Annotated in this window: 44 protein-coding genes (2 of these 44 cut by a window edge); 26 read left to right on the top strand and 18 right to left on the bottom strand. The window is 68.4% G+C overall.

Annotated features, from left to right (window positions below; all coding sequences use genetic code 11):
• Positions 1 to 382 carry the end of a TauD/TfdA dioxygenase family protein gene (locus AB4Z27_RS09030; RefSeq protein ID WP_092297033.1) on the top strand. The gene continues 539 nt to the left of window position 1, outside the view, so the window shows 382 of its 921 coding nt (coding positions 540-921); its start codon lies beyond the left edge, outside the window; the stop codon is at positions 380 to 382.
• 75 nt (positions 383 to 457) lie between these two features.
• On the opposite strand, the gene AB4Z27_RS09025 is transcribed toward AB4Z27_RS09030, so the two are convergent.
• The 3 genes from AB4Z27_RS09025 to AB4Z27_RS09015 are packed head-to-tail and all read right to left on the bottom strand — an operon-like array spanning position 458 to position 3,688.
• Positions 458 to 1,288, bottom strand: a complete 831-nt coding sequence (locus tag AB4Z27_RS09025) for an SDR family NAD(P)-dependent oxidoreductase (RefSeq protein ID WP_441644295.1) — start codon at positions 1,286 to 1,288, stop codon at positions 458 to 460.
• A 36-nt stretch (positions 1,289 to 1,324) separates the two neighbouring features.
• Entirely contained in the window at positions 1,325 to 2,512 is a 1,188-nt protein-coding gene (locus tag AB4Z27_RS09020) for a lipid-transfer protein (protein WP_092297037.1), read from the bottom strand.
• A 36-nt stretch (positions 2,513 to 2,548) separates the two neighbouring features.
• Positions 2,549 to 3,688 (bottom strand): acyl-CoA dehydrogenase family protein, encoded by a 1,140-nt coding sequence (locus tag AB4Z27_RS09015; protein ID WP_441644294.1) that lies wholly within the window; start codon positions 3,686 to 3,688, stop codon positions 2,549 to 2,551.
• A gap of 250 nt (positions 3,689 to 3,938) precedes the next feature.
• On the opposite strand from AB4Z27_RS09015, the gene AB4Z27_RS09010 reads away from it, so the two are divergent.
• The 8 genes from AB4Z27_RS09010 to AB4Z27_RS08975 all read left to right on the top strand — a co-directional run bounded on the left by AB4Z27_RS09010 (position 3,939) and on the right by AB4Z27_RS08975 (position 13,967).
• On the top strand, positions 3,939 to 5,075 hold the full coding sequence (locus AB4Z27_RS09010; protein WP_441644293.1) for an acyl-CoA dehydrogenase family protein: 1,137 nt from the start codon (positions 3,939 to 3,941) through the stop codon (positions 5,073 to 5,075).
• A gap of 30 nt (positions 5,076 to 5,105) precedes the next feature.
• Positions 5,106 to 6,299, top strand: a complete 1,194-nt coding sequence (locus tag AB4Z27_RS09005; RefSeq protein WP_441644292.1) for a lipid-transfer protein — start codon at positions 5,106 to 5,108, stop codon at positions 6,297 to 6,299.
• Positions 6,300 to 6,327: 28 nt separating this feature from the next.
• Positions 6,328 to 6,771, top strand: coding sequence for a MaoC family dehydratase N-terminal domain-containing protein (locus AB4Z27_RS09000; protein ID WP_441644291.1), 444 nt, complete (start codon positions 6,328 to 6,330; stop codon positions 6,769 to 6,771).
• Between the two features lie 13 nt (positions 6,772 to 6,784).
• The gene (locus AB4Z27_RS08995) at positions 6,785 to 7,204 is read left to right on the top strand and encodes a MaoC family dehydratase (protein ID WP_092297051.1); all 420 of its coding nucleotides are present in this window, start codon (positions 6,785 to 6,787) and stop codon (positions 7,202 to 7,204) included.
• 48 nt (positions 7,205 to 7,252) lie between these two features.
• Complete coding sequence (locus AB4Z27_RS08990; protein ID WP_441592874.1) at positions 7,253 to 8,086, top strand: SDR family NAD(P)-dependent oxidoreductase; 834 nt, start codon at positions 7,253 to 7,255, stop codon at positions 8,084 to 8,086.
• Between the two features lie 84 nt (positions 8,087 to 8,170).
• A complete protein-coding gene (locus AB4Z27_RS08985; protein WP_092297057.1) occupies positions 8,171 to 9,724 on the top strand; it encodes a long-chain-fatty-acid--CoA ligase in 1,554 nt (517 codons plus the stop codon).
• A gap of 6 nt (positions 9,725 to 9,730) precedes the next feature.
• The gene (locus AB4Z27_RS08980; RefSeq protein ID WP_441644290.1) at positions 9,731 to 12,490 is read left to right on the top strand and encodes a LuxR C-terminal-related transcriptional regulator; all 2,760 of its coding nucleotides are present in this window, start codon (positions 9,731 to 9,733) and stop codon (positions 12,488 to 12,490) included.
• A 55-nt stretch (positions 12,491 to 12,545) separates the two neighbouring features.
• A complete protein-coding gene (locus AB4Z27_RS08975; RefSeq protein ID WP_441644289.1) occupies positions 12,546 to 13,967 on the top strand; it encodes an aldehyde dehydrogenase family protein in 1,422 nt (473 codons plus the stop codon).
• Positions 13,968 to 14,214: 247 nt separating this feature from the next.
• Here the strand turns inward: AB4Z27_RS08975 and AB4Z27_RS08970 are convergent, their stop codons facing one another.
• Positions 14,215 to 14,418, bottom strand: coding sequence for a cold-shock protein (locus tag AB4Z27_RS08970; RefSeq protein ID WP_039009350.1), 204 nt, complete (start codon positions 14,416 to 14,418; stop codon positions 14,215 to 14,217).
• Between the two features lie 851 nt (positions 14,419 to 15,269).
• On the opposite strand from AB4Z27_RS08970, the gene AB4Z27_RS08965 reads away from it, so the two are divergent.
• From AB4Z27_RS08965 to AB4Z27_RS08925, 9 genes are all read left to right on the top strand, one after another.
• On the top strand, positions 15,270 to 18,158 hold the full coding sequence (locus AB4Z27_RS08965) for a bifunctional glycoside hydrolase 114/ polysaccharide deacetylase family protein (protein WP_441644304.1): 2,889 nt from the start codon (positions 15,270 to 15,272) through the stop codon (positions 18,156 to 18,158).
• A complete protein-coding gene (locus AB4Z27_RS08960; protein WP_441592877.1) occupies positions 18,121 to 22,263 on the top strand; it encodes a tetratricopeptide repeat protein in 4,143 nt (1,380 codons plus the stop codon). The genes AB4Z27_RS08965 and AB4Z27_RS08960 overlap by 38 nt, the downstream gene beginning before the upstream one ends.
• Before the next feature lie 42 nt (positions 22,264 to 22,305).
• Entirely contained in the window at positions 22,306 to 22,863 is a 558-nt protein-coding gene (locus AB4Z27_RS08955) for a penicillin-binding protein activator LpoB (RefSeq protein WP_092297071.1), read from the top strand.
• Positions 22,864 to 22,903: 40 nt separating this feature from the next.
• Positions 22,904 to 24,406, top strand: coding sequence for a PelD GGDEF domain-containing protein (locus AB4Z27_RS08950; protein ID WP_441644288.1), 1,503 nt, complete (start codon positions 22,904 to 22,906; stop codon positions 24,404 to 24,406).
• A gap of 3 nt (positions 24,407 to 24,409) precedes the next feature.
• Positions 24,410 to 25,396: a lipopolysaccharide N-acetylglucosaminyl transferase gene (locus AB4Z27_RS08945; protein ID WP_092297074.1), complete on the top strand. Its 987-nt coding sequence runs from the start codon at positions 24,410 to 24,412 to the stop codon at positions 25,394 to 25,396.
• Positions 25,393 to 26,988 (top strand): GT4 family glycosyltransferase PelF, encoded by a 1,596-nt coding sequence (gene pelF, locus AB4Z27_RS08940; RefSeq protein ID WP_441644287.1) that lies wholly within the window; start codon positions 25,393 to 25,395, stop codon positions 26,986 to 26,988. The genes AB4Z27_RS08945 and pelF overlap by 4 nt, the downstream gene beginning before the upstream one ends.
• 1 nt (position 26,989) lies before the next feature.
• The gene (gene pelG, locus AB4Z27_RS08935) at positions 26,990 to 28,360 is read left to right on the top strand and encodes an exopolysaccharide Pel transporter PelG (protein WP_441592879.1); all 1,371 of its coding nucleotides are present in this window, start codon (positions 26,990 to 26,992) and stop codon (positions 28,358 to 28,360) included.
• A gap of 266 nt (positions 28,361 to 28,626) precedes the next feature.
• Entirely contained in the window at positions 28,627 to 29,343 is a 717-nt protein-coding gene (locus tag AB4Z27_RS08930; RefSeq protein ID WP_092297083.1) for a response regulator transcription factor, read from the top strand.
• Between the two features lie 13 nt (positions 29,344 to 29,356).
• Complete coding sequence (locus tag AB4Z27_RS08925) at positions 29,357 to 30,487, top strand: sensor histidine kinase (RefSeq protein WP_441644286.1); 1,131 nt, start codon at positions 29,357 to 29,359, stop codon at positions 30,485 to 30,487.
• Between the two features lie 125 nt (positions 30,488 to 30,612).
• Here AB4Z27_RS08925 and AB4Z27_RS08920 read toward each other — a convergent pair whose 3' ends face one another.
• Both AB4Z27_RS08920 and AB4Z27_RS08915 read right to left on the bottom strand, forming a co-directional pair.
• Positions 30,613 to 31,482, bottom strand: coding sequence for an MlaA family lipoprotein (locus AB4Z27_RS08920; RefSeq protein ID WP_441644303.1), 870 nt, complete (start codon positions 31,480 to 31,482; stop codon positions 30,613 to 30,615).
• 167 nt (positions 31,483 to 31,649) lie between these two features.
• A complete protein-coding gene (locus tag AB4Z27_RS08915; protein ID WP_441644285.1) occupies positions 31,650 to 34,376 on the bottom strand; it encodes an MMPL family transporter in 2,727 nt (908 codons plus the stop codon).
• A gap of 168 nt (positions 34,377 to 34,544) precedes the next feature.
• Between AB4Z27_RS08915 and AB4Z27_RS08910 the strand changes: the two genes are divergently transcribed.
• Positions 34,545 to 35,186 (top strand): MlaC/ttg2D family ABC transporter substrate-binding protein, encoded by a 642-nt coding sequence (locus AB4Z27_RS08910; protein ID WP_092297096.1) that lies wholly within the window; start codon positions 34,545 to 34,547, stop codon positions 35,184 to 35,186.
• A 46-nt stretch (positions 35,187 to 35,232) separates the two neighbouring features.
• On the opposite strand, the gene AB4Z27_RS08905 is transcribed toward AB4Z27_RS08910, so the two are convergent.
• Genes AB4Z27_RS08905 through ispH form a run of 4 tightly spaced genes read right to left on the bottom strand, consistent with a single transcriptional unit; the run spans position 35,233 to position 38,484 of the window.
• Entirely contained in the window at positions 35,233 to 35,673 is a 441-nt protein-coding gene (locus AB4Z27_RS08905) for a DNA-binding protein (protein WP_441644284.1), read from the bottom strand.
• Positions 35,639 to 36,244 carry a nucleotidyltransferase domain-containing protein gene (locus tag AB4Z27_RS08900; protein ID WP_441644283.1) on the bottom strand — a complete coding sequence of 202 codons (606 nt, stop codon included), beginning with the start codon at positions 36,242 to 36,244 and terminating at the stop codon, positions 35,639 to 35,641. The genes AB4Z27_RS08905 and AB4Z27_RS08900 overlap by 35 nt, the downstream gene beginning before the upstream one ends.
• A 47-nt stretch (positions 36,245 to 36,291) precedes the next feature.
• Positions 36,292 to 37,452, bottom strand: a complete 1,161-nt coding sequence (gene hpnH / locus AB4Z27_RS08895) for an adenosyl-hopene transferase HpnH (RefSeq protein WP_441644282.1) — start codon at positions 37,450 to 37,452, stop codon at positions 36,292 to 36,294.
• 33 nt (positions 37,453 to 37,485) lie between these two features.
• Complete coding sequence (gene ispH, locus AB4Z27_RS08890) at positions 37,486 to 38,484, bottom strand: 4-hydroxy-3-methylbut-2-enyl diphosphate reductase (RefSeq protein WP_092297108.1); 999 nt, start codon at positions 38,482 to 38,484, stop codon at positions 37,486 to 37,488.
• 212 nt (positions 38,485 to 38,696) lie between these two features.
• Here ispH and hpnA point away from each other — a divergent pair, with 212 nt between their 5' ends.
• A complete protein-coding gene (gene hpnA / locus AB4Z27_RS08885) occupies positions 38,697 to 39,689 on the top strand; it encodes a hopanoid-associated sugar epimerase (protein ID WP_441644302.1) in 993 nt (330 codons plus the stop codon).
• Between the two features lie 30 nt (positions 39,690 to 39,719).
• On the opposite strand, the gene AB4Z27_RS08880 is transcribed toward hpnA, so the two are convergent.
• The 4 genes from AB4Z27_RS08880 to AB4Z27_RS08865 all read right to left on the bottom strand — a co-directional run bounded on the left by AB4Z27_RS08880 (position 39,720) and on the right by AB4Z27_RS08865 (position 42,717).
• Positions 39,720 to 40,862, bottom strand: coding sequence for a glycosyltransferase (locus AB4Z27_RS08880; RefSeq protein WP_441644301.1), 1,143 nt, complete (start codon positions 40,860 to 40,862; stop codon positions 39,720 to 39,722).
• 20 nt (positions 40,863 to 40,882) lie between these two features.
• On the bottom strand, positions 40,883 to 41,791 hold the full coding sequence (locus AB4Z27_RS08875; protein ID WP_211943569.1) for a ferritin-like domain-containing protein: 909 nt from the start codon (positions 41,789 to 41,791) through the stop codon (positions 40,883 to 40,885).
• Positions 41,792 to 42,027: 236 nt separating this feature from the next.
• Entirely contained in the window at positions 42,028 to 42,294 is a 267-nt protein-coding gene (locus AB4Z27_RS08870) for a hypothetical protein (RefSeq protein WP_092297117.1), read from the bottom strand.
• Positions 42,295 to 42,447: 153 nt separating this feature from the next.
• Positions 42,448 to 42,717: a hypothetical protein gene (locus AB4Z27_RS08865; protein ID WP_092297120.1), complete on the bottom strand. Its 270-nt coding sequence runs from the start codon at positions 42,715 to 42,717 to the stop codon at positions 42,448 to 42,450.
• A 200-nt stretch (positions 42,718 to 42,917) separates the two neighbouring features.
• On the opposite strand from AB4Z27_RS08865, the gene AB4Z27_RS08860 reads away from it, so the two are divergent.
• Positions 42,918 to 44,030: an AGE family epimerase/isomerase gene (locus tag AB4Z27_RS08860; protein ID WP_441644281.1), complete on the top strand. Its 1,113-nt coding sequence runs from the start codon at positions 42,918 to 42,920 to the stop codon at positions 44,028 to 44,030.
• A gap of 28 nt (positions 44,031 to 44,058) precedes the next feature.
• On the opposite strand, the gene AB4Z27_RS08855 is transcribed toward AB4Z27_RS08860, so the two are convergent.
• The gene (locus AB4Z27_RS08855; protein ID WP_441644280.1) at positions 44,059 to 44,916 is read right to left on the bottom strand and encodes a LysR family transcriptional regulator; all 858 of its coding nucleotides are present in this window, start codon (positions 44,914 to 44,916) and stop codon (positions 44,059 to 44,061) included.
• A gap of 129 nt (positions 44,917 to 45,045) precedes the next feature.
• Here AB4Z27_RS08855 and mdtD point away from each other — a divergent pair, with 129 nt between their 5' ends.
• Positions 45,046 to 46,452, top strand: coding sequence for a multidrug transporter subunit MdtD (gene mdtD, locus AB4Z27_RS08850; RefSeq protein ID WP_441644279.1), 1,407 nt, complete (start codon positions 45,046 to 45,048; stop codon positions 46,450 to 46,452).
• 21 nt (positions 46,453 to 46,473) lie between these two features.
• Here the strand turns inward: mdtD and AB4Z27_RS08845 are convergent, their stop codons facing one another.
• From AB4Z27_RS08845 to AB4Z27_RS08835, 3 genes are all read right to left on the bottom strand, one after another.
• Positions 46,474 to 46,845, bottom strand: a complete 372-nt coding sequence (locus AB4Z27_RS08845) for a hypothetical protein (protein WP_177219960.1) — start codon at positions 46,843 to 46,845, stop codon at positions 46,474 to 46,476.
• The gene (locus tag AB4Z27_RS08840; RefSeq protein WP_092297131.1) at positions 46,842 to 47,513 is read right to left on the bottom strand and encodes an alpha/beta hydrolase; all 672 of its coding nucleotides are present in this window, start codon (positions 47,511 to 47,513) and stop codon (positions 46,842 to 46,844) included. The genes AB4Z27_RS08845 and AB4Z27_RS08840 overlap by 4 nt, the downstream gene beginning before the upstream one ends.
• Positions 47,514 to 47,631: 118 nt before the next feature.
• Complete coding sequence (locus AB4Z27_RS08835; RefSeq protein WP_092297134.1) at positions 47,632 to 47,943, bottom strand: hypothetical protein; 312 nt, start codon at positions 47,941 to 47,943, stop codon at positions 47,632 to 47,634.
• A 483-nt stretch (positions 47,944 to 48,426) separates the two neighbouring features.
• On the opposite strand from AB4Z27_RS08835, the gene AB4Z27_RS08830 reads away from it, so the two are divergent.
• From AB4Z27_RS08830 to AB4Z27_RS08815, 4 genes are all read left to right on the top strand, one after another.
• Entirely contained in the window at positions 48,427 to 52,536 is a 4,110-nt protein-coding gene (locus AB4Z27_RS08830) for a cobaltochelatase subunit CobN (RefSeq protein ID WP_441644278.1), read from the top strand.
• Positions 52,537 to 52,648: 112 nt separating this feature from the next.
• Positions 52,649 to 56,464 (top strand): cobaltochelatase subunit CobN, encoded by a 3,816-nt coding sequence (cobN, locus tag AB4Z27_RS08825; protein ID WP_441644277.1) that lies wholly within the window; start codon positions 52,649 to 52,651, stop codon positions 56,462 to 56,464.
• The gene (locus tag AB4Z27_RS08820; protein ID WP_441592889.1) at positions 56,461 to 57,498 is read left to right on the top strand and encodes an ATP-binding protein; all 1,038 of its coding nucleotides are present in this window, start codon (positions 56,461 to 56,463) and stop codon (positions 57,496 to 57,498) included. The genes cobN and AB4Z27_RS08820 overlap by 4 nt, the downstream gene beginning before the upstream one ends.
• A gap of 62 nt (positions 57,499 to 57,560) precedes the next feature.
• Positions 57,561 to 57,671 carry the start of a vWA domain-containing protein gene (locus tag AB4Z27_RS08815; RefSeq protein ID WP_092297147.1) on the top strand. Its footprint extends 501 nt past the window's final position, so 111 of the gene's 612 nt are visible here — the first part of the coding sequence; the start codon lies at positions 57,561 to 57,563; its stop codon lies beyond the right edge, outside the window.

The raw sequence follows: 57,671 nt of genomic DNA, 5'->3' as shown, positions 1-57,671 counted from the left end.
CTTCGGCCAGGCCCTCTCYGACGCCAAGGTCGAGGAACTGCGCAAGCTGTATCCGCCGATGGTGCATCCGGTGGTGCGCACCCATCCGGAGACTGGCGAGAAGATCCTGTTTGTCAATGAAGGCTTCACCACCCATTTCGACAACTTCAGCAAGGTGCAGCCGTACCGCATCGGCTCTGATTTCCGTCCCGCAGAGCTGGACCTGCTGCAATACCTGTTCCGCCAGGCCGCCGCGCCCGAGTATCAGGTGCGCCTGAAGTGGGAGCCGGACACCATCGCGCTGTGGGACAACCGCTCCACGCAGCACTATGCGGTGCAGGACTACTTCCCGGCGCCGCGCCATATGAACCGCGCCACCATCATCGGCGACCGCCCGGTCTGAGCGCGCGGGGCAGGGAATGAAAAACGGGGCGCATGCCGCAGTGGCATGCGCCCCGTTCTCATTGGAGCGTGGGGATCAGAACCCGCCGCGCCCACCGCCGCAGATGATGGTCTGGCCGGTGACGTAGTCGGACTCGGGGATGCAGAACATGAAGACCGAACCGGCGGCTTCCTCGGGCGTGCCCGGGCGGCCCAGTGCGATTTCCTTGCTGGCCTGCACGATGCGGTCCGGGTTCACGCCGACCTTGATGTCGCGCCCTTCGATGCTGACGGTCTTCTCTTCGGCGGTCGGCTCGGTCAGGCGCGTGGCGATGAAGCCGAACGCCACGCAATTCACGTTGACCTTCATGCGGCCCCACTCGCGGGCCAACGTCTTGGTCATGCCCATCACGCCGGCCTTGGCGGCCGAGTAGTTGACCTGGCCGGCGTTGCCCTGCGTGCCGGAGGTCGACGAGATATTGACCACCTTGCGGAACACCTCGCGGCCGTCCGCCGCCTCGGCCTTGCTGGCCTCGCGGAAGTACGGCTGGGCGGCGCGCAGCAGGTTGAAGGGCGCCTTGAGGTGGCAGTCAAGAATCGCGTCCCACTGCTCGTCGCTCATCTTCTGGATCACGTTGTCCCAGGTGTAGCCGGCGTTGTTGACGATGATGTCGATGCCGCCGAACGATTCCAGCGTGGCCTTGACGAGGCGGTCGCCGAAGTCCGGCGCCGTGACGTTGCACGGAAAGGCCAACGCMTGGCCGCCGGCGGCGCGGATCTCCGCCACGACTTCGTTGGCCGGGGCGGCGTCGAGGTCGTTGACGACCACGCTGGCGCCCTCATTGGCGAATTTCAGCGCGATGCAGCGGCCGATGCCGCGTCCCGCACCGGTGACGATGGCGACCTTGCCTTCCAGTTTCCTGCTCATGGTGTGACTCCTCTTGTCTCTTGTAGATGGGTAGCGTCAGTTCTTGCCGTACAGCGTGACCACGCACGCGCCGCCAAGACCGAGGTTGTGTTGCAGGGCCAGGCGCGCGCCTTCCACCTGGCGCTTGTCGGCCGTGCCGCGTAGCTGATGGGTCAGTTCGTAGCACTGGGCCAGCCCGGTGGCGCCGAGCGGGTGCCCCTTCGAGAGCAGGCCGCCGGACGGGTTGGTCACGACCTTGCCGCCATAGGTGTTGTCGCCGTCCATCACGAACTTCTCGCCCTCGCCGGTGGGGCAGAAGCCGAGCGCCTCGTAGCTCAGCAGCTCGTTCTGGGCGAAGCAGTCGTGCAACTCGCATACGTCGATGTCCTGCGGGCCGATGCCGGCACGCTCGTACACCTGCTTGGCGGCGGCGCGGGCCATATGGCCGCCGACGTAGCTGATCATCGAGGGCGGATCGAACGATTCCACCGGGTCCGTCGTCATCGACTGGGCCACGATGACCACATCCGAACGCAGGTTGTGCTTGCGGGCAAAGCGCTCCGAGACGATCAGCGCGGCGGCGGCGCCGCACGTCGGCGGGCAGGCCATCAGGCGGGTCATCACGCCGGGCCACATCACCTTGTCGTTCATCACGTCTTCGGTGGTCAGCACGTTGCGGAACAGCGCCAGGGGGTTGTTGGCGGCGTGGCGGCTGGCCTTGGCGCGGATGGCGGCAAAGGTCTCCATGCGCGTGCCGTAGCGCTGCATGTGCTCGCGGCCCGCGCCGCCGAAGCTGCGCAGGGCCTGGGGAATGTCCGTGACGTCCTCGGTCAGCTTCTTCAGGATCGGCTGGAAACGCGCGCGCGTGGGCGGGCGGTCGTCCCAGTGGGACTTCAGCGCGCCGGCCTGCATCTGCTCGAAGCCGAGCGCCAGCACGCAGTCGGCATCGCCCAGCGCCACGGCCTGGCGGGCCAGGTACAGCGCGGTGGAACCCGTCGAGCAGTTGTTGTTGACGTTGACGATGGGAATGCCGGTCAGGCCCACCTCGTACAGCGCGGTCTGGCCGCAGGTGGAGTCGCCGTAGACGTACCCCGCATAAGCCTGCTGGACCAGCTCGTAGCCGATGCCGGCATCGGCCAGCGCGCGGCGCACGGCTTCGGCGCCCATGTCGGTGTAGCTGGCGCTCGCGCCGGGCTTGGCGAACGGGATCATGCCCACGCCGCCGATGATGACTTTCTCGCTCATATCTATCCTCTCTCTATAGGGGGGAGCCGCCCGCCGTTACAGCTTGCGGGCAATCAGGTCGCGCATGACCTCGTTGGCGCCGCCCACCACGCGTGAGACGCGGTAGTCGGTAAAGGCCCGCGCGATGGGGTACTCGAGCATGTAGCCGTAGCCGCCATGGAGCTGGACCATATCGTCCAGACACTTCCACAGCGTCTCGGTGGCGTGCATCTTGGCGATGGCCGCCTCGTTCACGGTCAGCTTGCGGCGCAGGTGCTCGCCGAGGTAGTAGTCGACCATGGTGCGGATGGCCACGGCATGCGCCTTGGCGTCGGCCAGCTTGAAACGGGTGTTCTGGAAGTCCCAGATCGTGCCGCCGAAGGCCTTGCGCTCCTTCACATAGTCCACCGTGATGCCAAGCAGGCGCTCCAGCGCCACGGCGGCGTAGAGCGCGATGATCAGGCGCTCCTGGGCCAGCTCCTGCATCAGGTAGCCGAAGCCCTGGTTCACCTCGCCCAGCAGGTTGCTGGCCGGCACGCGTACGTTGTCGAAGAACAGTTCGGCGGTGTCCGCGGCGGGCTGGCCCACCTTGTGGAGCTTGCGGCCCCGGCGGAAGCCCTCGCGGTTGGTCTCCACCATGATCAGGCTGACACCCTTGGCGCCGGCCGCCGGATCGGTCTTGCAGATCACCATGATCATGTCGGCGCTCGTGCCGTTCGAGATGAACGTCTTGCTGCCGTTGATGACCCACTCGTCCCCATTCCGGACTGCCGTGGTGCGGCAGGCCTTGACGTCGGAGCCGCCGCCGGGCTCGGTGATCGCCACGGCGAGGATGGTCTTGCCGGCGCAGATGTCGGGCAGCCAGCGCTGCTTCTGTTCCTCGGTGCCCAGCCGCGCGATGTAGGGCGCGACGATGTCCGAGTGCAGGGAAAACCCCGAACCCGAGATCCCGGCGCGGTGCGTTTCCTCGAGCACGACCGCCGAGTGGCCGAAATCGCCGCCGCCGCCGCCGTATTCGGTGGGGATGGCCACGCAGAGCAGTCCTTCGCGGCCGGCCTTCAGCCAGCTCTCGCGGTCCACGCGGCCGTCCGCGTCCCACTGCGCCTGGCGCGGGGCGCATTCGCGCTCGAAGAAGCGCCGCGCGCTCTCACGGAGCATTTCGTGGTCTTCACGGAAAACGGTACGGGTTACTTCCACGGCACACCTCCTCTTCTGGTTATGGTCGGCGCGGCGTTGGGGGCACGCGCGGCCTGACGGAGATGATGGAGGGGGGGAAGGGGGGTGCGGCCTCCCCGGTTTGGGGAGGGGCGCGGCGCCGGGAGGCAGGGCGGTGGCGACTACCCGATTCGGGGAGGGGTGGTGCGCAATGCGGCCCCGCATCATTTCGCTCACCGCAGGCAGCCCGGGAGCCGCCAGGCGCTTGTCAATTCCGAACAGGAGAGTCTTCGTGGAAGTCGTTCGTAATGTTTATCGTGAAGATCACGAGCAGTTCCGCACCACCGTGCGCCGTTTCCTCGAGCGTGAATGTCTGCCGCGTCAGGAATCCTGGCTGGCCGACGGCATCGTCGACCGCGAGACCTGGCTGAAGGCCGGGCGCGAAGGCTTGCTGGGCACGTCCCTGCCGGAAGAGTATGGCGGTGGCGGTGGCGACTTCGGCCACGCGGCGATCATCGCCGAGGAAATGGCCGACGTGGGCGTCAGCGTGAGCTTCGGCCTGCATTCGGACATCGTCGCGCCCTACATCGCGCGGCTGGGCACGGAGGAGCAGAAGCAGCGCTGGCTGCCCGGCGTCTGCGCCGGCGAGACCATTCTCGCCGTGGCGATCACCGAGCCCGGCGGCGGCTCCGACGTCAAGGCCTGCCGCACCACGGCGGTCCGGGACGGCGACGAGTGGGTCATCAACGGCAGCAAGACCTTCATCTCCAACGGCTTTATCTCGGACATGGTGATGGTGATCTGCAAGACCGATCCCGCCGCCGGCGCCAAGGGCGTGAGCCTGATCATGGTGGAGACCAACCGCGAGGGCTTCCGCCGGGGCCGCAAGCTCCACAAGGTGGGCATGCACTCGCAGGACACCGCCGAGCTGTTCTTCGACAACGTGCGCGTGCCGGCCAGCAACCTGCTGGGCGAGGTCAACAAGGGCTTCGGCTACCTGATGCACGACCTGGCGCAGGAGCGCTTCATCATCGCCGTGGGCGCCGCCTCCAAGCTGGAGCGTCTGCTCGCCCAGACCGTCGAGTATGTGAAGGATCGCAAGGCCTTCGGCGGCACGATCTGGGACTTCCAGAACACCAAGTTCAAGCTCGCCGATATCAAGGCGAATGCCGTGGCGCTGCGCACGATGGTGGACTACTWCCTCGGCGAGCACATGCGCCGGGGCCTCTCGGGCGAGGAAGCCGCGATCGCCAAGCTGTACTCGACGGAGGTGCTGTGGAAGTGCATCGACGACATGGTGCAGCTGCACGGCGGCTACGGCTACATGCTTGAGTACCCGATCGCCCGGGCGTTCGTGGACATGCGCATCGCCCGCGTCTATGGCGGATCCAATGAAGTCATGCGTGARCTCATCACGCGCAAGATGTAAGCACAACAAGACCAGCGAGGAGACAAGGCAATGTCAAAGCATGCAGTGGTTGCCGGGGTCGGCATGATCCCGTTCAAGAAGCCGGGCCAGAGCGAGTCGTACAGCGTGATGGGTGCCACGGCGGCGAAGCTGGCGCTCGAGGATGCGGGCCTGCCGTACGACAAGATCCRGCAGGCCTTCGTCGGCTACGTCTATGGCGATTCCACCTGCGGCCARGCCGCGCTGTACAAGGTGGGCGTGACGGGCATTCCCATCGTCAACGTCAACAACAACTGCTCGACCGGCTCCAGCGCGCTGTTCCTGGCGCGCCAGGCCGTGGAGTCGGGCGCGGTGGAATGCGCGCTGGCGCTGGGCTTCGAATTCATGCAGCCGGGCGCGCTCAAGGGCAAGTGGGATGACCGCGAGGGTCCGCTCGATGGCTTCACCGCGATTGGCGGCCACCTGATCCAGGACGCCGTGGATGCCGGCGTACCGCGCGCGCTGACGCTGTTCGGCGGCGCCGGCCGCGAGCATATGGAGCAGTACGGCACCAAGCTGGAGACCTTCGCCCGAATCCGCGCCAAGGCCAGCCGTCACGCCGCCAACAACCCGCTCGCTGTGTTCCGCGACGTGGTGACGCCGGAAGACGTGATGAACGAGAAGGTGATGTGGCCGGGCGTGATGACGCGCTCGATGGCCTGCCCGCCGACGTGCGGCGCGGCYGCCGCCATCGTCTGTACCGARGCSTTCGCGCGCAAGCACAACCTGCGTACCGACGTGCGCATCCTGGCGCAGTCGATGACCACCGACGTGCCGGACAGCTTCGCGCCGCCGTCGATGATCCGCCTGGTGGGCTTCCACATGGCGCAGAACGCCGCCAAGGCCGTCTACGAGCAGGCTGGCGTGAGCCCGTCCGATATCCAGGTCTGCGAGCTGCACGACTGCTTCGCGCACAACGAGCTGCTGACCTATGAGTCGCTCGGGTTCGCCAAGGTGGGCGAGGCCGAGAAGATGGTGATGGACGGCGACAACACCTACGGCGGCAAGGTCGTCACCAATCCGTCGGGCGGCCTGCTCTCCAAGGGCCATCCGCTGGGCGCGACGGGYCTCGCCCAGTGCTACGAACTGACCAACCAGCTGCGCGGCACGGCCGACAAGCGYCAGGTGGAGAACGTGCAGCTCGCGCTGCAGCACAACCTCGGCCTGGGCGGCGCCTGCGTGGTGACGCTCTACGGCCGCGGCTGAACCGTCCAATCGAAGAGGAGACAAGAACATGGCAGACAAGAGCATGATCGGGCTCGGCCTGGGCAAGGGCTCGATCGAGGTCGAGAAGGGGCGCCTGCGCTTCTTCGCCAAGGCCATCGGCGAGACCGATGCGATCTACACCGACGAAGCCGCCGCGCGGGATGCCGGGCATCCCACGCTGCCGGTGCCGCCGACCTTCCTGATGTGCCTGAACAGCGACGTCTCGGCAGGCGTGGACCGCATGGGCCTCCTGAAGCTGGACCTCGCGCGCATCCTGCACGCCGAGCAGGCGTTCGACTATCACCAGATGGCCTACGCCGGCGACACGCTGCATTTCGAAACCACCGTGACCGATGTGTACGACAAGAAGGACGGCGCGCTGCACTTCGTGGTCAACACGACGCGTGTGACCAACCAACGTGGCGAGCACGTGGCCGACATGCGCGGCACGCTCGTGGAACGCCGTGGCTAAGGAGACAACGACCATGCAAGCCCCCCGTTTCAACGATGTGAAGGTTGGCGACCAACTCCCGCCGCTGGCCCTGCCGGCGATCAACCGCACCACGCTGGCGCTGTACTGCGGCGCCTCCGGCGACCACAACCCGATCCACATCGATCTGGACTTCGCCCGCAAGGCGCGCATGCCGGACGTGTTCGCGCACGGCATGCTCTCCGCCGCCTACCTGGGCCGCCTGCTGACCGGCTGGGTGCCGCAGACGCAGGTGCGCAATGTGGCCATCCGCTTCACCGGCATCACGCACCTGGGCAATCAGCCCACCTGCACCGGCGTGGTGACCGAGAAATTCGAGGCCGATGGCGAGCAGCGCGTGAAGGTGGCGCTGCGCTGCGCCAACCAGTATGGCGAGGACAAGCTGCTGGGCGAAGCCATCGTCGCCCTGAAGTAAGCCGGCTCCCCATCGCACCCCAGACGAATCGATACAGGAAGAACAGACATGAGCAAACTCGCAGGCAAGTCCGCCATCGTCACCGGCTCGGGCCGTGGCATTGGCCGTGAAGTGGCGCTGAAGCTGGCATCCGAAGGTGCCCGCGTGGTGGTGAACGACCTGGATGCCGATCCGGCCGCCGAAGTGGTGGAGCTGATCCGCGCGCAGGGTGGCGAAGCCGTGGCATGCGTCGGCAGCGTCACTGCTCCCGATTTCGCCGACCGCCTGGTCAAGACAGCCGTCGAGCACCACAAGGGCATCGACATCATCATCAACAATGCCGGCTACACCTGGGACAACGTCATCCAGAAGATGACCGATGAGCAGTGGTATGCCATCCTTGACTGCCACCTGACCGCGCCGTTCCGCATCCTGCGCGCCGCCCAGCCGGTGATCAGCGCCGCTGCCAAGGCCGAAGCGGCCGAGGGCCGCGAGGTGTTCCGCAAGATCGTCAATATCTCGTCCGGCGCGGCTGGCGGCAACCCGGGCCAGTCGAACTACTCGGCAGCCAAGGCCGGCATCCTGGGCATGACCAAGACCCTGGCCAAGGAATGGGGCCGCCTCAAGGTCAACGTGAACGCAGTGGCCTTCGGCCTGATCGAAACGCGCCTGACGCAGGCACTGGCCGGCGACCAGAGCAAGACCGTCACCATCGAAGGCCGGGAGATCAAGGTCGGTGTGCAGCAGGCGATGCTCGACGGCGTGAGCCGCATGACGCCGCTGGGCCGCGCCGGCAAGCCGGAAGAAGCGGCTGGCGCCGTGTATCTGTTCTGCACGCCGGAGTCGAACTTCCTGTCCGGGCAGGTCGTCTACTGCGGTGGTGGCCCCGGCGGCAATTTCTAAGCCCGGCTGCACCCGGAAGACCCACAGAGCGGCCCGACAAGAGGCCGCTACCGCCCCTCTCGGTTGGTGACGGAGACACATCGCATGTACATGACACAATCGCTGCACAGATCGCTGCAGCAACGGCCGGACAAGACGGCCGTGCGTTTCCAGGGCCGCAGCCAGACCTATGCCGAACTGGCCGACCGCGTGGCGCGGCTGGCCGGCGCGCTGAAGAAGCTCGGCGTGACCGACGGCGAGCGCGTGGCGATGTTCTCGCTCAATTCGGCCCGCTATATCGAGTACTACATGGCCGTGCCGTGGGCCGGCGCGGCGCTCAATCCGGTGAACACGCGCTGGAGCGCGGCCGAGATCCTGTATTCGTTCAATGACTCGGGCACCGCCGTCCTGATCGTCGACGACCCCTTCACGGTCGTCGCCCGCAAGGTGGCCGCCGAATGCCCGACGTTGCGCCACGTCATCTACGCCGGCGACGGTGAGACGCCCGAGGGCATGCTGAACTACGAGGCACTGGTCGCCGACAGTGAGCCGGTGGAGGACGCCTACCGCCACGGCGACGACCTGGCCGGCATCTTCTACACGGGCGGCACCACGGGCTTCCCGAAGGGCGTGATGCTCAGCCACACGAACCTCGTTTCCTCGGCTTGCAACCAGCCGATGACGGGCACTTTCGACGAAACCATCGTGATGCTGCACGTCATGCCGATGTTCCACCTGGCGTGTTTCGCGGCGATCAACGCCGTCTTCCTGGTCGGTGGCACGCACGTGCCGATGACGGCTTTCGATCCGGGCCAGATGCTGGAGACCATTGCGCGCGACCGCGTGACCTCGGTGCTGCTGGCGCCGACCATGATCCAGATGGGGCTCGACTGGCGCGAACAGAATCCGCAGCGCTCGGCCGATCTCGACCTGTCGTCGCTCGGCCTGATCCGCTACGGCGCTTCGCCGATGACGCCCGCGCTGCTGGCCCGTACCCGGGCCGCGTTCCCGAACGCGCAGTTCGCGCAGGGCTATGGCATGACCGAATTGGCGCCRGTGGCCACGCTGCTCGGCCCCGAGTATCACAGYGAGGCCGCCCTGGCGAGCGGCAAGATGCACTCGGTGGGACGCCCCGCGCCGATGGTGGAAGTGAAGATCGTCGACCAGCAGGGCCGCGAGGTGCCGCGCGGCACGGTGGGGGAGATCGCCGTGCGCGGCCCCAACGTGATGCTCGGCTACTGGAACCAGCCGGAAGCGACCGCGGAGGCCGTGCGCAACGGCTGGATGCATACCGGCGACGGCGGCTACATGGACACGGACGGCTTCGTGTTCCTGGTCGACCGCATGAAGGACATGATCATCAGCGGTGGCGAGAACGTCTATTCCGCCGAGGTGGAGCGCGCGCTGGCGAGCCACCCGGCGGTGGCGCAAGTCGCCGTGATCGGCGTGCCGCACGAGAAGTGGGGCGAGTCCGTGCATGCGGTGGTGGTGCTGAAGGCGGGTGCGGAAGCCACGCTCGAGTCGATCCAGAACCATTGCCGGGAGCTGATCGCGGGGTAYAAGATCCCGCGCAGCGCCGAGTTCGTCGACGGCCTGCCGCTGTCCAGCGTCGGCAAGGTGCTCAAGAACGAGCTGCGCAAACGCCACTGGAAGTCGTAGACGTCGATGGTCGCGTCTCCCTGCATCCTGCCCAAGATCGTGCCGCCGCGCCCCGCAAGCGACGCGATCTCGCGCGATCGGCTGATCGGCCGGCTGCAGGCCGCCAGCGACCGCAAGCTGGTGCTGCTCACGGGCGGCGCCGGCTTCGGCAAGACGACGCTGATGGCGCAGTGGCGCCAGCGGCTCGACAAGGCCGGCGCGCGCGTGGCCTGGCTCACGCTGGCCATGCAGGATGGCGCATTGCCGACGTTCCGCGCCATTCTGGCCGGGGCGCTCGGGCACGCGGGCCTCGCCATCGAGGCTGGCGAAGGCGGGGAGGGTGGGGAGGGCAGCGAGGCGTTGATCGCGTCGCTGCTGGAAGTGCTCGCGCGCACGCCGGCCGACCTGTACCTGATGATCGACGATTTCCATCATGTGCAGGACCCCGCCACGCTGACGCTGGTGCAGGCGTTGACCGACGCCATCCTGCCCGGCCTGCATCTGGTGATCGCCTCGCGCACCGTGCCTGCGTTGCGGCTCGGGCGCCTGCGGGCCATGGAAGAGTTCGTGGAAATCGACGGGGCCGAACTGACGTTCGACTTCGACGAGACGGCGGCTTTCCTGACGGCGCGTGCCGGCGTGCCGGCCAATGCCGAGGTGGCGCGGCAGGTGCACGAGATTACCGAAGGCTGGCCGGTGGGCGTACGGCTGGCGGGCCGCACGCGCGACGCCGCCTGCGATAGCGCCGGCGATATGCCGGCCCGCGTGGGCGACGGCGGCAACCTGGAGGCTTACCTGTCGGAGGAGGTCATCGACGAACTGCCGGCCGAGTTGCTCGACTTCATGCTGCATGTGTCGGTGCTGCGCAGCTTCCAGGCTGACCTCGCGGCATTCGTCACCAGCCGCGACGATGCCGCGACCCTGATCGACCAGATTCTGGGGCGCCACGTGTTCCTGCGGCGCGTGGACCGCCGCGACGATCTGGCGTGGTATCGCTTCCATCCGATGTTCGTCGCCTACCTGGACAAGCGCCGGGCGCAGGCGGGCATCGACCCGAAGCCACTGCACCGCCGCGCGGCGCTCTGGTTYGTGCAGCAGGGGCGGTTCGCCGACGCGATGCGCAGCGCCGCGCTCTGCGACGACCTGGAGCTTGCCACGCARCTGGTCGATGGCGGGCTGCCGCCGGCGCATTCGCTGGCGCACCTCGGCGTGGTGGCGCGCTGGACCGAAAGCGTAGGCGGCAACCGCATGGCGGCCCATCCGCGCCTGTTGCGCATGGGCGCGTGGGCGTCCGCGCTGACCGCGCGCATGGACCTTGCCGAACGCTGGCTCACGCGTCTGGAGACCACGGCGGAAGCCGACGGCCTGGCCGAAGACCCCATCGAGCTGCGCCATCGGCTGCTGCTGCGCGCCGTGCTGGCCACCCATGGCGACGACGAGCCCAGCGCGCGCGCCGCCTTGCAGGGGCTGGATGCGATCCCGGCGCGGTCGCTGCCGGGTGGGCTGGAGGATGTTGAACTGGCGGTGCGCCTGCACTGGCTCTCGGCACAGGGCCACCATCTGGCGGCGCGCTGCCTGTACAGCGCCCCGGCGGCACGCGCCACGCGCACCGGCCGTGGCGAGCTGGCGCTGGTGGCGGCGGCCGCGGCGGCCAACGTGGCGATGCGCGAAGGCAACGCACTCGAGGCGGAGCGCATCGGCGCCGCCGCGCTGCGCCGCGCGCGGACCATCCACGGCAGCGGGGCGCTCTGCGCGACCCTTTGCGCCGGCGTGGTGGCGCAGGCATGGTTCGAACTCGACCGCCTGGACGAGGCGTACGCCGCGCTGGCGGCGTGCCGGGTGCGCCTGCGCGGGGCCTCGGCGGAACTGAAGGTGCGCGCCGCGCGCGTCTTCGGCCGCATCCAGGCCCTGCGCGAGGCCCCGCAGGATGCGCTCGCCTACTTCACGCGCGCGGAGGCGCATTTCCGGGCGACGGGCATGGATCGCGGCGTGGTGGCAATGGTCGCCGAACAGCAGCGGCTGGTGCTGTCYTATGGCGACCGCCGTCACGCGCAGGCCCTGCAGGCGGTGCTCGACGGCTACGCGGCACGGCATCCGGGCGATGGCATTCACGATGTGGAGATTGGCGCGACGGCGGCGTTGGGACGCGCGCGGCTGGCGCTGGCGCAGGACGCTCCGCAGGAGGCGCTGTCCGCGCTGGAGACGCTGCGACGGTTTGCTGCCGTGCGCGGGTGCGAGCGCCTGCAGGCCGTGGCCGACCTGCTACAAGCCCGCGCGCTTGAAGCGCTGGGCCGCAGCGCACAGGCCCAGGCTTGCGCGCAGTCGGCCGTGGCCACGTGCTACCGGCTMGGGCTCCATCGCACCTTGATCGAGGAGGGCGCCGGCCTGCACCCGATGCTGCTGCGCGCCGCCACGCATGGTGGCGCGGCGCTGGTCGACCACGTGCGCGCGCTGCTGGGCGAGTCGGGCGGTGTCTCGGCGCCAGCCATGGCCCCCGCGCCCGTTTCGACCGTTTCGACAGTTTCGACCGCTTTGCCCGCCTCACCCCCGCCGGCACCCGCCGCGCCGGTGCGCACCATCGCCGCCACGCCGGGACTCACCCGGCGCGAACAGGAGGTGCTTGCGCTGCTCGAACAGTCCATGTCGAACAAGCGGATTGCGCTGACGCTGAACATCAGCGTGCAGACGGTCAAGTGGAACCTCAAGAAGATCTTCGTCAAGCTGCAGGTGACCAGCCGCTACGAAGCCATCGTCGCGGCCCGCAAGCTCGCCACCTGCGAGCAGTGAGCCGGGCATCCTCGTTTCAAACACCCGAAGTCCAACCCTCAGGGAGACACAGCGCATGTATCAGCTCGACCATTTCTATATTGGCGGCCAATGGGTGGCGCCAGCGGCGGGCGCCGGCCGCTTCGACATCGTCAATCCGGCCACCGAGGCGGTGATTGGCCACGTGGCCATGGGCGGCGCGGCCGATGTCGATGCCGCCGTGGCGGCGGCCCGGGCGGCCTTCCCGGCCTGGTCGGCCACCACCCGCGAAGCCCGCGTGGACGTGCTGACGCGGCTGATCGCGCTGTACAAGACGCGCATGGACGATATCGCGCTGGCCATCCACCACGAGATTGGCGCGCCGCAATGGCTGTGCAAGGTCAAGCAGGCGCCGCTCGGCCTGCAGATGCTGGAGTCGGCGCTGGCCGCGCTGAAGGAAGCGGACTTTACCCGGCAGCTGGGTGGCACCGAGGTGGTCAGCGAGCCGATTGGCGTGGCCGCGCTGATCACGCCGTGGAACTGGCCGGTGACGACGATCGCCACCAAGGTGGGTTCGGCGCTGGCGGCGGGGTGCACGGTGGTGCTGAAGCCGTCGGAGCTGGCGCCGCTCGATGCGCGGATCTTCGCCGAGATCGTGCACGCAGCCGAGGTGCCGGCGGGGGTCTTCAATATGGTCTATGGCGATGGGCCGRCGGTCGGCGCGGCGCTGTCGCGCCATCATGACGTCGATGTGATCTCGATTACAGGCTCCACGCGGGCCGGGATCGAGGTGGCGGCGGCKGCCGCCGGCACGGTCAAGCGCGTGCTCCAGGAGTTGGGCGGCAAGTCGGCCAACGTGATTCTGGACGATGCGGACCTGCGCGCGGCGGTCTCGGACGGCGTGATCAGCTGCATGATCAACTCCGGCCAGACCTGCGTGGCGCCTACGCGTATGCTGGTGCCGCGCCATCTGCACGAGCAGGTCGTGGCCATCGCGGGGGCCACGGTCGCCGCGCTGAAGGTGGGCGACCCGACGCAGCCCGACAGCAAGGTCGGTTCGATGGCCAAYCGGGCCCAGTTCGAGAAGGTCCAGCGCCTGATCGGCATTGGCATCGAGGAGGGCGGGCAGGTGGTGGCGGGGGGYGTCGGCCGGCCCGAAGGGCTGGCGTCGGGCTATTTCGTGCGGCCGACCGTCTTCGCCAACGTCCGCAACGACGCCACCGTGGCGCGCGAGGAGATCTTCGGCCCGGTGCTGGCGATCATTCCTTATGACTCGGAGGAAGAGGCGATTGCCATCGCCAACGACACCGAATATGGGCTCGCCGCCTATGTCTGGTCGGGCGATCCGGCCCGGGCGCGCCGCGTGGCGGGACGTCTGCAGGCTGGCATGGTGCGGATCAACGGCGCCCAGCCGCACAGCGGCGCGCCATTCGGCGGATACAAGCGGTCTGGCAATGGCCGCGAGTTCGGCAGCTACGGGCTGGCTGAATATATGGAAGTCAAGGCCATCGCGGCCTGACTGGCGCCTGCTCCGGGTCTGGCGCCGGCTGGCGTCGGGCCCGATCTGAGACAGGGGCGCCGAAGATTTCTGTCCCGGCAATGCGCGTAGTCATTCCCGCGACATGGAATATGGGTATGCGAGAACTAAAACAGATGCCCCGGGAAACGTTCCCAAAGCCATACATTATCAAGAGTGCAAAAAGCAGAAAGCCCCGCCAGTGGCGGGGCTTCCCAGGCAAGATATTGCCGGGCGCTTCAGGCGGTTATCAAACTGCCTGAATCTTCGTGGCCTGTTCGCCCTTCTGGCCCATTGCCTTGACGTAGCGGACCTTCTGGCCTTCCTTCAGCGACTTGAAGCCATTGCCTTCAATCGCCGAGAAATGCGCGAACAGGTCGTTGCCGCCTGCGTCCGGGGTGATGAAGCCGAAGCCCTTGGCGTCGTTGAACCACTTAACGGTACCGGTTTCCATATATCTTTCCAACCTTGAATTTCAGATGAGCGTAATCGCCCGACGAGGCATGATCTTCGCAACAGCCCGCGTCGAAAAATTCGTTAGAGGGCAGTGCGCATGCGAGGACCCATTCTGCCGGTTTTTTTTCGCGTGTCAATCGGACTAAGCCCCTAACGGTATTTCGGCATGCAAACAGCAGATATTAGAGTTTTCTACATCGAACRCGGTTTTGTCTGACATCTCAACACCTTGGACGATGGTAAGACAGGGTTATCCGCATACCGAGTATCGATAGTCGGTACGAATTCGCGCGATTCCGTTCCGCCGGGCAGTTCGGTGGCCCCCTTCCCGCCATGGCGCCGAATGCTTCAAACTCCTGTACTCCATATGGACTATGGCGTTTGGCGGAGGATGCCACGACAATTGCCGCCAATAGAAAACAACGTCGTCTGGACACCAGGCGGCGCGCGCCCAAGGCGCAATTTGAACGTAGAACGGGGATTTTCATGTCAATCGAGCCATAGCCTGGCCGACCGGACGTGCATGCGCGCGTCGCCAGGGKCGGCCTGCCTCGGTCCACATCGGCCCATATCCGGGCTGGACGGACTCCCGCCACAATTTTTCACAATCCATTCCCAGCGAATGCCCTAGCATCGCCCCTTGCCCGGCACATTAGGGAAAATCCCGTATCGATGGCCACGGGGACGGGCATCGCGCGGGCAGCGCCGCCAACGGCGCGCCCAAGGCATAACAGAAGAAGCGGATAACAGCCAGTGAAGCAAGTGCAACGTTCAATCCGGGGACTTTTCGGCCATGCCGGCGATGCCAGCCAGGCGCCGTCACGGGCCGCCGCCCCATGGCAACGCGCCATGGCGGTCGTGGCGGTGCTGGCGTCCGCGCTCGGCGTGGTGCTGGCCACGCTGACGCCTTCGACGGCGGTTCAGGCCCAGCCGGCGGCCGATCTGGCCCGGCCGGCCGCGCCCAACGTCGCCTTCCACTACGGCAGCAAGCCCCCCGTGGACGCCCTGCAGGCCTTCGACGTGGCCGTGGTGGAGCCCGACAGCGGCTTCGAYCCGCGCCGCGTCTCCACGCCGCAGACGGCGTGGTTCGCCTACGTGAGCCTGGGCGAGGTGCTGCCCAGCCGGGCCTACTTCCCGGACATCCCCAAGAACTGGCTGGTGGGCAGCAACGACGCCTGGCAGGCCCGCGTGGTCGACCAGGCCGCCGACGGCTGGCCGGCATTCTATGTCGACAAGGTCATCGCCCCGCTGTGGGAGCGCGGCTATCGCGGCTTCTTCCTCGATACGATGGATTCCTATCACCTCGTGGCCAAGACCGACGCCGAGCGCGCCCGGCAGGAAGCCGGCATGGTGCGTGTGATTCAGGCCATCAAGGCCCGCTACCCCGAGGCCCGGCTGTTGTTCAACCGGGGCTTCGAGATCCTGCCGCAGGTGCATAGCCTGGTCTACGGCGTGGTGTTCGAATCGCTGTTCCGGGGCTGGAACCAGGCGCAGGGCCGCTATACSGARGTCAGCCAGCAGGACCGCGACTGGCTGCTGGCGCAGGCCCGCGTCATCCGCGAGCAGTACAAGCTGCCGGTCATTTCCATCGATTACTGCCCGCCGACCGACCGCCGCTGCGCCCGTGACACCGCGCGCCGCATCCGCGCGCTCGGCATCACGCCGTACGTGACCGATTCCGGCTTGCAGACCGTGGGCGTCGGCCAGATCGAGGTCATGCCGCGCCGCGTGCTGGTGGTGCAGGAGAGCGAGCCCGGCGTGGCCATCGACAACACGGAAGGCGTGCGTTTCGTCTCCATGCCGATCAATTACCTGGGCTACCGGGTGGACTTCGCCGAGACGCGCGATCCGTTGCCCGAGATTGGCCCGGACCGCTATGCCGGCGTGGTGGTCTGGTCCAACGGCTATTTCACCCAGCAGCCCGGCCGTTTCCTGGCCTGGGTGGAGAAGCAGATCGCCCAGGGTGTGCCCGTGGTCTTCATGAACGGCTTCGGCGCCCCCGTGGCCGGCTCGCTGGCGCGTACGCTGGGGCTCAAGCCGGTGAAGGGGCGCGTTTCCGGGCCGGTGTCGATTGTGTCGAAGGACCCGATGGTGGGCTTCGAGATGCCGGTCGCCCCGGACCGCACGGAGGCCGTGCCGGTGCAGGTGCAGGACGGCGCCGCCAACACGCGGTCGCTGCTGCGCATGCGATCGGGCACGCTGACCTTCGACGCCGCTGCCATCACGCCATGGGGCGGATACGTCACAGGCCCATACGCGGTGCGCCAGAACGTGGCGACCGACCAGGACCGCTGGACCATCCAGCCGCTCCAGTTCCTGCGCGAGGCGCTGCGCCTGCCGCAGATGCCCGTCCCCGATTCCACGACGGAGAGTGGCCGCCGCCTGCTGACCATCCATATCGATGGCGACGGCTTTGCCTCCAAGGCCGAGATCCCCGGCGGCGGTTTTTCGGGCGAAGTGCTGTTCCGCGAGATCTTCGACAAATACCGCCTGCCGATGACGATGTCCGTGATCGAGGGCGAGGTGGGCAAGTCGGGCATGTACCCGAAGCTGACGGCSGAGCTGGAGCCGATCGCCCGCAAGATCTTCGCCCAGCCCTACGTGGAAGTGGCCAGCCACACCTACTCGCACCCGTTCGAGTGGGGCCGCACCGTGCCCGGTCACGAGAACGACGCCCGGATCCAGGAGGGCGACGAGGCCTATCACCTGGCGATTCCCGGCTACAAGATGGACCTGAACCGCGAGATCGGCGGGTCGATCGACTATATCAACAAGGTGCTGGCGCCCCCGGGCAAGCCGGTGAAGATGGTGCTGTGGCCCGGCGACTGCCAGGCCCCGCCCGAGGCGCTCAAGCTGACCGAGCAGGCCGGCGTGCTGAACATGAATGGTGGCGACACCATGATCACGCGCAGCAACCCGAGCTGGACCGCGATTGCGCCGCTGGGCATCCACAAGGCCGACAACACCTTCCAGGTCTTTGCGACCAACCAGAACGAGAACATCTACACCAACCTGTGGCACGGCCCGTACTACGGCTTCGAGCGCGTGATCGAGACCTACGAGCTGACCGAGAAGCCGTACCGCTTCAAGGCCGTGAACATCTACTACCACAGCTATTCGGGCACCAAGGTGGCGTCGCTGCGGGCGCTGCGCAAGGTCTATGACTACGTGCTCACGCAGCCGCTGCTGCCGATCCATTCCACCGACTATGTGCTCAAGGTCATCGACTGGCAGGGCATGGCCGTGGCGCGCGAGCTGGGCGAGGGCGCGAATGGTGAGAATGGTGAGATGGGCGCGCCGGCCGCCGGGGCCTGGGTGGTGCGGGGCGATGGCAACCTGCGCAACCTGCGCTGGAACGGCACGGGCGTGCCGGACGTGGCCACCGCGCGCGGCGTGACCGGCTCGTCGCCGGCGCCGGGCGGCGGCACCTATGTCCACCTCGATGGCGGCAATGCGCGCTTCCAGATCGTGCCGGCCGCCACGCGCGCCGTGCCCGAGATCCCCGAGGCCAACGGCCTGGTGCGCGACTGGCAGCGCGACGGCCAGGTCACGCGCTTCCGTTTCAGCGGCTACTACAAGCCCTTCTTCCGGCTGGCCAATGCCGGCCAGTGCAGTGTGACGGTCGACGGCAAGCCCGTCGCCGGTGTGCGCGAGCGCAACACGCTGCGTATCGATACCCCCGCGGTGAATGATCCGATCCATGTCCAGCAACAAGTCGAAGTCCGCTGCGCCGGCTGAGCGCGAGCGGCTGTTGCCGCCCGCGCTGGTCCTGACCTTCACCGCCATGGTGGGGGTGGGACTCGCGCTGATGTTCCCGCGTGAAACGCTGCGCGAGCGCCTGCTCGGCCAGGGCCGCACCGTCGACGGCCTGACCGTGGCCTACCTCGAGGCGTGGTCGCGCGTGGCCCCCAACGACACCAGTTTCATGGGTGTGCTGGCGGAGCAGTACGCCCGCAGCGGCCGGCTCGACGACGCCGAGGCCATGCTCGCCCGCATGCAGGCGGTGCAGGGTGCGGACCTGAGTGGCCCGATCCTGCGCACCCGGATCGAGATCTCCCAGCAGCGCGCCTACGCGGCGCTGCCGGAGACGCCCGAGCGCGCGCGGCGGCTGGCGATGATGAACGACCTGCTGAAGGACGCCACCACGCCGGCGCAGATGCGCAAGTGGTCGCTCGCCGATCTGCAGGCGCTGGCCACGCAGTCGCGCCAGATCGGTGCGGCGGACCCGGCCGGCAAGCTGTTCCGCGAACTGGCCGTGCGTGACCCCGGCAACGCGGACTTCTACAACAAGCAGCTCGCCGGCATCGCGCTGGCCGGCGGCAACTATCGCGACTCCGCCCAGGCGCTGTTCGACGCCCAGGCGCGCGCCAAGAACCTGTACGAGCAGCGCACGCTGTTCCTGCAGGCGCTGCAGACGCTGCAATCGGGCAACCTGCTCGACGAGGCGCTGGCGGAAGCCGAGCGCCGGGGCGGCAAGCTGCTCGACGATGCCGAGGTGCTGCGCTACCTGACCAAGCTGGCGCTGGCGGCGGGCAAGCCCGAGGTGGCGGCGAAGTACGTGGAGCGGCTGCTGAAGCTGTCGGCCAACAAGCCGATGGGCGCGACGCTGCTCGCGCAGGCCCATCTGCGCCGTGTCTCCGACACCGAGCCGTGGCTGGCCCGCGAGGTGGTGTTCCTCGACGGCCCGCGCGGCGTGAAGCTGCGCGACAAGCTGGCGGCAGCCGGCGAACTTGGCGTGCGCCACGTGGCGGACACCGGCAATGTCTCGCAGGCYGACGCCCAGGCGGCGGCCAAGGCCGAAGTGGCRGCKGCGGCRGCCGAAGGCAAGGCGTTCAATGCCGACGACTACGATCTCGCCTATCGCGTRTTCCTGGCCGCCGGCAAGCTCGACCAGGCGCAGCGCGTGGCGCAGACCGCCGTGCAGAAGCTGCCGAACGAGCCGGTCTGGCGTGAGCGGCTGGCGCAGGTGGCCGAATGGAACCGCCAGCCGATGATCGCGCTGCAAAGCTGGCTCCAGTACGCCCAGGCCACCAACGACGAGCGCGCGTGGAACAACGTCATGCGGCTGGCCCCGGGCCTGTCCGACGACCGCGCCTATCTGGCGGCGCTGCGGCACCGCGCCGGCGGCGGCGACCTGAAGACCATCGACGAGGTGGTGGCTGCCTACGAGCGGCTGGGCGAGCCCGAGGCCGGCATGGCCTTCCTCGATTCCCTGAGCAGCGGCCCGCACGCCCGCGAGGTGATGGAGCGTAACGCGCAGCTGGCCGAGCGCGCAGGCCGCGACGGCCGTGCCTTCGAGCTGTACGGCCAGCTGCAACAGCGCTTCGGCCCCCGGCCCGAGTACGCGCTCAAGCGCGCCAATATGCTCTACGTGGGTGGCCGGCTGACGCAGGCCATGGACGCGATGCTGCCCGCGCGCGCCAAGGCCGGCCCGCGCGACCTGCTGTACTGGCGCACCTACACGGACCTCGCGCGGCTGACGCAGCGCGACGACCTGCTCGCGGACGGYTACCGCCAGATGATGATCGCGGTCAGCAACACGCACGACGACCATTGCATGACGATGCCGCCCGGCGCCGCGCGCAACGACTGTCTGGCCGAAGTGCGCGATACCGAGGAAGCCGATTTCTCGAACCTGATCCAGTACTACGACAAGACGCCGATCGATGCCGGCCGGATTGCCGAGGCCGGCTGGCGCAAGGGCGGCAAGCGCGAGCAGCTCGAACTGGCYATCTATTACTACACSCGYGCCCATGCCTACGTGCGCGTGGAGCGGCTGTTCGCCAGCCTGACGCCGGAGCAGAAGCGCGACGCCGAAGGATCGGCCACGTTCCTGATGCGCCGCGCCGAATACTGGCGCCTGACCGGCGACCGCGAGCACGCGCTGGCCGACCTGCGCCACGCGGTGGGCCAGCCCGATGCGGACAGCGAGACCTTCGCCGCGCTGCTGTGGGCGCTGGTCGACATGGGCACGGACAGCGAAGTGCGCGCCGTGATGCTGCGCCTGAAGCCCGAGGCCGAGGACGATCCCGGTCTCTGGGGCGCCTACGCCGCCGGCGCCATGCGCTTCCAGGACGGCCGCACGGCGCTGCACTACCTGCACAAGATCCAGATGGGCAAGAGCGCCGATCCGCTCTGGCTGGGCCTGCTGGCCGATGCGTACGAGGCCATCGGCCAGACGCAGATGGCGTGGCGCATCCGCAAGCAGGCGTGGATCGACCTTCACAAAGCGTGGTCGCCTGCCGGGCTGCAGGGTGCCGATGCACCGCAGGCCGGCGAGGAGGACGACGCGGCCACTGACCCCGAAGACGAGGAAAACGCGCAGGGCGCCCCGGCGCGCGCGGACCTGCGCCGCCAGACGGTGGCGCTGGGCCAGGTGTTCGCGTCGGGCGATGTCTCGCGCAGCCTCGTCATCGAAATGCTGCGCCGCGACCGCGCGGAAGTGGCTGCGCGCCGTCAGTCGCCGGGGGATCTGCCGTCGGTCACCGGTGCGTCGAAGCTAGGCGAGGTGCCGGGCCTGCCGCCGCTGGTGGTGGCGCCGCCGGCCGAACTGACCGAGCGCGAGCGCCGTCGCCAGAGCCTGATCTCGGCCGCCAGCCGCGAGGTGGCGCTAGCCTGGGCGATGTCGTCGGAGTCGAACGAGCTGGCCCGCGCGTGGCTGGCGCGGCAGTACGTCAAGACGCTCCAGCGGCCGGCGTACGCCGAAGTGTCGATCGCGCTCGACAACAACGACCTGAACGCGCTGGACCGCATCATGGAGCGCCAGGCGGGCCGCGTGCCCGTGGCGAGCCAGATCGAGGCCAATCGCCAGCTTGACCGCATCTCGGCCGCGCAGACCCAGGCGTTCGAGACCCAGGAGCTGGCCCGCACCGACGACACCCTGCAGGAGACCCTGCAGGATGCGCTGCTGTTCAACGCGCAGGCCATCGAGCCGCGCGTGACCTTCCAGCACCAGAAGCCGCTCGAATACTTCGAATACAGCCTGGGCGCCGGTGCCCGGCTGTGGGACGGCTACGCGGTGGGCCTGCGCGGCGTGTTCCGCGACCAGCGCAGCACCGATCCGACCCAGCTGGCCAACGTGCCGGCGGGCGACCGCCGCGCCGAGCTGACGCTGGACTACCGCGACTCGCAGAAGCGCTGGCTGGTAGGCGTGGGCCGCCGCGACGGCCTGGAGAGCTTCACCACCGCGCGCATGACCGGCCAGTGGAATCTGGAAAGCCGGGTGTCGTTCACGACGCTGGCCGGCTACAACCAGCAGGCCGACGAGTCGTCGCAACTGCGCGTGGGCGGCATGAAGGATGTGCTGGGCGCAGGCGCCACGTGGCGACTGGGCCTGCGCGAGTTCATCAGCGGACGYTTCGAGTACAGCCATTTCTACGGCCAGGACCGCAGCGCGCTGGGCCATGGCCTGCTGTTCGACGTSGAGGCCGGCTACCGCATCCGCACRCAGTATCCGGACTACACGGTRCGCGCCGTGGCCACGCGCGGCATCTACACCCGCAACAGCGGCACGCTCACGCCGGCCCTGCAGCGGCTGATGCCGGCCGATGACGACGAGGCGAACACCGCGTTCTACATGCCGCAGAGCTTCACGCAGACCGGCGTGCTGTTCGGCTTCGGYACCGAYCTGCTCGCCGAATACACGCGCAAGTGGCGGCCGTTCGCGGAGGTGGGGGCGCTGTACGACTCGCGCGCCGGCCACAACTTCCACGGGCAGGCAGGCCTGGCCGGGTCGGTGTTCGGCAACGACCACCTGGCGCTGTATATCTCGCACGACACCGCGGCCCGCACCAGCGGGACGCCGCTGACCGAGGTCGGCCTGCGCTATCGCTGGCTGTACTGACGATTGACGACGAAGGTTTTCAAGGTAAACGAGGGGAATCCCATGAAAAAGACAATGACTGGCAAGGGCCGCATCGGGCGGATGGCAGCATGGATCGGTGCCGTTGGCGCGGCACTGTGGCTGGCGGGTTGCGCGGTGACGGATGTGGGCCGTGCGCCGCAAATGTCGCCCGGCGACACGGTGGCGGTGCTGCCGATTGTCAACTACACCGAGACGCCGCAGGCCGGCCTGCGCGCCGAAGCCATCGCCGAATCGCTGCTGAAGACCGGCGGCATCGCCAACCTGAAGCGCTACCCGGCTTCGCTGAACCCGGAAACGCTGTTCGAGCCGGCCGAGCGCGAGTCGGTGGGCAAGGCGCTGGAATGGGCCCGGGGCGAGCGCGCCCGCTACGCGCTGACCGGCGCGGTGCAGGAATGGCGCTATAAAGTCGGCGTGGATGGCGAACCGGCAGTGGGCATCTCGCTGCAACTGATCGACGTGGCCAGCGGCCAGGTGGTGTGGTCGGCCACGGGCAGCGACAGCGGCTGGAGCCGCGCCTCGCTGTCGGGCACCGCGCAGAAGCTGCTGCGCCGCCTGCTGGCACCGCTGATGCAGGGTTGATCGCGTTTTCGGACGCTGTAGAAAAGGACAGGTGACACGCGTGGGGAATTCTGCGGAAAAAAGGCGCCAGGGGCAGGGGATCGGCCTCGGCGGGCGCTATGCGCGCTGGCTGGCGCCCGCGGTGAGCGGGCCGGCTGCGGTGCTGGAGTTGATCGCCACGATGGTGGTCGCGATGGGGCTGGCCTATCTGGTGCTGCCGCAGAACCCGCTGCTGCTCGGCATGGGCTTTCCCTGGGCGTGGCTGCTGCCGGTGATCCTGGCGCTGCGCTATGGCACGCTGATCGGCGTGGGCTCGGTGCTGATGCTGCTGGGCGGCTGGTTTGTCTTCGAAGCGCTTGGCAGCTACACCAGCGCGTTCCCGCGCATGTTCTTCCTGGGCGGCCTGCTGCTGGTGCTGATCTCGGGCCAGTTCGGCGATGTGTGGGGCACGCGGCTGGCGCGCGCTCGCGCCGTCAACCGCTATCTGGACGAGCGGCTGGCCGCGCTGACCAAGAACCACTACCTGCTGCGCATTTCCCACGCGCGGCTGGAGAACGACCTGCTGGCACGCCCGACCACGCTGCGCGACACGCTCTCGCAGATGCGGGCCGTCGCCATGGGCGACGCGGCCCGGGGTGGGGTGGACCAGCCCGAGACCACGCTGCCCGGCGCGCAGCCGATGCTGCAAGTGGTGGCGCAGGCCTGCCAGATCGAAGGCGCGGCGCTGTTCGCGTGTGATGGCGAGCGCATCTCGCCGCAGGCCGCCGCGAGCATCGGGCCGGCCTTCGAACTGAACCTGGACGACCCGCTGGTGCGCCATTGCCTCGACACGCGCGAGCTGGCCCACCTGCGTTCCTCGGGCCTGCAGCAGGACGCCGAGACCCGCTACGTSGCCGTGGCGCCGGTGCTGGCCGGTTCCGACCGCCTGATCGGCGTGCTGGTGGTGGAGCGCATGCCGTTCCTCTCGCTGACCTATGAAAACCTCCAACTGCTGATGGTGCTGATGGGCTACTACGCCGATGGCGTGGAGCACGGGCAGGCCACGCACGGCATCCAGGCGCTGATGCCGGCGATTCCGTACGCGTTTGCGCTCGACTACGCGCGGCTGTCGCGGCTGCGCCAGGAAACCGGCGTCGAAAGCTCGGTGGTGGCGCTGGTGTTCGACCTCGACGAAGCCCGCGACGCGCTGTTCGAACAGGTGGTGCGCAGCCGCCGGGCGCTGGACGTGGCCTGGCCCGCGCACAGCCCGCGCCAGCGCGCCATGCTGACGCTGATGCCGCTGTCCGACAGCCAGGCCGTCTCGGCCTATCTGGTGCGGATCGAAGACATGCTGCGCGCGCAGTTCGGCACCGATTTCGCCACCTCGCACATCGGCGTGTACTCGCTGACCGTGCCGGCCACCGGCGCCGAAGACGCGCTGGTGCGGCTGTTGCAGCGTTGCCAGATCGATGGCGCCACGGCGACCGATGCCACGGCGCCGCGCTCGGTGGCCCCCGGCGTGGTAGCTGGCGCCGCCGGCAACAACGCTCCGGTGCCGGCTTCGGCCGGCACGCAGGCGGGCTGACGCATGGGCAAGCTGACCTTCGGCGGCACCGCCTTCCAGATCGCCGCGCTGGCGCTGCTGTTTCAGGGCGGCACGGGCCTGCCGCTGCTGCTGGCATTTTTCGCCCTGCAGGCGGCGGCCTCCGGGTTGCTGGGGCTGGCGCTGTGGCGTCTGCTGCCGCGCCGCTTCCGCGCGCCGTTTGCGTGGACCTACGCCTACCTCGCCGCGTTCTGCTTCTTCGTGCCGCTCGGCGGCACGCTGGTCTGCCTCGGCAGCCTGCTGTTCGCGCGGCTGTTCCCGGGCCGGCGCGATGCGTCCGGCATTGCCTCGGTAGCGCTGCCGGCCTTCGTCACCCACCTGATCCAGCGCGTGACGCACGGTGGCGGGGCGCGCCTGCGCGCGCAGCTTGGCAATACSCGCGCGCCGCTGCCGGAGCGCATGAACGCGCTGGTGGCCATGCAGTCCATGCCCACGCGCACGGCCAGCCCGGTGCTGCGCGAACTGCTGGCCGATAGCACGGACGATATCCGCCTGCTCGCCTACGGCATGCTCGACGGCGCCGAGAAACAACTGACGCAACAGATCTTGGCCGAACTGCCGCGCCTGGAAGCCGCCGACACGCCCCAGGCGCGCGGCGAGATCAACAAGCGGCTGGCCGACCTCTACTGGGAACTGATCTACCAGAACCTGGTACAGGGCGATGTCTACCGCTATACCGCCAGCCAGGTGGAGCGCTACGCCAGCGCCGCGCTGGAGACCGACGACACCAACGCCGCGCTCTGGTACATGCGCGGCCGGCTGGCGCTGACGCGCAATGCGCCGGCCGAGGCGCGCGCGTGGCTCACGCGGGCCGAGTCGCTTGGCTTCGCGCGTGAGCGCGTGCTGCCGCTGCTGGCGGAAGCCGCCTACCTGGAACGCGACTACGCCGCCGTGCATCGCCTGATGGCGGCTTTCGACAGTCCTTCGCCGCTCCCACTGGTGCGGCCCCTGTTGCGGTACTGGCAATCATGAGTGAAATRCTGGTCAAGGGAACGTCCGCCGACGTCATGCTGCTGCTGGAAGGCACGTTCCCGTATGTGAGCGGGGGCGTGTCCAGCTGGGTCRACCAGATGATCCGCGCTTTCCCGGACATCCGCTTCGGCATCGTCTTTATCGGCAGCCGCCGGCAGGACTATGGCGAGATGGCCTACGCGCTGCCGGACAACGTCGTGCATCTGGAAACCCATTTCCTGTACGACTTTCCGCCGCCGCCGATGGTGCACGGCAGCGCGGGCGACCCGAAGGCTTTYGAGAAGTCCGACGCGCTGCACGAAATGCTGCGGGAGCCCGGCAAGGAACAGGAGGCGGGGGAGCTGATCCGCGAACTGATGCCGGCGCTGCGCGAGGGCGGGGCGCTGTCGGAAGATGCCTTCCTCTACAGCCGCCGCGCCTGGCAGACGATCACCGAGCAGTATCGGCAGTTCTGCACGGACCCGTCGTTCACGGACTACTTCTGGACCATCCGCATCATGCACAAGCCGCTGTGGCAGCTGGTGCGGATTGCCGACTCGCTGATCCCGGCGAAGATGTACCACACGGTGTCCACCGGCTACGCGGGCTTTCTGGGCGCGATGCTGCGCTACCGCAGCGGGCGGCCGCTGCTGGTGTCCGAGCACGGCATCTATACGAAGGAACGCAAGATCGACCTGTTCCAGAGCGAGTGGATCCGGGACAACCGCAACATATTCGAGCGCGACATCTCCCAGATCAGCTACTTCCGCGAGCTGTGGGTGCGTTTCTTCGAGACGCTGGGCCGGGTCTGCTACGACGCCGGCGAMGAGATCGTGGCGCTGTACGAGGGCAACCGCCGCCGCCAGGTGGCCGATGGCGCGGTGGAAACCCGCACGCGCAATATCCCGAACGGCATTAACCTGCCGCGGCTGTCGGCGCTGCGCACGCAGCGGGCGCCGGGCGTGCCGCCGGTGCTGTGCCTGATCGGCCGCGTGGTGCCGATCAAGGACATCAAGACCTTTATCCGCGCGATGCTGACCGTGGTGCGCGAGTATCCGGACGCCGAAGGCTGGATCGCCGGCCCCGAGGACGAGGATCCCGAGTACGCGCAGGAATGCCGCAGCCTGGCGGAAAGCCTGGGGCTCGGCCAGAAGGTCAAGTTCCTCGGCTTCCAGAAGATCGACGAACTCCTGCCGAAGGTGGGCGTGCTGATCCTCAGCTCGATCTCGGAGGCGCTGCCGCTGGTGGTGCTCGAGGGCTTCGCGGCGGGCGTGCCGTGCGTGACGACTGACGTGGGCTCGTGCCGCGAACTGATCTTCGGCCTGCCGGGCGAGGATGCAGCGCTGGGCGCGGCGGGCGGCGTGGTCCGTATCGCCGATCCGGCCGCACTGGCTGGTGCCGCGCTGGAACTGCTCACCGACCCGCCGCGCTGGCAGGCTGCCCAGGCGGCCGGCATCKCCCGGGTGGAGCGCTACTACACGCAGGAACAGATGGTGGGCAGCTATCGCACGCTGTATGCGTCGCTGATGGACAAGCCCGATCACGCGGGGCGCACGGATGGGGTCGCGCCCGCCGGCAATCCGGCAAAGTGCCCCGTGCACGGAGGACGCTGACATGGCCGGGATTGGTTTCGAACTCCGCAAGATGCTCCGGCGCGACAGCCTGTCCGGCATGCTGAGCGCCTACGCCTACGCCGGCGTGATCAGCTCCGGGCCGTGGGTGCTGTCGATCCTCGGCATCCTGCTGATCGGCCTGCTGAGCATCGGCTTCGTGATTCCGGGGATGCTGATCACGCAATTCCAGGTGTCGGTGACCTACCTGATTGCCTGCAGCCTGATCCTGACCGGGCCGATGCAGCTGTCGTTCACGCGCTTCACCTCCGACCGGCTGTTCGAGCGGCGCGACCACCTCGTGCTGTCGAACTACCACGCGGTGGCGCTGCTCTCCACCGGGCTGGCCGGCGCCATCGGCGTGGGCTGCGCGGTCTGGGCGTTCCCGGAGCAGTCGGTGCTGTACCGGCTGCTGATGATCGCGGGCTTCGTGATCATGAGCAATATCTGGATCGCGGCGATCTTCCTGTCGGGCATGAAGCAGTACAAGGCCATCGTGTGGACGTTCTTCGTCGGCTACACGATCACGGTGCTGGGCGCGCTGGCGCTGCGCTCGCGCGGGCTGGAGGGGCTGTTGGCCGGCTTCGTGGTGGGGCAGCTCTGCCTGCTGGTGGGCATGATCACGCTGATCTACCGCAACTACACCAGCCAGCGCTTCATGTCGTTCGAGGTGTTCCAGAAGCGCTACGCCTATCCGAGCCTGGTGGCCATCGGCCTGTTCTACAACCTCGGCATCTGGATGGACAAGTTCATGTTCTGGTACGCGCCGTCCACGGGCCAGCAGGTGATCGGCCCGCTGCACGCGTCCATCATCTACGACATCCCGGTGTTCCTGGCCTACCTCGCCATCATCCCSGGCATGGCCGTGTTCCTGGTGCGTATCGAGACCGATTTCGTCGAGTACTACGACGCGTTCTACAACGCGGTGCGCGGCGGCAGTTCGCTCGAGCACATCGAGGACATGCGCAACACGATGGTCCAGACCATCCGCCTGGGGCTGTACGAGATCGTGAAGGTGCAGGCCATCGCGGCGCTGCTGCTGTTCGTGGTCGGGCCGTGGGTGCTGCGGCTGCTGGGCATCTCCGAGCTGTACCTGCCGCTGCTCTATGTCGACGTGATCGGCGCGAGCTTGCAGGTGGTGCTGCTCGGCGTGCTCAACATCTACTTCTACCTGGACCGCCGGCGCGAGGTGCTGCTGCTGACCGGGACCTTCGTGGTGCTGAACTTCGTGCTGACCCGACTCACGCTGGAGCTGGGCCCGGCCTGGTATGGCTACGGGTTCGCGGTGTCGCTGCTGATCGTGGTGGCGCTGGCGCTGTACCTGCTGGACCGCAAGCTGGAGCGCCTGGAGTACGAGACCTACATGCTGCAGTAGGGCGGAGCGGGCAGGGGAGGGTTGTTGTAGCTTTTACACGCGGCGGGGCGCTTRMGKGCGCCTCGCYMGCCATCGTTTCAAACGTGCCGGCCCMATGTGGCCCAATGTGGCCCWATGGCTGCGCTTGCCGCGCGCCATCCCCCGCCGTCGCGGCGGCGCCGCAACACTGGTGCATGCCCCCCGAACGGAGCCTCGACGCGCCATCGTGCGTTTGGGTAACATGACGCGGCCGCGCCACACATCGGCGGTAGTCATCAGAGGGATGTATGAGAATTGCCTCCGTGGAGGACGACCCCAGCCAGGCCGCACAGATCCGACAACTGCTCGAGGAGGCCGGCTTTACCTGTACGAGCTTCGCCGCCGGATCGGATTTCCTGCGCGCGCTGCGCGACCAGGTATTCGACCTGCTGGTCATCGACTGGCAACTGCCCGACATGAGCGGCTACGAAGTCGTGAACTGGGTGCGCCAGCATGCCGGCCGGCTGCCGCCCATCCTGTTCCTGACCAGCCGGATCGATGAATCCGACATCGTCGCCGGCCTCGCCGTGGGCGCCGACGACTACCTGGCCAAGCCGGTGCGCCCCGCCGAATTCGTGGCCCGGGTGCGTGCGTTGCTGCGCCGCGCCTATCCGGCGGTGCCTCATGACGATCAACTGCTGCGCCAGGGCCGCTATGTAGTGGATGCGCGCCGTCGATCCATCACGCTGTCGGGCACGCTGGTGGAACTGTCGCCGCGCGAGTTCGATCTCGCGCTGTTCCTGTTCCGCAATATCGGCCGGCTGCTTTCGCGCGAGGTGATCGAGCAGGCCGTCTGGGGCCGCGCCATGGAGGCCGGCTCGCGCACGCTGGACACCCATATCTCGCGGCTGCGCATCAAGCTGGAGATGCGGCCCGACAACGGCGTGCGGCTGATGTCCGTCTACTCGCACGGCTACCGGTTCGAGGAGGCCAGCACGCTGGCCGCMGGGCAGCCTGATGCGTAGCCAGGCGCCGCCGTTGCCCCGGTATCTCGACGGCCTCGAGAACCTGCCCGAGGCCACGGTGATCGTCGATATCGACGGTGGCATCCTCGTGGCGAACCGCCGCGCGGTGGCGCTGGCGCCTGCCATGYTGTCCGGCATCGAGGATCTGGCGGCGGGCGCATCCCTCGATTTCCCTGATTTCCCCGAAGATGCCTATGGCGGCCTCGCGCCGCCGGGCCTGCCGGACCTGATCGAAGCGCTGTTCCCGGTGCCGGGCCCCGGCCTCGCCTACTGGGACGGGCTCTGCGCGGTGCTGGATTCCCACGCGCCGGTCATGTCGTCCGACGATTCCCAGGGCGTGGAACTCGCCACCGAGGACGATCGCCGCTTCCTGCTCCACGGCGCGCCGCTGCAGGGCGAGGCGGGCTGCCCGCCCGGGGCCATCGTCAGCCTGATCGACATCACCACGGTGCGCCGCGCCGAGCGCCAGCGCGCCCAGATGCTGCATTTCCTGTCGCACGACATGCGTTCGCCCCAGGCGTCGATCCTGGCGCTGATCGACATGCAGTCGCGGCCCAACCGCGCGCTGCCGCCGGAGGTGCTGCTGGCCCGCATCGCCGAGCACGCTCACCGCACGCTGGCGCTGGCCGATGACTTTATCCGGCTGGCGCAGGCCGACTCGGAGCGGCTGGAATTTGCCGAGGTGGAGCTGACCGGGCTGGTGCTGGATGCCACTGATGAACTCTGGGCGCTGGCCAAGGCGCGCGGCATCGAGCTGCAACTGAGTCTGGAGGCGGAGGGTGAGACCCTGCGTGCCGCGCCGGTGCTGCTGGTGCGCGCCATCGCCAATCTGGTCAGCAATGCCATCAAGTTCGGGCCGCCGGGCAAACCGGTGTCGGTGCGAYTGCGGCGCATGGGGCCGTTCCTGGCGGTGGCGGTGTCGGATTCCGGCCCTGGGATTTCCTACGCGGATCAGGCACGCCTGTTCGAACCGTTCCGCCGCGTGCATGCGCCGGGCGCCGATGCGCCGGGCGGCAGCGGGCTGGGGCTGGTGTTCGTGAAGACCGTGGCAGAGCGGCACGGCGGCCGCGTCATGGTGGACAGCGCCGCCGGCGCCGGGGCCACCTTCACGCTGTTGCTGCCSTTGCGCCGCCGCGCCGGCTGATCCGGCCGCGCCGACACAATTGTTGGCAATCGGCAGAGCCGAACTTGCCTACGATGGGTGGGGCCACGGACTCCGCATCCGAGGCTTTAGTGTCCGCGCTGGCCTCGGCGCGGACACGGCTTTTTTTACTTCGCCATCCCCGGTGCAGGCGCCGGCGTGGCGGCCGGCACCGGTGGGGTGGGTTCGGGCTTGGCGCCGTCGGCGTCCGGCTTGGCCGATGCATCGGGGGAAGCCGGCGTATCCGGSTTGATCCGCTTCGGCACGTCCGAAGGCGTGCCCTCATCCTCATCGTCATACGACGGCAGATCGTCGCCGCCCTGGCCCAGCAGGTAGCGGCGGCGCTGCAGATAGCCATCCCGCACGAAGGAATACTTGTCCAGCGCCGCCAGCGAGAGCAGGTCCGTCGCGCCGAGCAGGTTCGTCCGCACGTTCACCACGTTGAGCGCGAACAGCGAATTGCGCCATGCCGGGTCGAGGTAGTGCGCCGGGTCGAGGTAGAAGCTGCCGGCCAGCCCGATGCCATCGCGCACCGTGCTCGGCCCGAACAGCGGCAGCACGATGTACGGCCCCTGCGGAAAGCCCCACACGCCCAGCGTCAGCCCCAGATCCTGCGAATGGCGCTCGATGCCGGCCGCCGTGGCGATGTCGATCAGGCCKCCGATGCCRAGCACCGAGTTGATCGCCACGCGCATCAGCGTCTCCGCCGCGGCGGTGCCCTTGCCTTGCAGCAGGTTGTTGGCGAAGTTGCCGACGTCGGCGAGGTTCGAATAGAAGTTGGTCACGGCCAGCCGCACCGGCTCGGGCGTCACGGCCTTGTAGCCCTTGGCGACGGGCACGGCCACGTACTGGTCCACCGTGTCGTTGACCTTGAAGGTCACGCGGTTCATCGGCTCGAGCGGATCGTCGGGGTTGGCTTGCGGACCGGAGGCGCAGCCCGTGATCAGGGCGGAGAGGGCGGTAGCGGCCAGCACGCTGGCGATCCGCGAGCGGCCCATCGAGCGGGGAACAGAGGGGGAAACCGGAAGATGGCGGGCGCCGGGCATGAGCGGGAGACGGGAGAGCATGGTGAGACGGTTGGTCTTTCTTGATTTCTTGTGGTTATGGGGGCCGGCCGCCGGTACTTCAAGGGCGGCGGCAGGCAACAATACCGCATCACCGCCACTTACCGCCTGGTATTCCCGTTGTCTGCCCCATGGTGGTTATCGGCGGAATTCCCCAGCGTCGTAGCCACCGTCAAGGGGGGTAGCGAGGGGCCGAGCGGGTCATGGCGCCCCACCGGCGCCCGGCGCGGCCGGCCCATCAGGATCGGCTGGAAGAACACCGCGCCCGCCAGCGTGGTCACCAGCGCCAGCGCCAGCAGCTTGCCCAWGCTCGCCGTGCCCGGGTGGTGCGACAGCCAGAGGCTGCCGAACGCCGTGGCCGTGGTGGCGGCGCTGAACAGCACCGCATGCGTCAGGCTCGATTGCAGCAGCTTGGTCTTGCCGTTGCGCCACGCAATCACGTAGTAGATCTTGAACGCGACGCCGATGCCGAGCAGCAGCGGGAGCGCAATCACGTTGGCGAAGTTCAGCGCGATGCCGAACACCACGCACAGCTCCAGCGTGACGATGCCGGACACCAGCAGCGGAATCAGCGTGCGCAGCACGTCGCCGATGCGCCGCAGCGTGATCCAGAGCAGTACCGTGATCGACAGCACGGCCCATAGGCCAGCATGGCTGAACGCGGTCATGATCGTGTCCGCCGAACCGCGGATCGCGATCGGGCCGCCCGTGGCATCGGGCTGCACGCGGGCCATCACGTCCAGGAAGTGGTCGAGCGCGGCGGCGCGCGCGGCCTCGTTCTTGACGCCTGGCGGTGGCAGCTTGGGCGTAACGCTGAGCAGCGCCTTGCCGTCCGGGGCCAGCCAGTCGCGCAGGAGTTCCGGCGGCAGGGTCTGCTGCGACACCGGCTCCGGCTGCAGCGAACGTTGCAGCGTGGCCAGCGCAAGCCGCAGCGGCAGGGCGATGGCGCGCTCGGCACGATCGCGCGTGGCGGGTTCGGCATCGGACAGCTTCTTCAGGGAACGCGACAGATGCGCGGCGGCTTCCGCGCCCGGGCCGGGATGATCGAGCGCGGCCAGGTCGAGCTGGCGCGAGGCGTTGCGCAGTGATGCCACGCGCCGCACATCGTCAGCCGGCGCGGATGGGGWTTGCGTCAGCGCCGGCATCATCGTCTTCGCCAGCCCGGCGATGATCGCCAGCTTCGGCGCCTGGTCGTCAGGGATGAAGGTGCGCAGCGTGACCACGCGCTCCACCTCGGGCAGGGCCTTGAGCTTGTCGGCGGTGCGCTGGGCGGCGGCCAGGGACGGGGCCAGCACCTTCACGTCGTCGGTGCCGGCCTGCGGGGCATCCTTGAGCGCCAGCAGCGTGGACATCGACTCGGAATGCGGGTCCTTCAGGTGCAGCGGATCGAAATCGAACTTCAGGTGCGGCAGCAGCGGGGCGCCGCCGATGATCAGCACCAGCACGCCCACCAGCACGCCCTTGCGATGGCGCTCGAAGAACGCATCGGCCGGGGCCAACCAGCCGAAGCCGGGCAACTCGGCTTCGCCCTTGGGGCGCAGCACGCGGATCAGGGCCGGCAGCAGCGTGAACGTGGTGGCGTAGGCGATGAACATGCCCACGCCGGCGATCTTGCCCAACTCCGCCACGCCCCGGTAGTCGGTGGGCAGGAAGCAGAAGAACGCGGCGGCAGTGGCGGCGGCGGCCAGCGTCAGCGGCGTGCCGACGTCGCGCGCGGTCAGCCGCAGGGCTTCGTCGAGGTCGTCGTGCTCGTGCCGCTCGGCACGGTAGCGCACGCCGAACTGGATGCCGAAGTCCACCCCCAGCCCGACGAACAGCACGGCGAACGCCACCGAGATCATGTTCAGCGCGCCCACCATCATCAGGCCCAGCGCGGCCGTCATCAGCAGGCCGGCCACCAGGCTGGCCAGCACGGCCACGATCAGGCGCGCGGAACGCAGCGCCATCCAGAGAATGCCGATGACCACCACCAGCGTGAGCAGGCCGTTGAGCACGGCACCTTCGCTCACGGATGCGAATTCGTCGTCCGCCAGCGGCTGCGGGCCGGTGAGACGGAYGGCGGCGCCATAGCGCTGGTCGAGCTTGAGATCGGCGGCGGCGCGACGGATGGCCTCGCTGGCGCCGGCGCCGGCCTTGAGGTCGCTGAAGTCGAGCACCGGCGACAGCGTGACGAAGCTGAACGCCCGGCCATCGGCATTAGGCTTCAGGCTGTCGTCGACCAGCCCCATCCAGGACAGCGCCACGGGTTTGTTGGCCAGCACGCCGTCCACGGTGGTGGCGCTGGCCGCCAGCAGCTTCTCCATATCGCCCAGCTTGATCTGGCCCAGTTGCAGCGGCAGGGTCAGCGTGGTGGTCAGCAGGTCGGACAGCCCACGCAGCGTGGGGTCATGGGCGAGGTTGTTGATCAGCGGTCGCGCCTGGGTGAGCTTGGCGGCCATGTCGTTGACCGAAGCCGTATCGGCGAACAGCAGGCCGTTGCGCTCGAAGAAGGCGCCCGCGCCGGGCTGGCCTACTGCGCGGAAGCGCTGCGGCTGCTGGCGCAGGGCGTCGGCCAGCTCGTTGGCGGCGGCGTCGGCCAGTTCCTTGGCCGGGGCCTGCACCACGGCCAGGATCATTTTGTCGCGCTGCGGAAACGCGTCGCTGATGGCCGCGTCGTTCTGCGCCCACGGCGCGTCGGACTCCAGCAGGCGGCTGATATCGGTATTGATGGCGAAGTTGCGCGCCATGTAGACGCCGCTGGCAATGGTGAGCAGCAGCGAGACGCCGATCACGGTCCAGGCGCGAACGGTGGAAAACTTGACGATACGGGTCAGCGTGGATCTGATCATTTGCGTGGGGTTCTGGCACCCGGCCCGGCCGGGGCGCACGGAGGCGGCAGCCCGGAGTATAGCCGCTGGCAGCGGCTTCTCCGCACCCGCCGCGGTCCGGCCGCGCCGCGATCCGCTATATACTGGGCCGACTGGCCCTGTGGTCGATTATCCCTGCATCGGAGACTCATGAACCGACAATTTCCCAGCGCCATCATTGCTCCCGCGATTGCCCCCGTTGCCGTGGCGATTGCGGCCGTAGCGATGATCGGCACCGCGCACGCCCAGACGTCACCTGACAAGCTCGTGCAAACCGCCGTCGAAGGCGTGATTGCCAAGATCAAGGCCGATCCCGAGACGCGCAGCGGCGATCTGGCAAAAATTACCGCCGTCGTGCAGCGTGAGTTCCTGCCTTACACGGATTTCGGCCGCACCACCCGCCTCGCGGTCGGGAATGCCTGGAAGCAGGCTACCCCTGAACAGCAAAAAACACTCCAGGAGCAATTCACGGCCCTGCTGGTGCGCAGCTACGCRGTTTCGCTCTCGCAACTGCGTGACCAGAGTCCCAAATTTACCTACAAGCCGGCCAAGGCTGGCAGCAGCGCCAACGACTCCGTGGTGGCCACCCGCGTGCTGAACAATGGCGACGAGATGCTGATCGACTACCGCCTCCAACGCGGCAACGACGGCTGGAAAATCTACGACATCAATATGATGGGCGCGTGGCTGATCGAGGTGTACCGCAAGCAGTTCGCCGACATCGTCGCCCGCGACGGCGTGGACGGCCTGATCAAGTATCTGACCAATCACAACGCCCGGGCGGCGGCTTAATCGGTCCTAGGTAGCTTGAGCGGTGAAGGGCGGGCCTCGGTGGCCGTCATCCCAGCAATTGGGGATGATGACCCCGGAGCCAGCCGGTCACGTCATCCAGTAGTTCCGCGGCGCAGGCGATACATTCGCGCACGGCGGACAACGGCACCAGATCCCCTGAATAGTCGGAAAGGTTGCGCTGTTTGCGCAGTGCATCAAGCACGATAAGCCGCTCGGCGGSCAGGCTGATGGTCAGGCTCAACGTCTGCAGCGCAGTCTGGTGATGGCCGGGTCGGCTGGTCAGCGTGCGGTAGCCGCGGGCGTTGAGTGCGGCCATGGCGCACTGCAGGATGGCCTTGTAAGCGGCATCGAAGCGGTTTTCGTGGCTGACGGCCTCGATCCGGGCGTCGGCGAGGTTGCGCCGCGCGGCACCGAGCAGGCGTTCGATTTGCTCCCGGCTTGGCGCAGTCGCGTCAAGGCTCAGTCCCAGCAGRTTCTCCAAGGTCATCGTCGTTGCCGATCAGGAAAAGCTTCGGTTTCGCAACCACATCCACGACGAACGGATCCCGGCGCTGGACGAGTGATTGCCATTCCTCCGCGGAGAACACCTTTGCGTTGATCTCGCGGGCGAGCGACGACTGTACCGGATACAGCAGCTGAACACTGTCCCGAAAGGTAATAGACCCGATGATGGCGACGTCGATGTCACTGTCGGCCACGTCACGGCCCGCTGCCACGGAACCGAAGATGAACGCCGCCTGGATTGAGGCGGCGACTGGCGCGAGGGCAAGCGTCAAGGCCTCGACTGCGCCGGACGTCTTGCGCATGATCCCGGCCAGTTCCTCGAACACCGGGGAAGCCCGGTTCGCGCGATAAAGCACCTGGTTGCCCTGGGGCGTACGCGTGAGGATGCCGGCTTCCGCCAGCTTGCTCAGTTCTTTATGGAGGGTGCCGGGCGCCGTGCCGGTCAGGCGGGCAATCTCTCGGACGTGATACGACGCCTCCGGGCGSAGCAGGAGCAGGCCCAGAACACGGCGCCGGTATTGGCTGAAGAGGGTGTCGGAAAGAGATTGAAGCATTTTCGGCTACGATTGTAGCCAAAAATGCTTCGACTGYGAGATTGCGCTCAATGCGTCGCTTGCACGGCTTCGGCGCGGCTGCCCTGAGCCTTCTTCWGGTTKCCGATCTCGGCCAGCTTGATCTCGACGTGGCGCGAGAACACGTAGTCGGCCGGGCGTTGCTTGTCCAGCGAGATGTCCGGGGCCATGGCGCCGGTCGTCTTCACGCCGCGCAGGGTCACGCCCAGCGCCTTGAGCGGATGCGAGAACGTGTCGGCCACGGCGGTGGCTTCGAAGCCGCTGTGGACCATGCAGTCGGCGCACTTTTCATARTTGCCGACGCCATARGCGTCCCAGTCCGTGTCTTCCATCAGTTCCTTGAAGGTCTTCACGTAGCCTTCGCCCACCAGGTAGCACGGGCGCTGCCAGCCGAACACCGTGCGCGCCGGGTTGCCCCAGGGCGTGCACTTGTAGGTCTGATTGCCGGCCAGGAAGTCCAGGAACATCGTCGACTGGCTGAATGCCCAGTTCTTGCCCGCACGGCCGCGCGACAGGATGTCGCGGAACAGCTGCTTGGTCTTGTTGCGGTTCAGGAAGTGCTGCTGGTCCGGCGCGCGCTCGTAGGCATAGCCCGGCGACACCGTGATGCCGTCCACGCCCATCGCCTTGACCGAGTCGAAGAACTTGGCCACGCGGTCCGGCTTGGCGTCGTTGAACAGCGTGCAGTTGATGTTCACGCGGAAGCCGCGTTCCTTGGCCATGCGGATGGCTTCCACGCAGCGGTCGTACACGCCTTCCTGGTTGACCGAGTGGTCATGCATCTCGCGGTCGCCGTCGAGGTGGATCGACCACACGAAGTACGGGCTCGGCTCGTACTGGTCGATCTTCTTCTCCATCAGCAGCGCGTTGGTGCACAGGTAGACAAAGCGCTTGCGGGCGATGATGCCGCGCACGATCTCGGGCATGTCCTTGTGCAGCAGCGGCTCACCGCCGGCGATGGACACCACGGGCGCGCCGCACTCGTCCACGGACTGCAGGCATTCCGCCACGGACAGGCGCTGGTTCAGGATGGGATCCGGATAGTCGATCTTGCCGCAGCCGGAGCAGGCGAGGTTGCAGCGGAACAGGGGTTCCAGCATCAGGGCGAGCGGGTAGCGCTTTTGCCCGGAGAGGTGCTTGCGAGCAATATAGGCGCCAACGCGGGCGACCTGCAGAAACGGAATGGCCAAGGGGTGCTTCCTGTGAGGGTTCGGCGGTGCGGTTCAGCCTGCCGCCGTCTGGTCGGCGAGGCGCGCATCGCGCTGTTCGGTTGTCTTGCTGGCGGGTTGTGCCAGTGCTGTGTCGGCCAATTCGGCCGGCAGGCGGAATTCCGCGTGTTCCACGATGCCTTCCATGGTCGATACCTCGACCGGCCCGAGTCGGCGTAACGCCGCGATCACGTCTTCCACCATCGCCTCGGGCGCCGAGGCCCCCGCGGTAATGCCCACGACATCGGCGTCCCGAACCCAGGCGGGATCCAGCTCGCTGCCATCGGCAATCAGGTAGCTCGGCACGCCGCTTTCCGTGCCAATTTCGCGTAAACGGTTGGAATTGGAGCTATTTGTCGCCCCGATCACGAGAATCACATCCACCCGCGACGACATCTCGCGCACCGCACTCTGGCGGTTTTGGGTGGCGTAGCAGATGTCGCGCGTGTTCGGCCCGACCAAATTGGTGAAGCGCGCCGCGAGCGCCGCAATGATATTACGGGTGTCGTCCACGGACAACGTGGTCTGCGTGATATAGGCCACGGGGGCATCTATCGGCAGGTCCAGCGTGGCGACTTCCGCTTCATTCTGGACCAGGATCACCTTGCCGGGGATCTGGCCCATCGTGCCTTCCACCTCCGGGTGCCCGGCATGGCCGATCAGGATCACGTGACGGCCGGCCGCAGCATACTGGCGGCCCTGGGTATGCACCTTGATGACGAGCGGGCAGGTCGCGTCGATGGCGTGCAACGCTCGGTGCCGGGCGTCCGCCACGACTTCCCGCGAGACTCCGTGGGCGCTGAAGATGGTGACGGCKCCACCGGGCACTTCTTCCAGTTCCTCGACGAAACGCGCGCCTTTCTGCCGCAAGCCTTCCACCACGTGCTTGTTGTGGACAATCTCGTGCCGRACGTAGACGGGAGCGCCATGCTTGACCAGCGCGCGGTCGACGATCTCGATCGCACGGACCACGCCGGCACAGAAGCCCCGAGGCTGGGCGAGTATTACCTGCATAGGGACGGCCCCCCGACCCACTGACGAATATTCAACATTTTCTTATCTTGGTATGCCGGCATCACTTTCCGGCTCACGGTGGTTACTATATACCGGTGCAGAAATTTCTGTCTGGCACGTTGGCTGCGGCCAACACGGGCTTTTGGGTCACAATGCGCGTGGTTTAGGGCCTTAACGGCCCAAAATGGCAATCTGTAGACAGGGGAACTGAAATTAACAATTGCATTTTGGTGACAGGCGCGTCGGGTTTTCTTGGCTCTTCTGTGATGCGGCAGGCCCTCGACCGGGGTTTCCAGGTCCGGGTGCTGGTGCGGGCCACCAGCCCGCGTGCCAACCTTGCCGGGTTGCCTGTGGAGGTGGTGGAGGGCGATATGCGCGACGCGGCGTCCATGTCGCGCGCGATGGCGGGCGTGCGCTATCTGTTCCACGTGGCGGCCGATTACCGGCTCTGGGCGCCCGATCCCGAGGAAATCGTCCGATCCAACGTGGATGGCACCGTCACCGTGATGGAAGCCGCCCGGCAGGCCGGCGTGGAGCGCATTGTATACACCAGCAGCGTGGCCACGCTCCGGGTGGCCGGCGCCACGGCGCCCGTGGACGAGACGGCTGCCATGGCCGGCCACGAGGCCATCGGCGCCTACAAGCGCAGCAAGGTGCTGGCCGAGCGCGAAGTGGAGCGCCTGGTCGCCGAGGGTTTGCCGGCGGTCATCGTCAATCCGTCCACGCCGATCGGCCCGCGCGATGTACGGCCGACGCCCACCGGGCGGATCATCGTCGAGGCGGCCACGGGCAAGATCCCGGCGTTCGTCGATACSGGCCTGAACCTCGCCCATGTCGATGACGTCGCGACGGGCCATTTCCTGGCGCTGGAGCGCGGCAAGATCGGCGAACGGTACATTTTGGGTGGTCAGGACGTCACTTTGCGGCAGATGCTGCAGGACATCGCCGGCATGACCGGCCGCAAGCCGCCCACCGTGCAACTGCCRCGCTGGCCGCTGTACCCGCTGGCGCGGGTGGCCGAGACCGTGGCGCGTTTCACCGGAAAGGAGCCGTTCGTGACCGTTGACGGCCTGAAGATGTCCCAATACCGGATGTTCTTCACGTCGGACAAGGCGCGGCGCGAACTTGGCTACACGCCGCGGCCGTATCAGGAGGGGCTGCGTGACGCCCTGACCTGGTTCCGCGAGGCCGGCTATCTCAACTAGCACTATTAGATACAGATAGAGCGATCGCGCTCACGAGCGGATCGGCGCCTGGGCGCGGCCTTTCCACTGGCCGCCCCGGCGTAGCCAGTAACGGCGCGCCGAATCCAGCGTCGCGCCCAGATAGAACAGCGCGGTGAGCGGCAGCAGCGGTGCCAGCCAGGCCGGTTGCCGGTATTCGTGCAGCATCGGCCGATAGCTGACCGCCATCAGGATCCACGCCAGCCACGCCGGCCACAGCGCGGCGCCACCGGCCAGCGCCAGCACGGGTGGGGCCAGGTAGGTCAGGATCATGCCGAGCGTGGCGCCGGCCAGCATCCAGGGCGAGTAGTGCAACTGGGTGTAGGCGCTGCGCGCGATCATGTTCCAGAGGCTTTCCCAGTCGTCGTAGGGACGCAGCGAGAYGCTGTCGTCCGCCAGATCGAGCCGGATCGGGCCGCCTTCCTTGATCCGCGCCGCCAGGCTGCAATCGTCGATCAACTCCCCGCGAATGGCATGGAAACCGCCGATACGGGCCAGCGCCGAGCGCCGCGCCAGCATGCAGCCACCCGCCGCCGCCGCAACGCGGCTCGACGGGTCTGCCACCCGCGCGAACGGGTAGAGTTTGGCGAAGTAGAAGACAAAAGCCGGCACGATCATGCGTTCCCAGGCTGATTCACAGCGCAGGCGCACCATCAGCGAAACGAGGTCGCGGCGCTCAGCCTCGGCGCGGGCCAGCAGTTCCGTCACCGTTTCCGGGCCATGCCAGATGTCGGCGTCGGTGAGGAAGGCGAAGCCGGCGTCCGGCATCTGCACGTCGGCGGCGGCCAGCCCCTCGGACTGCGCCCAGACCTTGCCGCTCCAGCCGGCAGGCAGGTCGCGTGCCGCCACCACGGTGAGCTGGTCGGCCTTGCCGATCGACAGCGCAGCGGCGCGGGCGATATCGGCGGTGCCATCGCTGCTGTGGTCGTCCACCACGATCAGGTGAAGCCGGCCCGCGTAGTGCTGGCCCAGCACGCCGGTCACGGCGCGGCCGATCACATCGGCCTCATTGCGGGCGGGGATGATGCCGACSACGGGCGGCCACGCGGCSGGGCGGGGGGAGGGCGCGGGCTTGCGCACGCGCCAGAAGCCGTCGCGGGCGAAGACCAGTACGCACCAGATCAGCAGGACCAGCAGGGACAATCCAAACGCCATGGCGTGCGTCAATTCCAGATTCATTTGAGAAAGCGGCGCACCAGCCGGGCCAGCCGGGGCACCGTGGTCGGGCGCAGAAGCCGCGCATCATACCCCGCCATGCGCCGCGCGTCCTCGGCCAGGCAGAGGTCGATCATGGCGCCGGGGGAGAGCGTCTGGCCCAATGTGTCGGCGGCGTTCATCGGAAAATTCGCATCCTGGGCGGCGCCGTCCACATCCACGTCAATGCCGCGCGCGATGCCGATGCGCTCGCGGATCAGGAAGAACCAGACCCGCCAGACCTTCCAGGCGAAGGCGGGCTTGCGCCACCACGGCAGGCTGGCGCGGTACCACGCCACCCAGTTCGCAAAAAACAGGATATGGCGGCCTTCTTCCTGGATCACGGGCTCAAATGTCTCGACCAGCTCGGCCGGAAAGAAGCCGGAGTCCTTGGCGGCGGCGAACAGCCCGAACGCGGCGAAGCTGTCGATGCACTCGCTGTAGCCGGTCACCAGCCAGCCCCATTCGGGGTCGGCGGGCGGCAGGTACTCGGGTTCGGGCGCCAGCGTGATGCCATACGCCTCCACCAGCTTGGCCAGCACCACCTTGTGGCGCGCTTCCTCGTCGGCATCCATCTCCAGCGCGCTGCGCAGCAGCGGGTCGCGCACGGTGCGKGCATAGCTGTGCACGCGGATGGACGCACGGCCCTCGGTCTGCACGGCGATGTCCCAGATCGGCAGCGAGGTCACCCGGCGCAGCGCATCGGGCGGCAGCACCGGCCAGTCGATCACGGACGGTTTGTAGGGGTTGTGGGTCTGCAGCAGCATGTTGCAGAACATGCGCAGGTGTTCGGGAGAGCCGATGCGGAGCCGGTCCGGCAAGGGATCGGTCCAGTGGCGCATCGCATGGTCGGCCTGCTCCACCGCTGTGCGGGCGATGGTCGCCGCCACGGCGGCGGCACGCGCCTCAGCGCTGGCGGGGGCAGACGGGCTCGGCGAACTGGCGGTGTCGGCAGGGGCGGATGGCAGGTCCGCGACGCTGCCATCGGCTTCGAAAGCTCTTTTCATTGGCGCTCCGGGCAGGGGATGCGGAGGCCATTGTATCTAGGGCCGGTCAATATCGCAGGCCAGGGTGGCCTGATTTTTTCGGGGGCGCACTGCCGGAAGCGGGATTTCGGCGAATTGTCTTACCGCGCACGCGATTCGTGTCCGGGGCGGCGATGCGGGTCGGGCGGGAATTCGGGGAAGACATCGCATTCGCCCCGCACGATGTTCTCGATGGTGGCACAGATGCCCTCGGTGCCGCGCGGGCCCACGCAGACCAGGCTGCGCGGATGGTCGGAATGSGGCGGGATGGCGTAGACGTGCATCCCTTCACGATAGAGAGGATGCCGGGCGAGCCGCTCGTTCATCAGTTCGACAAAGCGGCGGGGGCTGACAGTGGGCTTGTCCATCGCTTTTCTCCGAGAGGCATACGGGAAAAAACGGGACAAAGCGTCCCGTGCCGTGTGCCGCCACGCTTTCAGACTAGGCCGGCGGCCACGGTGGATCAAGGGCAAACAAGCGCTAACGTCGCTTAATGCCTGCCAAACGGATGTTCGATGCGTCTAATGGCGCATGTCCTTCGGATACATGCCGGGCAGTTCGCTTGCCGCGCGCTGGCCGTCGAGCATGCTGTTGCCGGCGGCCCAGCAGGCCGCTTCGGCCTCAGCCTGGGAGCCGTAGTCGGTGGCCGCCTCGATCATGCTGTCGCATTCGGCGCCTCCGCATTTCTCCTCCACCACGATGCGCCATGTATAGCGTCCGGGTGGGTCTTCCATCACATGCATCACGAGGGTGCGACGGTGGTCGGCGATTGTCGTGGGATGAGCGGACATGGCGGTTCTCCCGGAGGGCAGGGTTACGACCGGTGGTGGACTTTCAACATAGCACCGCATGGCCGCTTTGCCAGTGTCATCTGCCGCCGTGCGGCGCGCGCGGCGCCTGGCGCCTTCCGCCGCCCTGTCATTTCCAGTATCTTGTGTCGCCTGGGCAGTGGCCGCGCAACGCGGCAGCGCCCGCATTTCGCTCACCCCCAATGCTCGCCTCTCCGACACTTTCCGAACGGATCGCCTCGCTGATCGCCCATTTCGACACGGCCATTCTGCCCGCCTGGACCGGTCCCGGCTGGCGGGCAGACCTCCGGCTGGCGCATGAGGCGCTCGATGGCGCCACCAGCCAGCCCTTGCCAGACAAGCGTTTCCGGGCGATGGCCTGCGCGCGGCAACTGTACGTCTTCGCCACCGCCGGCCACCTCGCGCATGCCGATACGCTGTTCGCCTCGCTCCAGCACTATTTCGGTGATGGCGCAGGCGGCTGGATCTACAGCACCGATGCCGATGGCGCGCCGCGCGACACCACGCGCGACCTCTACACCCACGCCTTCGTGGTCTTCGCCTGCGCCCACTACCATCGCGCCGGGGGCAGTGCGGCGGCGCTCGAGACYCTGCGCCGCACCGTGGATGTGATCGAGAATCGATTCGGCGACGGAAACGGCCTCTATCACGCGGCTTTGTCGCCCAACTTTGCGGTCAACGGCGGCGGCGTGCTCCAGAACCCGGTCATGCACCTGACGGAGGCCTACCTCGCCGCGTGCGAKGTCACGGGCGATAGCTGGTTCACCGCCCGCCTGCCAGAGATGGCGGCGGCCGTGGCGGAGCGTTTCGTCGATCCCGCCAATGGCTGCGTGGCCGAGCAGCCGCAGGGCACGCCCGGCAACCGGATCGAGCCGGGACATCAGTTCGAGTGGTATTCGCTGGTGATGATGGCGCCGGCCCTGTTCGCCGATACGCCGTTGCCGGCCTCGCTGCGCCGCGCGTACGACTTCGCACGCACCCATGGTGTGATCAATGACACACTCGGTGTCAGCGCAGCGCTGGATCTCGACGGCACGCTGCAGGACGGTACCCAGCGGATCTGGGCCCAGACCGAATTCGCCCGCGCGTTGGCCGTAAAGGGCACCGTGGAGCAAGACGCGGCGCCGCTGATCGAACTCGAGCAGTGGATCGACCGCTTCCGCAGCCGTTTTCTCCATGCCGATGGCTGGCACGAATGCGTGGCGCCGGACGGCGAGGTGGTGCGCGCCGAAATGCCGTCCACCACGCCTTACCACCTGCTCACGGCCTATCAGGCGATGCGCACGCTCGGCTGAATCGGCGACGAAGCGGGCTGCTGACGCCTCAATCCATGCGCGATGCGCGCAGATCACTCTTGCGCAGCAGCGTCAGCAGCGTCTCCGCCGGCTCSGACAGGCGGCCAGCCGCCAGCGAGATAAATTCCACTTCTGGCAGCGCCGGCAACTCCTGACTGTTGACGGGCGGCACCAGCCCGCGCCCCGCCAGCGCATGSGCCCGCACGGTGATGCCGAGCCCGCCGCGCGCGGCCGCGATGCAGCCGGAGTGGCTGCTGCTGGCGCAGACCACGCGCCAGGGCCAGCCGGCCTTGGCCAGCGTGGCGAGCACAATCGAGCGCGTGACGCTGGGCTCGTTCACCAGAATCAGCGGCAGCGGCTGGCGCACGTCGATCACCGTGCCCGGCCGGGCCAGCCATTCCAGCGGCCCCCGGAACAGCGACACGCCGCGCCGGTCGCCCTCGCGCCGCTTGCCGATCATCAGATCCAGCATGCCGGCATCGACCAATTCATAGAGCTTGCCGGTCATGCCGATGGTGATTTCGAGTTCCACGTCGGGATGGGTGTCGCGGAACGCCGCCAGCACATTGGGCAGCGGGCCCTGGGCGAGGTCGTCCGARGTGCCCAGCCGCACGCGGCCGCGCAGCCGGGGCGCGCTGAACTGCGATTCTGCGCGCGCCAGCGCCTCCAGGATTAGCCGGGCGTGGACCAGCAGCGCTTCGCCATCGGCAGTCAGACGCAGGGAGTGGGTGTCGCGCACGAACAGGCGCCGCCCCACGCTGTCTTCGAGCCGGCGGATATGGTCGCTGACCGACGATTGCGAGAGGCCGAGCTGGCGGCCAGCATCGGTAAAACTGCGCGCCGTCGCCACGGTGGCGAAGGTCTGGATCCAGACGGGATTGAGCATCGGGCCATTGTCATCGGCTTTTCCGATTGCAGTCAATAACGCCAGAGGGGTTCCCGATGGGCAGCCCGGTGTTTACCATARGGTCCATTGTTCCTGGCCACTGCCGACCAGGGATTACAAAGAATCACCATGACCACCGCTTCAGCCCCCGCCAGCCCAGCCGYYGCCTCGCAGAAGGCCATGCTGTGGATCGTCTTCGCCGGCTTCTTCATGCAGACGCTGGACACCACCATCGTCAACACCGCGCTGCCCTCGATGGCGCACAGCCTCGGCGAAAAGCCCCTCGACCTCAAACCGGTGGTGGTGGCCTACACGCTGACCATGGCGATGCTGACCCCCGCCTCCGGCTGGCTCGCCGACAAGTTCGGCACGCGGCGCGTGTACTTCTGCGCCATCCTGATCTTCGTGCTCGGCTCCATCTACTGCGCCACAGCCCATACGCTCACGCAACTGGTGATCGCGCGGGTGCTGCAGGGCGTGGGTGGCTCGATGCTGCTGCCGATCGGCCGGCTGGCCGTGCTGCGCAATATCCCGGGCGAGCAGTACATCGCCGCGCTGGCGTTCGTGTCGATCGCCGGGCAGGTGGGGCCGATCTTCGGCCCGGTGCTGGGCGGCTGGCTGGTGCAGAGCGCGTCCTGGCACTGGATCTTCCTGATCAACGTGCCGGTGGGGCTGGTGGGCCTGCTGGCGGTGCGCCGCTACCTGCCGGCGGGGGAGGCCGGCGTGGCGCCGCCGTTCGACTGGGTCGGCTGCGGGCTGCTGTCGCTATGCATGGTGGCGTTCTCGCTGGCGCTGGACGTGCCGCACGGCGCATCCCACGCGCTCCTGTGGAGCCTGGGGCTGGCCGCCGTCAGCATCGTCGCCGCGCTGCTTTATATCCCGCATGCACGCCGGCACGCCACGCCGCTGTTCCGGCTGGCGCTGTTCCGCGAGCCGAACTTCAGCGTGGGGCTGGTGGGCAATCTGGTCTGCCGCATCGGTTCCGGCGCGGTGCCGTTCCTGCTGCCGCTGCTGATGCAGTTGCAGCTCGGCTATTCGCCGTTCCATTCGGGCCTGATGCTGCTGCCGGTGGCGGTGGCCGGGACCGTGTCCAAGCGCTGGATCGTGCCGCTGGTCAACCGCTACGGCTACGACAACTTCCTGCTGGTGAACACGCTGATCGTGGGGGCCTCGATTGCCTCGTTCGCGGCGATGTCGCCGGGCTGGCCGCTGGCCCTGTCCATCCTGCAACTGGCCACGTTCGGGGCCTCGAACTCGATGCAGTTCGCGGCCATGAACAGCGTGACGCTGAAGGGCCTCTCGCGCGAGGACGCCGGCAGCGGCAACAGCCTGTTCTCGATGGTGCAGATGCTGGCCATCGGCCTGGGCGTGACGATTGGCGGCGGGCTCGTCAGCCTGTTCTCGAACGAGCTGGGCGTGGCCGCGCCCGCCTATCGGCTGGCCTTCCTGGCGGTGGGCATCATCACGCTGCTGTCGGCCTTCGTGTTCCGGCGACTGGACGGCGAGGCACTCAATCCGGTGCGCCGCGCGGTCTGAGCCCGGTCTGAGCCCTAGCTCTCACTCGGTCACGCCGTTCTCATGAAGCAGCCGTTCGCATTCGTCCAGCATGTCATGGGCGAAGGCGGACTGGTAGTTCGGATCGAGCGCTTCCATCATCTCGTGCGTCGCGTAGAGGCCGGCTTCCCGCGAGAGCGATTCGGACAACTGGCGCGCGAACTGATCGCTCAGCTCCGAGAGCAGGCGCCGTTCCGATAGCGCCAGTTGCAGCTTGGAGCGCGACAGCCACATCCCGGCCAGCGTGGCGCCCTGCGCGTCGGTCATCCATTTGCCGTGTTCGTAGAACGCTGCCAGCCGCTCGGCCGTCAGCGCGAACAGCAGCGCCTTGCGGGTGTTGAAATCGATGCGGGGCGGGGGCGTGGTGGGAATCATGCCAGCCGCTCGCGCAGCCACTGGCCGATATCGGCAATTTCTTCCAGGCAGACCGAGTGCGGCATGCGGTACGTGTGCCAGGCCACCGGCTGCTCCCGCGCGGTGAGGAAGTCCCGGGCGCGCGTGCCCAGGCCCAGCGGCACCACGTCGTCCTCCGTGCCGTGCGCGGCGAACACCGGCGTGGCGGCATTGGCGGGCGTGGCCTCGGCGGCGATCAGGTCCGGCGAGGGGATGTAGGTCGAGAGCGCGATCACTCCGGCCAGCGTCTCCGGGTGCGTCAGCGCCGTGGTGTAGGCGATGGCGCCGCCCTGCGAGAACCCGGCCAGCACGATGTGGCTGGTCGGCACGCCGCGCGCGTTCTCGCGCGCGATCAGCGCGCGGATGGCCTCGCACGAGGTGCGGATGCCCGCCTCGTCGGCGCGCCGGCCGGCTTCGTCGAGCGAATAGATGTCATACCAGGCCGGCATGACGTAGCCGTTGTTGCAGGTGACGGGAATCGCCGGGGCATGCGGGAAGATGAAGCGCACCGCCAGCGTGGCGGGCAGGCCCAGTTCGGGCACGACGGGGACGAAATCGTTGCCATCGGCGCCAAGGCCGTGCATCCAGATCACGCTGTGCGTGGGGTTTGGCGCGGTCTCGAGGTCAATCGCGGGCAGAAGGGTGCTCATGGGCCGGTTCCTTGAAGTCTGGTGCAGACGTGCGCATGCCGCCCCGGAGTGGGGGCGGCATGGCATCGAACGCGGCGAGTATCGCACAGCCGGGCATGCCGGCCGGGCGAAGGAACGGTCAGGCGGCCGAGGGTACGATGGGGACGGTGGTCAGGCCCGGCGCCACGCGCGCGGGCTGCGAGGCCGGCGGCAGGGCGGGTGCCCCGGGGGTCGGCGACATGGCCGCATGGCGACGGTCCGCCACGCCTTCGACACCGGTCGCGCCCACTTCCTCGAGGAACGAGATCATGTTGCGGTAGTAATCGACTTGCATCTGCGCTTCCAGCAGGCGACGCTCTGCCTGAAAAAGCGTCAGCCTCATGTCTTGCAGTTCCTTCTCGGCGATCTTCTCTGGCGTCGGCGGACTGAACAAGTTGGCAAGCGAACGCATGGCAGTTACCTCCAGGGCTGTCTTACGGCTGGGTGATTCGGGATGTGCGCGCCATAGGTCAAATATAGTCGATTCGCCGCGAGGTACACGATGGGTCACCACAATGCATGTGGCGTCGCCCACAAGGATGATTGCCGCCACTTACCTGGATGAGTAGATTGTTCGCCCATTGGCCTCCCGCCCCGTGATTGCGGGGATCCGGGCGCGATCCGGGGCGATTCCGGCGCCATACTTTGTGATTACTACCGGCGGCTGTGTGACGTAATTGCCTGTCATGGTCAACATTGCAAAGCGGACCGCCGGCGCCCATCCGATGAAAAAAACAACACGCGCGTGGGTGGCGCGCAACAGCAGGTGATCTGCACGCATCAAACATACGTACGAATGGCGCGCGGCTGCCGCATCCACTGCGGGTAAAATGCCGGGCCAGCCGCTTCCGCGATGTGCGGTGTGCTGCCCGTCATGCCATCCTGCCCCCTCCGAGTGACTCCCCATCCTGCCGTCGCCCGCTGCCTGCGCCTGTGGCTCGCGCTGCTCTGCTGCCTGCTGCTGCCCACTTCGGTGGTGGCTGCAGTCGCCGCGGTCGCTGCCGCGCCGGTGCGCGTGCTTGTCGTCACGTCGAACGCCCACCTGCTGCCCGCCGCCGAAGCCGCCTTCCGCGCTGCGCACGGCAACGCGCTGGCCATGTTCACCTTCCGCACCGATGCCCCGGACGCCGCAACGCTGGCGCACGCCGATGTCATCTATGCACGATTCGCCCCGACCRCGGTGCTGCGCGCGATGGCACCCGGCGTGCGCCAGGCCGCCGCGCGTGGTGCGCTGGTCTTCGGCGCCCCGGCGGAGAGCGTCGATGCGGCGTGGGGCCCGGTAGCGGCCCGGCGCGATGTTGCCGATGCCGCGCAGCCCTATTGGGAAGCGGGCGGCGTGGACAACCTCGCCGCCTTCCTCGCTCTCGCCGTGGCGGCGCGGCAGCGCATGCAAGGGCTGCCGGCGCAGGACGTGATCGCCGTGCCCGCCGTGCGCCCTGCGCCGGCGGCCGGCATCTACCATCCGCGCGCGGCGCAGCCGTTCRCGTCGCTGGCGGACTACCTCAAGTGGTACCGGCAGGCCGGCATCGTTGCCGACGGCGCGCCGCYGGTCGGCATCGCCTTCTACGCCACCCACTACCGCCAGCGTGACCTCGCCCATATCGACGCCCTGATCGCCGCGCTCGAGCGCCAGGGCGTGGGCGCGGTGCCGGTGTTCGGCTGGCCGCTTTCCGGGCTCGATGCGCTGGTCACGCAGGATGGCGTGTCGCCGTTGCGCGCACTGCTGGCGCTGAACCTGACCATTCCGCGCGCCGAGGACAAGGACTGGCTGGCGCGGCACGGCCTGCACACGATCAACCTGATTGCCACGCGCGACAGCGAAGCCGGCTGGCGTGCCGATGTGCGTGGCATCGCCGGGGAGCGGCTGCCGCTGCTGCTCACCGCGCCCGAGCGCAGCGGGGCGACCGAGCCGATCCTGTTCGCCACGCAGGAAGGCGGGGAGGGGAGCCAGCGCAGCGCGGCGGTGCCCGAGCGCGTGGAGGCCATCGTGGCGCGCGTGCGCCGCTGGATCGCGCTGCAGGACAAGCCGCCCGCCAGCAAGCACGTGGCGGTGCTCTACTACAACAACCCGCCCGGGCGCGGCAATCTCGGCGCCAGCTACCTGGCCACGCTGCCGTCGCTCACGCAGATCCTGCAGCGGCTGCGCGCGGCGGGTTATCAAACGGGCGATGAGCTGCCAGACACCGCCACGCTGACCGCGCTGCTGGAAGCGAACGGGCGCAACATCGAAACCTGGTCGCCCGGCGAGCTGGCGCGCATGGTGCGCGGCGGCCACGTCACGCTGCTGCCGATGGCGCAGTACCGGCGCTGGTTCGACGCGCTGCCGCCCGCCTTCCGCGCCGCCGTCACGCAGGCCTGGGGCCCGCCCGAGCGCAATCCGCTGATGGTGGCGCGCGACCCACAGGGCGAGCCGGCCTTCGTGATTCCGGGCCTGCGTTTCGGCAATGTGTTCGTCGGCCCCCAGCCGCTGCGCTCGACCTTCGCGCGCGCGATGGATACCTCGCACGACACCATCACGCCACCGCCGCATTCCTACCTCGCCGCCTATCTCTGGTATCGCCATGCCTTCGGCGCCGATGCCATGGTGCACGTGGGCCGGCACGGCACGCTGGAGTGGCTGCCGGGCAAGCAGGTGGGGCAGGCCGGTGACGACAGCGCCGAAGTGCTGCTCGGCGACCTGCCCAACGCCTACGTCTACATCCAGGATGGCGGCGGCGAGGCGGTCCAGGCCAAGCGCCGCAGCGCCGCCGTGCTGGTGAGCCATCTGTCGCCGCTGCTGGCCAGCGCCGGCCAGCCGCCCGTGCTGGCGCAGCTCGACGAAGCCATCGAGCAGGCCGAGGCCACGCGGGGCAGCTCGCCCGAGCTATCGGCGCAGTACCGGCAGCAGGCCATCGCCCAGATGCGCACGCTGAAGCTCGACCAGCAACTGGGTCTCGATGCCGACGCGCCGTGGGGGCAGATCGAGCCGATCCTGCACGCCTTCCTGCAYAAGGTGGAGGCCGAGCCGATGCCGCTGGGCATCCACGCGCTCGGCGAGATGCCGCCCGAGGCCGATCAGGCGGACGCGCTGRCGCTGCTGCTGTCGTCCCAACTGCGCAATTCCGCCCATGACGCCCGGGTGCACGGCTGGGCCGAGGATCTGGTCGCCGGCCGCGCGCCGTCGCTGGACGGACTGGCCGACGATCAGGCGCCTGCTGTGCGGGCCGCGCTCCAACTCGCCCGGCAATGGCTGGCCGATCTGCGCGCATCGCCCCGGGGCGAACTGGATGGTCTCGTCACCGTGTTGTCGGGCCGCTATCTGCCGACCGGGCCGCTCGGTGACCCCGTGCGCACGCCCGACGGCCTGCCCACGGGCCGCAACCTCCATGCCTTCGATGGCGCGAAGATCCCCACGCCGGCAGCGTGGGCGCTCGGCAAGACCATGGCCGCGCAGACGCTGGCGCGCTATCGGCAGGAAACGGGGCGGCTGCCGGAGTCGGTGTCGATGGTGCTCTGGTACGGCGAAACGGAACGGCATCAGGGCGCGATGGAGGCCGAGGCGTTCTGGCTGATGGGCGTGACGCCGGTATGGAACGCGCGCGGCGGCGTGGAGGACGTGCGGCTGATTCCCGATGCCGAACTGGGCCGGCCGCGTGTGAACGTGCTACTGACGATTTCCGGCATCTACCGCGATGGGTTTGGCGACAAGGTGGCGCTGCTTGACAAGGCCGCGCGGCTGGCCGCTGCCGCCGGCGACAACGCCATCAGCCGTCACGACCGCACGGTGGCCGCCGCGCTGGTCGCCCGGGGCACGGACCCGGACACCGCCGGCAAACTGGCCCGCGCCCGCGTGTTCGCCGCCAAGCCCGGCAACTACGCCATCGGCGTGCAGCAGATGGTGGAGCAGAGCCGCGATGCGCAGGACGGCCCGGACGCCCTCGCGCGGCAGTACCTGCGCTACATGAACTTCGCCTATTCGGCCGAAGGCTGGGGCGCCAGCGCGCCGGATGCGCTGGCGAGCCATCTGGCCTCGAACGAGGCCGTGCTGTTCTCGCGCACCAGCACGCTGTACGGCGCGCTGGACAACGACGATACCTACCAGTACGCCGGCGGCCTGACCGCCGCCACGCGCGCGGTGCGCGGGCAGGCGCCGCGCTTCTGGCTGCACAACCTGCGCCGCGCCGGCGAGACGGATACCGTGGATGCCCGCACRTGGCTGGCCACGGAGTTGAAYGCGCGGCAATGGAACCCGAAGTGGATCGGCGCGATGCAGCGCTCGGGCTATGCCGGCGCGCGYGAGATGTATAAGGAGATCGAGCATCTTTACGGCTTCCAGGCCACCGTGCCGGAGCAGATGCCGGGCGAGTTCTGGCAGCGCACCTATGACGTCTACGTGGCTGACAAGCTCGGCCTCGGCATGGACGCCTTCTTCCGGCAGGCCAATCCGCACGCGCAGCAGGGCATYCTGGCGCGGCTGCTCGAGGTGGACCGGCAGGGCAGCTATCGCTTCACGGACGAAGAACGCGCCGAGCTGCTGCGCCGCTACGCGGATGCCGTGCGGCGGGACGGCCTCTCSTGCACGGCCAATACTTGCGGCAACCCGGTGCTGATGGCGCACATCGCGCAGGCGGGCCGGGCCGCGCGGGTGGACCCGGCGCTGCTGCACGCGCTGGGCCGGGAGTTGGCCGATGCGGTGGTGGCGCCGGGGCCGGTGGCGCGGCCGTCGATGACGGCGAAGGCTGCGCCGACGCCGACGCCGACGCCSRCGCCCGCGCCCGCGCCAGCACCCGCCCCATCGCCACAGGCCGACCGCGCCCAGTCGGTGACGGGTCAACACCTCGTTCCGCGCGTGGCGCCGGTAGCGGCGGCATCGCCCGCCCGCTCGCACCATGGCCCGATAGCGCTGGCGCTGGCYTTGCTCGCCATCGCGCTGGGCGCCTTCCGGGAATGGCGTCGGGCGCGGCGCGCGGCGCCATCACCGTCGTCCGCCGCCGATGGACAGCCACCCCACATCTCTTTATCCTGATCGCCTTCACGCGACCCGCCCCGCCACTGGATTCCGCATGCACACCGCCATGATCCCCGCCACCCTCGTYGCCGGCTTCCTCGGCAGCGCCGCGCTGTCGGCGCGCTGACCCATGCACCTGCTGTCCACCCGGCCCGGCGGCTTTGTCGAGGACAGCGCTGTCGTGCTGCGCATCGCGCAGACGCCCGGCGAGATCGTCGTCCTAAGCGCGGCAGATACCACGCTGTCGCTGCTGGCCGGCGCGGTGCCGCGCCTCGGCCCCGGTTACCCGTCCGTGCGGYTGGCCAACCAGATGTACCTGCGCCAGCCGGCCTCGCTCGATCTCTATATCGACGAAGTGCTCCAGCACGCGCGCGTGGTGGTGGTGGACCATCTGGGCGGCGTCAACGACTGGGCTTACGGGCTGGAGCGGCTGCCGGAACTGGCCCGCGCGCGTGGCCAGTTGCTGGTGATGGGGTCCGGCGATCTGGCCGAGGACGACAACCTCGCCCGGCACGGCAACGCGCCCGCCGCGCTGTCCCATCAGCTCTGGCACTACCTGCGCGAAGGCGGCGCCGGCAACGCCGAGCAGTTTTTCCGCTGTCTGGCTCACCATGCCTTCGGCTGGGGCACACCCGCGCTGCCGCCGCAGGTGCTGCCCGAAGCCGCCATCCATCACCCGGAACGGACGGTCGCCACCGTCGAGGACTGGGCCGCGCGCTGGGCCGCCCACGGGCTGGCAGACGACGCCCCCGTGGTGGCGCTGCTGTTCTACCGCTCGCACCTGCAGGCCGGCAACACGGCCGTCTTCGACGCCATCGCCGATGCCTTGCTCGATGCCGGCCTGCGCCCGCTGCCGCTGGCGGTGACCTCGYTGAAGGCACCGCTCTGCCGTGAAGTGCTCCAGCGCCTGTGCGATGCGCACGAGGTGGCGCTCGTCCTCAACACCACGGCGTTCGCCGTCGCCTCGCTCGACAGCGTCGATGGCGAGGCGGACGCCCCGCTCGCCAACGATGCCCCGGTACTCCAGGTGATCCTGAGCGGCGGCAATCGCGAGGACTGGCTGGCCGACAGCCAGGGGCTGGGCACGCGCGACGTGGCGATGCACATCGCGCTGCCCGAGGTCGACGGGCGGATCATCACGCGCGCGGTCAGCTTCAAGGGGCTGGCCTACCGCTGCCCGCACACCGAGGCGGACATCGTGCAATACCAGCCGGACGCGGAGCGCGTGCGCTTTGTGGCGGAACTGGCGCACCGCTGGTGCCGGCTCCGCACGCTGCCCAACGCCGGGAAGCGCGTGGCGCTGGTGCTGGCCAACTATCCGGCCAGCGAAGGGCGCATCGGCAACGGCGTGGGGCTCGATACGCCGGCGTCGGTCGTGCACATCCTGGCCGCCCTCCATGCCGAGGGCTACGCCATCGACGCGCTGCCGGAGAACGGCGATGCGCTGATGCAGGGCCTGACGCGCGGCATCACCAACGACCTCGACCAGCACGCCGTGCGGCCCGCGTTCCAGAGCGTGACGGTGGACGACTACCGGCGCTGGCTGGCGGCGCTGCCGGCGGCGCTTCAGGACGCGATGACCGCGCGTTGGGGCGCGCCCGAAGCCGACCCGATGGTGCGTCAGGGCCGCTTCATGATCGCCGGCGTGCGCACCGGGCAGGTGTTCGTCGGCATTCAACCCGCGCGCGCCTATGGGGTGGACGGCGATGGCCTGGATGGCTACGCSAGCTATCACGATGCCGAACTCGTGCCGCCGCACGGCTACCTCGCGTTCTACTTCTGGCTGCGCCACGTGTTCGGCATCGACGCCATCGTGCACGTGGGCAAGCACGGCAACCTCGAATGGCTGCCGGGCAAGAGCGTGGCGCTCTCCGACGCCTGCTGGCCGGACGCCATCCTCGGTCCGCTGCCGCACCTGTACCCGTTTATCGTCAATGATCCGGGCGAGGGCGCGCAGGCCAAGCGCCGCACGCAGGCCGTGATCATCGATCACCTGATGCCGCCGCTCACGCGCGCCGAGAACTACGGGCCGCTGCAGGATCTGGAGCGGCAGGTGGACGAGTACTACGAGGCGCTGACCGTGGACGCGCGCCGCGCCCGGCTGCTGCGCAAGGAGATCCTGGCGACGATTGTCGGCCAGCAGCTGCACACGGAACTGGGGCTGGCGGCGCCGGCCGGCGGCGAGGAGGAAGACGCGCTGCTGAATCGCACCGATGCGTGGCTGTGCGAACTCAAGGAGTCGCAGATCCGCGATGGCCTGCACGTGTTCGGCCAGTCTCCGGCCGGCGTGCAGCGCCGGGACACGCTGGCGGCGCTGGCGCGTTTTCCGGTGGGCGATGGCCGGGACGCCCGGGCGGGGCTGCTGTCGGCGATGGGCGCCGACCTCTCGCTGGGCGACGACTTCGACCCGCTCGACGCTGACTGGGCCGCGCCGTGGCTGGGGCCACGCCCGGCGCTGCTGGCGGACATCGACGCCGGCCCGTGGCGCCACCATGGCGACACGCGCGAGCGGCTGGAAATGCTGGCMCTGCGCCTGCTTGACGGGGGGCTGGACGACGAGGCACCCCTGCCGCACACCGCGCAGGTTCTCGCCCGGCTGCGCCAGGAAGTGGCGCCACGGCTGGACGCCTGCGGCGCACAGGAACTGACGCAGCTAATGCGCGGCCTCGCCGGGCGCTTCGTGCCACCCGGCCCGAGCGGGGCGCCCTCGCGCGGCCGGCCGGATGTGCTGCCCACCGGCCGCAACTTCTATTCGGTGGATACCCGTGCGGTGCCCACGCGCACGGCGTGGACGCTCGGCCTGCGCGCGGCCAACCTGCTGATCGAACGGCACCTGCAGGAACACGGCGAATATCCGCGCGCGGTGGGCCTGTCGGTCTGGGGCACGGCGACCATGCGCACCGGCGGCGACGACATCGCCCAGGCCATGGCCCTGCTCGGCGTGCGGCCCAAGTGGGCGCAGGGCAGCCATCGCGTGGTGGACTTCGAGATCCTGCCGATGGCCAACTTCGGCCGCCCGCGCGTGGACGTGACGCTGCGCGTGTCCGGCTTCTTCCGCGATGCCTTCTCCAACCTCATGGCGCTGTTCGACGCCGCCGTGCGCGCCGTGGCGGATCTCGACGAGCCGGCGGACGTCAACCCGATCCGCGCCCGCGTGCTGGCGGAGCAGGCGCGGCTGCAAGCCGAGGGCGCCGCGCCGGACGAGGCGCGCGAGCGCGCCGGGTGGCGCGTCTTCGGCGCAAGACCCGGCGACTACGGCACCGGCCTCCAGGCCCTGATCGACGGCCGCCAGTGGCAGGACGACGCGGACCTCGCCCACGCCTACCTGCACGCGGGTGGTTACGCCTACGGGCAGCGTGCCGATGGCATCGACGCGCGCGACGCCTTCGCCACCCGGCTGGCCGAGATCGACGCCGTGGTGCAGAACCAGGACAACCACGAGCACGACCTGCTCGACGCCAACGACTACTACCAGTTCCAGGGCGGCATGGTGGCCGCCGTGCGGCATCTGGGCGGCGAACAGCCGGCGATCTATCACGGCGATCACGCCAACCCGGCCGCGCCGCGCGTGCGCACGCTGGGCGAGGAAATCGCCCGCGTGATCCGGGCGCGGGTGGTCAATCCCAAGTGGATGGATGGCGCGCGCCGGCACGGCTACAAGGGCGCGTTCGAGATGGCCGCCACCGTGGACTACCTGTTCGGCTACGATGCCACGACGCGCGTGGTGGGCGACCACCAGTACGCGCTGGTGGCGGACGCCTACGTCCACGATCCCGTCAATCGCGAATTCCTCGCCCGGCACAATCCGCGCGCGCTGCAAGGCATCTGCGAGCGGCTGCTGGAGGCCATGGAACGCGGGCTCTGGCAAGAACCGGGCGCCCAGCGCGGCCGGATCGAACAACATCTGCTCGATAACGAGCAGCGCATCGAAKGTCAATCCTTATGAGTCCCGTCACCGTCGTGCGACATCCGTTTCCGTTCAGCGCCCTGGTCGGCCAGGCGCGGCTGCAACAGGCGTTGCTGCTGGCTGCCGTCGATCCCGGCATCGGCGGCGTACTGGTCACCGGGCCGCGCGGCACGGCCAAGTCCACGGCGGCGCGCGCGCTGGCGGAGCTGCTGCCGCATGGCCACTTCGTCACGCTGCCGCTGGGCGCCAGCGAGGAACAGCTAACCGGCACGCTGGACCTGAGCCACGTGCTGCAGCAGGGCGAGGTGCGCTTCGCGCCGGGCCTGCTGGCGCGCGCGCACGAGGGCGTGTTGTATGTGGATGAGGTCAACCTGCTGCCGGACCCGCTGGTGGACCAGCTGCTCGACGTGGCGGCCAGCGGCGTGAACGTGGTGGAGCGCGATGGCGTGTCCCATCAGCACGCGGCGCGCTTCGTGCTCGTCGGCACGATGAATCCGGAGGAGGGCGAGTTGCGCCCGCAGCTGCTCGACCGCTTCGGCCTCGCGCTGGCGCTCGACAACTACGCCGACCCGGCCACGCGGCAGGCCATCGTGCGCGCCCGGCTGGCGTTCGATACCGACCCGGAGGCGTTCCGCGCCGCCGTGGCGACGGCCCAGCAGGCGCTGGCGGCGCAGGTCGCCCGGGCGCGCGGCGCGCTCGGCGGGCTGGATTTCTCCGATGCCGTGCACGCCCATGTCAGCGCGCTGTGCCTGGCGGCGGCGGTGGATGGCGTGCGGGCGGACCTCGTCATGCTGCGCGCCGCACGCGCGCTGGCCGCGTGGGACGGCGCCCCGGCGGTGACCGTCGCGCATGTGGATGCCGTGGCGGAGCTGGTGCTCCATCATCGTCGCCATGCGGGGTCGCCGGCATCCCCCGAAGCTGGCCAAGTGGATTCGGCCGGGGAGCGTGCCACGGCGCCCGCGCCGCAGGACAACCCGTGGGGCGCCATGCCGCCCCCGGCTGACACCGCCGCCGGCATCGCCAGCATCAAGCCGCTGCGCGCCTTCGGGAATCGCCCGCCAAAAAAAGCCTGAGCCACCGGCAGGCCGCCGGGCAGGTCCGGCAAGGCGGCAACCGGTGGCAGACTCCGCGTCCGATGCCACGTCCCGCCACACCGGGCGCGGGCGTGCCCGGGGCGCGCATCCACTGGCCGCGCACGCTGGCGGCCAAGCGGCAGGCGCGGCTGGCCGCCGAGCACCTGCGCCAC

The sequence above is a fragment of the Cupriavidus sp. KB_39 genome, assembly GCF_052114485.1.
In the GTDB taxonomy this organism is placed as follows: Bacteria; Pseudomonadota; Gammaproteobacteria; order Burkholderiales; family Burkholderiaceae; genus Cupriavidus.
The sequence above is the reverse complement of the archived record's forward strand: the minus strand, read 5'-3'. Positions and strand labels throughout refer to the sequence as shown.

Coding starts and splice junctions, on each gene's coding strand:
- AB4Z27_RS08995 (WP_092297051.1), top strand. CDS start 6,785: ATGCAAGCCCCCCGTTTCAACGATGTGAAGGTTGGCGACCAACTCCCG.
- AB4Z27_RS08820 (WP_441592889.1), top strand. CDS start 56,461: ATGAGTCCCGTCACCGTCGTGCGACATCCGTTTCCGTTCAGCGCCCTG.
- AB4Z27_RS08955 (WP_092297071.1), top strand. CDS start 22,306: ATGAAAAAGACAATGACTGGCAAGGGCCGCATCGGGCGGATGGCAGCA.
- AB4Z27_RS09000 (WP_441644291.1), top strand. CDS start 6,328: ATGGCAGACAAGAGCATGATCGGGCTCGGCCTGGGCAAGGGCTCGATC.
- AB4Z27_RS08970 (WP_039009350.1), bottom strand. CDS start 14,418: ATGGAAACCGGTACCGTTAAGTGGTTCAACGACGCCAAGGGCTTCGGC.
- AB4Z27_RS08835 (WP_092297134.1), bottom strand. CDS start 47,943: ATGCGTTCGCTTGCCAACTTGTTCAGTCCGCCGACGCCAGAGAAGATC.
- AB4Z27_RS08990 (WP_441592874.1), top strand. CDS start 7,253: ATGAGCAAACTCGCAGGCAAGTCCGCCATCGTCACCGGCTCGGGCCGT.
- AB4Z27_RS08845 (WP_177219960.1), bottom strand. CDS start 46,845: ATGATTCCCACCACGCCCCCGCCCCGCATCGATTTCAACACCCGCAAG.
- AB4Z27_RS09020 (WP_092297037.1), bottom strand. CDS start 2,512: ATGAGCGAGAAAGTCATCATCGGCGGCGTGGGCATGATCCCGTTCGCC.
- AB4Z27_RS08840 (WP_092297131.1), bottom strand. CDS start 47,513: ATGAGCACCCTTCTGCCCGCGATTGACCTCGAGACCGCGCCAAACCCC.
- AB4Z27_RS08865 (WP_092297120.1), bottom strand. CDS start 42,717: ATGTCCGCTCATCCCACGACAATCGCCGACCACCGTCGCACCCTCGTG.